The 54,984-nt window shown below is 68.3% G+C and carries 54 protein-coding genes, 2 tRNA genes and 4 pseudogenes (1 of these 60 cut by a window edge); 22 read left to right on the top strand and 38 right to left on the bottom strand.

All coding sequences use genetic code 11. The annotated features are described in order from the left end of the window. A protein-coding gene (locus ACSGC5_RS03060) for a hypothetical protein (RefSeq protein ID WP_434969130.1) crosses the window boundary here: on the bottom strand, positions 1–212 show its 5' portion. 169 nt of this gene lie to the left of the window's left edge; the window shows 212 of its 381 coding nt (coding positions 1–212); the start codon lies at positions 210–212; its stop codon lies off the left edge, out of view. Between the two features lie 413 nt (positions 213–625). Here ACSGC5_RS03060 and ACSGC5_RS03055 point away from each other — a divergent pair, with 413 nt between their 5' ends. Further along, positions 626–1,978, top strand: coding sequence for an ISL3 family transposase (locus tag ACSGC5_RS03055; RefSeq protein WP_336633669.1), 1,353 nt, complete (start codon positions 626–628; stop codon positions 1,976–1,978). Between the two features lie 309 nt (positions 1,979–2,287). On the opposite strand, the pseudogene ACSGC5_RS03050 reads toward ACSGC5_RS03055, so the two are convergent. The 5 genes and pseudogenes from ACSGC5_RS03050 to ACSGC5_RS03030 form a co-directional block, all read right to left on the bottom strand. Continuing rightward, positions 2,288–2,860: pseudogene (locus tag ACSGC5_RS03050) on the bottom strand (AAA family ATPase); the annotation flags it as partial. 236 nt (positions 2,861–3,096) lie between these two features. Then, positions 3,097–3,519, bottom strand: a complete 423-nt coding sequence (locus ACSGC5_RS03045; protein WP_434969129.1) for a hypothetical protein — start codon at positions 3,517–3,519, stop codon at positions 3,097–3,099. Beyond that, the gene (locus ACSGC5_RS03040) at positions 3,516–3,716 is read right to left on the bottom strand and encodes a hypothetical protein (protein WP_434969128.1); all 201 of its coding nucleotides are present in this window, start codon (positions 3,714–3,716) and stop codon (positions 3,516–3,518) included. The genes ACSGC5_RS03045 and ACSGC5_RS03040 overlap by 4 nt, the downstream gene beginning before the upstream one ends. Next, positions 3,713–3,910: a helix-turn-helix domain-containing protein gene (locus tag ACSGC5_RS03035; protein WP_434969127.1), complete on the bottom strand. Its 198-nt coding sequence runs from the start codon at positions 3,908–3,910 to the stop codon at positions 3,713–3,715. The genes ACSGC5_RS03040 and ACSGC5_RS03035 overlap by 4 nt, the downstream gene beginning before the upstream one ends. A gap of 101 nt (positions 3,911–4,011) precedes the next feature. Further along, on the bottom strand, positions 4,012–4,635 hold the full coding sequence (locus ACSGC5_RS03030; protein ID WP_292800682.1) for a site-specific integrase: 624 nt from the start codon (positions 4,633–4,635) through the stop codon (positions 4,012–4,014). A gap of 221 nt (positions 4,636–4,856) precedes the next feature. Between ACSGC5_RS03030 and ACSGC5_RS03025 the strand changes: the two are divergent. Continuing rightward, positions 4,857–5,712 (top strand): annotated as a pseudogene (locus ACSGC5_RS03025) (IS5 family transposase). On the opposite strand, the gene ACSGC5_RS03020 reads toward ACSGC5_RS03025, so the two are convergent. From ACSGC5_RS03020 to galU, 6 genes are all read right to left on the bottom strand, one after another. Beyond that, the gene (locus ACSGC5_RS03020; protein WP_434969126.1) at positions 5,699–6,262 is read right to left on the bottom strand and encodes an Lsr2 family DNA-binding protein; all 564 of its coding nucleotides are present in this window, start codon (positions 6,260–6,262) and stop codon (positions 5,699–5,701) included. The pseudogene ACSGC5_RS03025 and the gene ACSGC5_RS03020 sit on opposite strands and share 14 nt — an antisense overlap. Next, positions 6,259–6,537, bottom strand: a complete 279-nt coding sequence (locus tag ACSGC5_RS03015) for a hypothetical protein (protein ID WP_434969125.1) — start codon at positions 6,535–6,537, stop codon at positions 6,259–6,261. The genes ACSGC5_RS03020 and ACSGC5_RS03015 overlap by 4 nt, the downstream gene beginning before the upstream one ends. A 114-nt stretch (positions 6,538–6,651) precedes the next feature. Beyond that, positions 6,652–6,724, bottom strand: a tRNA-Ala gene (locus ACSGC5_RS03010). Positions 6,725–6,777: 53 nt separating this feature from the next. Continuing rightward, a complete protein-coding gene (locus ACSGC5_RS03005; RefSeq protein ID WP_434969124.1) occupies positions 6,778–7,737 on the bottom strand; it encodes a large exoprotein in 960 nt (319 codons plus the stop codon). Between the two features lie 85 nt (positions 7,738–7,822). After that, positions 7,823–8,452 carry a GNAT family N-acetyltransferase gene (locus ACSGC5_RS03000; protein WP_434969123.1) on the bottom strand — a complete coding sequence of 210 codons (630 nt, stop codon included), beginning with the start codon at positions 8,450–8,452 and terminating at the stop codon, positions 7,823–7,825. 25 nt (positions 8,453–8,477) lie between these two features. Further along, positions 8,478–9,365: a UTP--glucose-1-phosphate uridylyltransferase GalU gene (gene galU / locus ACSGC5_RS02995; protein ID WP_434969122.1), complete on the bottom strand. Its 888-nt coding sequence runs from the start codon at positions 9,363–9,365 to the stop codon at positions 8,478–8,480. Positions 9,366–9,481: 116 nt separating this feature from the next. On the opposite strand from galU, the gene ACSGC5_RS02990 reads away from it, so the two are divergent. Both ACSGC5_RS02990 and ACSGC5_RS02985 read left to right on the top strand, forming a co-directional pair. Next, positions 9,482–10,078, top strand: a complete 597-nt coding sequence (locus ACSGC5_RS02990) for a 5-formyltetrahydrofolate cyclo-ligase (protein WP_434969121.1) — start codon at positions 9,482–9,484, stop codon at positions 10,076–10,078. 28 nt (positions 10,079–10,106) lie between these two features. Further along, positions 10,107–10,247: pseudogene (locus tag ACSGC5_RS02985) on the top strand (FmdB family zinc ribbon protein); the annotation flags it as partial. A gap of 14 nt (positions 10,248–10,261) precedes the next feature. On the opposite strand, the gene ACSGC5_RS02980 reads toward ACSGC5_RS02985, so the two are convergent. Further along, positions 10,262–10,438: a hypothetical protein gene (locus ACSGC5_RS02980; protein WP_434969152.1), complete on the bottom strand. Its 177-nt coding sequence runs from the start codon at positions 10,436–10,438 to the stop codon at positions 10,262–10,264. Positions 10,439–10,453: 15 nt separating this feature from the next. Here ACSGC5_RS02980 and mscL point away from each other — a divergent pair, with 15 nt between their 5' ends. After that, the gene (gene mscL, locus ACSGC5_RS02975) at positions 10,454–10,879 is read left to right on the top strand and encodes a large conductance mechanosensitive channel protein MscL (RefSeq protein ID WP_434969120.1); all 426 of its coding nucleotides are present in this window, start codon (positions 10,454–10,456) and stop codon (positions 10,877–10,879) included. Positions 10,880–11,033: 154 nt separating this feature from the next. Here the strand turns inward: mscL and ACSGC5_RS02970 are convergent, their stop codons facing one another. Together ACSGC5_RS02970 and ACSGC5_RS02965 are read right to left on the bottom strand one after the other, a co-directional pair. Further along, positions 11,034–11,228: a hypothetical protein gene (locus tag ACSGC5_RS02970; protein WP_434969119.1), complete on the bottom strand. Its 195-nt coding sequence runs from the start codon at positions 11,226–11,228 to the stop codon at positions 11,034–11,036. Beyond that, a complete protein-coding gene (locus tag ACSGC5_RS02965) occupies positions 11,215–14,895 on the bottom strand; it encodes an AAA family ATPase (protein WP_434969151.1) in 3,681 nt (1,226 codons plus the stop codon). The genes ACSGC5_RS02970 and ACSGC5_RS02965 overlap by 14 nt, the downstream gene beginning before the upstream one ends. 399 nt (positions 14,896–15,294) lie before the next feature. On the opposite strand from ACSGC5_RS02965, the gene ACSGC5_RS02960 reads away from it, so the two are divergent. The 3 genes from ACSGC5_RS02960 (at position 15,295) to ACSGC5_RS02950 (ending at position 17,132) form a co-directional block, all read left to right on the top strand. Then, positions 15,295–15,636 (top strand): methylated-DNA--[protein]-cysteine S-methyltransferase, encoded by a 342-nt coding sequence (locus ACSGC5_RS02960; protein ID WP_434969118.1) that lies wholly within the window; start codon positions 15,295–15,297, stop codon positions 15,634–15,636. Positions 15,637–15,850: 214 nt separating this feature from the next. After that, a complete protein-coding gene (locus ACSGC5_RS02955) occupies positions 15,851–16,699 on the top strand; it encodes a response regulator transcription factor (RefSeq protein ID WP_434969117.1) in 849 nt (282 codons plus the stop codon). Positions 16,700–16,787: 88 nt separating this feature from the next. Further along, the gene (locus ACSGC5_RS02950) at positions 16,788–17,132 is read left to right on the top strand and encodes a histone-like nucleoid-structuring protein Lsr2 (protein ID WP_434969116.1); all 345 of its coding nucleotides are present in this window, start codon (positions 16,788–16,790) and stop codon (positions 17,130–17,132) included. Positions 17,133–17,180: 48 nt separating this feature from the next. Here ACSGC5_RS02950 and ACSGC5_RS02945 read toward each other — a convergent pair whose 3' ends face one another. Further along, a complete protein-coding gene (locus ACSGC5_RS02945) occupies positions 17,181–19,574 on the bottom strand; it encodes an acyltransferase family protein (RefSeq protein WP_434969115.1) in 2,394 nt (797 codons plus the stop codon). A 58-nt stretch (positions 19,575–19,632) separates the two neighbouring features. Next, positions 19,633–19,986 (bottom strand): MerR family transcriptional regulator, encoded by a 354-nt coding sequence (locus ACSGC5_RS02940; RefSeq protein WP_434969114.1) that lies wholly within the window; start codon positions 19,984–19,986, stop codon positions 19,633–19,635. A gap of 153 nt (positions 19,987–20,139) precedes the next feature. Between ACSGC5_RS02940 and ACSGC5_RS02935 the strand changes: the two genes are divergently transcribed. Then, the gene (locus tag ACSGC5_RS02935; protein WP_434969113.1) at positions 20,140–21,678 is read left to right on the top strand and encodes a SulP family inorganic anion transporter; all 1,539 of its coding nucleotides are present in this window, start codon (positions 20,140–20,142) and stop codon (positions 21,676–21,678) included. 11 nt (positions 21,679–21,689) lie between these two features. On the opposite strand, the gene ACSGC5_RS02930 is transcribed toward ACSGC5_RS02935, so the two are convergent. The 4 genes from ACSGC5_RS02930 to ACSGC5_RS02915 all read right to left on the bottom strand — a co-directional run bounded on the left by ACSGC5_RS02930 (position 21,690) and on the right by ACSGC5_RS02915 (position 24,740). Then, positions 21,690–22,424, bottom strand: a complete 735-nt coding sequence (locus ACSGC5_RS02930) for an amino acid ABC transporter ATP-binding protein (protein WP_434969112.1) — start codon at positions 22,422–22,424, stop codon at positions 21,690–21,692. Then, entirely contained in the window at positions 22,421–23,296 is an 876-nt protein-coding gene (locus ACSGC5_RS02925; RefSeq protein ID WP_434969111.1) for an amino acid ABC transporter permease, read from the bottom strand. Before ACSGC5_RS02925 ends, ACSGC5_RS02930 begins: the two co-directional genes overlap by 4 nt. Beyond that, entirely contained in the window at positions 23,293–24,138 is an 846-nt protein-coding gene (locus ACSGC5_RS02920) for a transporter substrate-binding domain-containing protein (RefSeq protein WP_434969110.1), read from the bottom strand. Before ACSGC5_RS02920 ends, ACSGC5_RS02925 begins: the two co-directional genes overlap by 4 nt. A gap of 131 nt (positions 24,139–24,269) precedes the next feature. Beyond that, positions 24,270–24,740, bottom strand: a complete 471-nt coding sequence (locus tag ACSGC5_RS02915) for an Lrp/AsnC family transcriptional regulator (protein WP_434969109.1) — start codon at positions 24,738–24,740, stop codon at positions 24,270–24,272. 177 nt (positions 24,741–24,917) lie between these two features. On the opposite strand from ACSGC5_RS02915, the gene ald reads away from it, so the two are divergent. Further along, on the top strand, positions 24,918–26,003 hold the full coding sequence (gene ald / locus ACSGC5_RS02910; RefSeq protein WP_434969108.1) for an alanine dehydrogenase: 1,086 nt from the start codon (positions 24,918–24,920) through the stop codon (positions 26,001–26,003). A gap of 77 nt (positions 26,004–26,080) precedes the next feature. Here the strand turns inward: ald and ACSGC5_RS02905 are convergent, their stop codons facing one another. Next, positions 26,081–26,782, bottom strand: coding sequence for a TetR/AcrR family transcriptional regulator (locus ACSGC5_RS02905; protein WP_434969107.1), 702 nt, complete (start codon positions 26,780–26,782; stop codon positions 26,081–26,083). Between the two features lie 304 nt (positions 26,783–27,086). Here ACSGC5_RS02905 and ACSGC5_RS02900 point away from each other — a divergent pair, with 304 nt between their 5' ends. Next, the gene (locus ACSGC5_RS02900; protein ID WP_434969106.1) at positions 27,087–29,249 is read left to right on the top strand and encodes a heavy metal translocating P-type ATPase; all 2,163 of its coding nucleotides are present in this window, start codon (positions 27,087–27,089) and stop codon (positions 29,247–29,249) included. Between the two features lie 14 nt (positions 29,250–29,263). Here the strand turns inward: ACSGC5_RS02900 and ACSGC5_RS02895 are convergent, their stop codons facing one another. From ACSGC5_RS02895 to ACSGC5_RS02885, 3 genes and pseudogenes are all read right to left on the bottom strand, one after another. Then, on the bottom strand, positions 29,264–29,749 hold the full coding sequence (locus ACSGC5_RS02895) for a DUF1990 family protein (RefSeq protein WP_434969105.1): 486 nt from the start codon (positions 29,747–29,749) through the stop codon (positions 29,264–29,266). Positions 29,750–29,819: 70 nt separating this feature from the next. After that, positions 29,820–30,035, bottom strand: a pseudogene (locus tag ACSGC5_RS02890) (RtcB family protein); the annotation flags it as partial. 88 nt (positions 30,036–30,123) lie between these two features. After that, positions 30,124–30,198: transfer RNA gene (locus tag ACSGC5_RS02885), tRNA-Arg, on the bottom strand. 175 nt (positions 30,199–30,373) lie between these two features. Between ACSGC5_RS02885 and ACSGC5_RS02880 the strand changes: the two genes are divergently transcribed. Next, positions 30,374–30,655, top strand: coding sequence for a Fe-S cluster assembly protein HesB (locus tag ACSGC5_RS02880; RefSeq protein WP_195692006.1), 282 nt, complete (start codon positions 30,374–30,376; stop codon positions 30,653–30,655). A gap of 223 nt (positions 30,656–30,878) precedes the next feature. Then, positions 30,879–31,016 (top strand): hypothetical protein, encoded by a 138-nt coding sequence (locus ACSGC5_RS02875; RefSeq protein WP_434969104.1) that lies wholly within the window; start codon positions 30,879–30,881, stop codon positions 31,014–31,016. A 36-nt stretch (positions 31,017–31,052) separates the two neighbouring features. Here the strand turns inward: ACSGC5_RS02875 and ACSGC5_RS02870 are convergent, their stop codons facing one another. From ACSGC5_RS02870 to ACSGC5_RS02845, 6 genes are all read right to left on the bottom strand, one after another. After that, a complete protein-coding gene (locus ACSGC5_RS02870; protein ID WP_434969103.1) occupies positions 31,053–32,054 on the bottom strand; it encodes an NAD(P)-dependent alcohol dehydrogenase in 1,002 nt (333 codons plus the stop codon). 18 nt (positions 32,055–32,072) lie between these two features. After that, positions 32,073–35,924 carry an error-prone DNA polymerase gene (locus ACSGC5_RS02865; RefSeq protein WP_434969150.1) on the bottom strand — a complete coding sequence of 1,284 codons (3,852 nt, stop codon included), beginning with the start codon at positions 35,922–35,924 and terminating at the stop codon, positions 32,073–32,075. Then, positions 35,924–37,501, bottom strand: a complete 1,578-nt coding sequence (locus ACSGC5_RS02860) for a DNA polymerase Y family protein (RefSeq protein WP_434969102.1) — start codon at positions 37,499–37,501, stop codon at positions 35,924–35,926. The genes ACSGC5_RS02865 and ACSGC5_RS02860 overlap by 1 nt, the downstream gene beginning before the upstream one ends. Before the next feature lies 1 nt (position 37,502). Next, entirely contained in the window at positions 37,503–38,327 is an 825-nt protein-coding gene (locus ACSGC5_RS02855; RefSeq protein ID WP_434969101.1) for a hypothetical protein, read from the bottom strand. Positions 38,328–38,575: 248 nt separating this feature from the next. Further along, positions 38,576–39,136 carry a cysteine hydrolase family protein gene (locus tag ACSGC5_RS02850; RefSeq protein WP_434969100.1) on the bottom strand — a complete coding sequence of 187 codons (561 nt, stop codon included), beginning with the start codon at positions 39,134–39,136 and terminating at the stop codon, positions 38,576–38,578. Between the two features lie 12 nt (positions 39,137–39,148). Then, complete coding sequence (locus ACSGC5_RS02845; protein WP_434969099.1) at positions 39,149–40,078, bottom strand: EamA family transporter; 930 nt, start codon at positions 40,076–40,078, stop codon at positions 39,149–39,151. Positions 40,079–40,128: 50 nt separating this feature from the next. On the opposite strand from ACSGC5_RS02845, the gene ACSGC5_RS02840 reads away from it, so the two are divergent. Next, entirely contained in the window at positions 40,129–40,632 is a 504-nt protein-coding gene (locus ACSGC5_RS02840; protein WP_434969098.1) for a MarR family winged helix-turn-helix transcriptional regulator, read from the top strand. A 10-nt stretch (positions 40,633–40,642) separates the two neighbouring features. Here ACSGC5_RS02840 and ACSGC5_RS02835 read toward each other — a convergent pair whose 3' ends face one another. From ACSGC5_RS02835 to ACSGC5_RS02825, 3 genes are all read right to left on the bottom strand, one after another. Beyond that, positions 40,643–41,140, bottom strand: coding sequence for an HNH endonuclease (locus tag ACSGC5_RS02835; protein ID WP_434969097.1), 498 nt, complete (start codon positions 41,138–41,140; stop codon positions 40,643–40,645). Between the two features lie 311 nt (positions 41,141–41,451). Further along, a complete protein-coding gene (locus tag ACSGC5_RS02830) occupies positions 41,452–42,345 on the bottom strand; it encodes a M23 family metallopeptidase (RefSeq protein WP_434969096.1) in 894 nt (297 codons plus the stop codon). A gap of 243 nt (positions 42,346–42,588) precedes the next feature. After that, positions 42,589–43,290, bottom strand: a complete 702-nt coding sequence (locus ACSGC5_RS02825; RefSeq protein ID WP_434969095.1) for a metal-dependent transcriptional regulator — start codon at positions 43,288–43,290, stop codon at positions 42,589–42,591. A 105-nt stretch (positions 43,291–43,395) separates the two neighbouring features. Between ACSGC5_RS02825 and serC the strand changes: the two genes are divergently transcribed. Continuing rightward, a complete protein-coding gene (serC, locus tag ACSGC5_RS02820; protein WP_434969094.1) occupies positions 43,396–44,502 on the top strand; it encodes a phosphoserine transaminase in 1,107 nt (368 codons plus the stop codon). Here the strand turns inward: serC and ACSGC5_RS02815 are convergent. Both ACSGC5_RS02815 and ACSGC5_RS02810 read right to left on the bottom strand, forming a co-directional pair. Then, entirely contained in the window at positions 44,499–45,065 is a 567-nt protein-coding gene (locus ACSGC5_RS02815) for a DUF3027 domain-containing protein (RefSeq protein ID WP_434969093.1), read from the bottom strand. The genes serC and ACSGC5_RS02815 overlap by 4 nt on opposite strands. Further along, positions 45,049–45,429: a cold-shock protein gene (locus tag ACSGC5_RS02810; protein ID WP_434969092.1), complete on the bottom strand. Its 381-nt coding sequence runs from the start codon at positions 45,427–45,429 to the stop codon at positions 45,049–45,051. Before ACSGC5_RS02810 ends, ACSGC5_RS02815 begins: the two co-directional genes overlap by 17 nt. 107 nt (positions 45,430–45,536) lie before the next feature. Between ACSGC5_RS02810 and ACSGC5_RS02805 the strand changes: the two genes are divergently transcribed. Genes ACSGC5_RS02805 through ACSGC5_RS02795 form a run of 3 tightly spaced genes read left to right on the top strand, consistent with a single transcriptional unit; the run spans position 45,537 to position 49,231 of the window. Beyond that, positions 45,537–45,803 carry a multidrug ABC transporter ATPase gene (locus ACSGC5_RS02805; protein ID WP_434969091.1) on the top strand — a complete coding sequence of 89 codons (267 nt, stop codon included), beginning with the start codon at positions 45,537–45,539 and terminating at the stop codon, positions 45,801–45,803. Beyond that, positions 45,804–47,534, top strand: a complete 1,731-nt coding sequence (locus ACSGC5_RS02800) for a helicase-associated domain-containing protein (protein WP_434969090.1) — start codon at positions 45,804–45,806, stop codon at positions 47,532–47,534. 41 nt (positions 47,535–47,575) lie between these two features. Continuing rightward, on the top strand, positions 47,576–49,231 hold the full coding sequence (locus tag ACSGC5_RS02795; protein WP_434969089.1) for a DNA repair helicase XPB: 1,656 nt from the start codon (positions 47,576–47,578) through the stop codon (positions 49,229–49,231). Positions 49,232–49,487: 256 nt separating this feature from the next. On the opposite strand, the gene ACSGC5_RS02790 is transcribed toward ACSGC5_RS02795, so the two are convergent. Then, on the bottom strand, positions 49,488–49,820 hold the full coding sequence (locus ACSGC5_RS02790) for a hypothetical protein (protein ID WP_434969088.1): 333 nt from the start codon (positions 49,818–49,820) through the stop codon (positions 49,488–49,490). A gap of 105 nt (positions 49,821–49,925) precedes the next feature. Here ACSGC5_RS02790 and ACSGC5_RS02785 point away from each other — a divergent pair, with 105 nt between their 5' ends. The 4 genes from ACSGC5_RS02785 to ACSGC5_RS02770 all read left to right on the top strand — a co-directional run bounded on the left by ACSGC5_RS02785 (position 49,926) and on the right by ACSGC5_RS02770 (position 53,267). Then, positions 49,926–50,195: a hypothetical protein gene (locus ACSGC5_RS02785; protein WP_434969087.1), complete on the top strand. Its 270-nt coding sequence runs from the start codon at positions 49,926–49,928 to the stop codon at positions 50,193–50,195. Between the two features lie 178 nt (positions 50,196–50,373). Beyond that, complete coding sequence (locus ACSGC5_RS02780; RefSeq protein ID WP_434969086.1) at positions 50,374–51,066, top strand: response regulator transcription factor; 693 nt, start codon at positions 50,374–50,376, stop codon at positions 51,064–51,066. A gap of 19 nt (positions 51,067–51,085) precedes the next feature. Then, on the top strand, positions 51,086–52,846 hold the full coding sequence (locus ACSGC5_RS02775) for a sensor histidine kinase (RefSeq protein ID WP_434969084.1): 1,761 nt from the start codon (positions 51,086–51,088) through the stop codon (positions 52,844–52,846). Between the two features lie 133 nt (positions 52,847–52,979). Next, positions 52,980–53,267: a WXG100 family type VII secretion target gene (locus ACSGC5_RS02770; RefSeq protein WP_434969083.1), complete on the top strand. Its 288-nt coding sequence runs from the start codon at positions 52,980–52,982 to the stop codon at positions 53,265–53,267. 96 nt (positions 53,268–53,363) lie between these two features. Here ACSGC5_RS02770 and groL read toward each other — a convergent pair whose 3' ends face one another. After that, on the bottom strand, positions 53,364–54,983 hold the full coding sequence (gene groL, locus ACSGC5_RS02765; RefSeq protein ID WP_434969082.1) for a chaperonin GroEL: 1,620 nt from the start codon (positions 54,981–54,983) through the stop codon (positions 53,364–53,366). Between the last annotated feature and the right edge of the window lies 1 nt (position 54,984).

Genomic DNA, 54,984 nt, shown 5'->3' with positions numbered 1-54,984 from the left:
GACAGCCGCTCAGCATGCACCGCCATCCCCGCCAGGGATCCCGCCCACGAAGCCAGCTCGAGCGCTTCATCGATCTCAACCAGCACGCCACAGCGCTCAGCGACACCATCGTCAGCCTCGCGACTTTGTGAACAGGCGCCGAGCGTGGTCAGCAGAGCAACGAGGGCAAGCGCGGTCGCGATCTTGCTCGTTTCTTTGATCCCATGGTTCATGATTCCGATCCTCCTTCTTTCTGTTTTTCCCCCAAGCGGAACCATCCCCAAATCCCCCCCTTAAGGGGGTGGGGGATGGTTGGGGATGATGTCGTTCCAAGGCGGGGATTCACCGTCCGAACGGACAGATGAGCGCTTATGTGGGAGCCCCCGCCGCCCGATCGACGGGGGACTCTCTCGTGGGGGACACTATCGCGTATAGCTTGCGCCTCCCCTCTCTTTGCTCGGCCACCCTTCCTCCTTCGATCGCGCGGGCGAGAATGCCTCTCACGGTGTTCTTCGAGATGCCTTTGATGGCTCTGCGCATTCTGGGTGGGGTGAGGCGCTCGGGCGTGGCGTGACGGGGTGAGGTGGGTCGAGGCTCGGAGGATCGGTAGCGACCAAGCAACCTGTTCGTCCGGAGACCTCGACCCGTGCCTGATGCTACGCGCTGCGCCGCCGCGCGCCCATGTTCTGCTGTCTACTGTGATCGCTGCGACCTGCTCGTCGGACTCGACGGGCTCCGGGTGGCCGGGGTCGAGCGTCGCGGCGATGGCGTGCTCGTGATCGATGCCGAGTCGCCGCCGGGTCCGGTCGGCTGCCCTGAGTGCGGAGTGGTCGCGGAGTCGGCGGGACGGAAGGTGCTCGTTCTGACGGACGCCCCGATGGGCGGGACTCCGGTTCGGGTCCGGTGGCGCAAGCGCCGCTGGCGGTGTCGCCAGGACGGGTGCGGGGTGCGCTCATTCACGGAGCAGAACCCGGCCGTCGCGGCGGCCAACAAAGCGCTGACGGCTCGCGCGGTGGCGTGGGCGGTGGCGCAGATGCGCCGCGAGAACGCGTCAGTGCGCGGTGTCGCTCGGCAGCTGCGCGTCGCGTGGCGCACGGTCTGGACGCACGTGGAGGCCGAGTTGCAGCGCCGCGAGCAGGACCCTGGCCGGTTCGATGGCGTCGAAGTGCTCGGCGTGGACGAGCACCTGTGGCATCACGTGTCCACGAAGCCCGTCGCCGACGGCGGGCGCGGTCCGAAGGAGCTGACCGGGATGGTCGACCTGACCCGAGACGCCACGGGACGCGTGCGGGCGCGACTGCTGGACCTGGTGCCAGGTCGATCCTCGAAGGCGTACGCAGACTGGATCAAGGAGCGGGACGAGCAGTTCCGTGCCGGGGTGAAGATCGCAGCTCTTGACCCGTTCGCCGGCTACAAGAAGGCCCTCGACGACGAACTCGACGACGCGACCGCGGTGCTGGACGCGTTCCACGTCGTCAAGCTCGGCACCGCCGCGGTTGATGACGTCCGTCGCCGCGTCCAGCAAGACACCCTCGGCCATCGCGGCCGCAAGGGAGATCCGCTCTACGGGATCCGCAACATCCTCCGCGCCGGACGGGAGCGCCTCACCGACAGGCAGCGGTCCCGGCTCGACGCGGCGTTCGCGACGAGGGAGGAGCACGTTGAAGTTGAAGTCGCCTGGCACGCCGCCCAGCAGCTCCGCGACGCCTACCGGCACCCCAACCTGGTCGAAGGGCACAAGATCGCCGAGAAGGTTCTCGAATCGTTCCCGTCCTGCCCGATCCCCGAAATCGCCCGCCTCGGCCGCACCCTCACCCAGTGGCGAGCCGCGTTCCTGGCCTACTGGGCGACAGGACGCTCATCCAACGGCGGCACCGAGGCCGTGAACGGGCTCATCGAACTCGCCCGCCGGATCGCCCGCGGCTTCACCAACTACGACAACTACCGGCTCCGCATGCTCCTGATCGCCGGCGGACTTGACCCCCTCACCCCCACCTAGAATGCGCAGAGCCCCTTTGATCCCGAGCAACCCCAGTTCGTCCGCTCCCATGGCACCGCGGGCCGTCAGGGCATCCACAGCGGCGTCGACGAGACGGTCTCCTACAGCGGCTGCCGCATCGGGCGCAAAGGCGAGGCGGCGCCCGTCGTAGATGCTCAGAAGCCCCCGCTGCACGTCCACGTCACGCCCTTGAGCCTCCAAAAAGCGAAGGGAGCGGGCATCGCGTGGGTCTTCGCGAGTGAGGGTCCAGATCGCATCGGGCCAGTCCTCGAATCGGCTGTCGCCTCGGGCATGTGTCCCGGCGTGGCCGGCGTGATGGACGACGATTCCTTCCGAGATTCCGGCCTCCTCCTTGAGTGCGTCAAAGGCAGCGAGGACCTTCCCGGCCTCACGATGCTCGTCCAGCCCGAGAGCATCCATCAGCGGCCGCACGGGGTCGAGCACGAGCACGTCGACACCACGTAGCCGCTCCGCCCAGCGCGCTCGCACAGCAGCGTCGGTGATCCGAAAAGAGGACGCCTTGCCGCGGAGCGAGAAGAGGGCGACCCGATCCGTGTTGCGGATGCCCGCTCCTTCGAGCCATGACCGCGCCGTCGAAGGACTCATCTCAAAATCGAGAATCGCAACGGATCGAGTCCCGCTGACCGGGAAGTGATCCAAGAATGGCGAACCGTCGACGAGGGAGCGCGTGAGATTGTGGACAAGCGACGTTTTGCCCGCCTTCCGCTGCGCCGCGAGGAGAGCGTTGCCGCCCACGTGAAGGAGGCCGTCCACGGCCCACAGGTCCGCCTCCATCTCGGTGGCGAGCAGGTCCGTGAGGGAGGTCGCCTCCGGGATATCGATTGCCTCCGCGTGCTCGGCCGCCAGGAGCGCCCGCGCCATGTCCCGCGCCCGCTGCCGCTTCACCTCCTCCCGCAACCCACCTCGCGGTAGTTTGGCGTCCTCTTGCGCGAAGTGCTGCACGCGACGGGCAAGCGTCATACGTTCAGCCCGACGGACGCCCTCCCGCCAGGCCTGTTCTTGGCGCAGCGACTCAATCGCCGCCTGCTCAGCTTGGCTCTCCTGCCACGCCTTCTCAGCCTCGGCCATCCAGCGCTCCGACAGAGCCTCCCGAACCGTCATGCAGCCCAGGCCTCGCCTGACTCGCCGCTGGCATACGCACGCTCTGTCAGTCTCACCATGAGCGTGCTGACGACAAACTCCCGGATTGCGTCGCGGAAGGCGTCCGCGTCCCTGTCGGACTGTGATGCGCTCAGCCACCCATCGCCATCGTCTGGCAGGAGACGGGGCCACCGCGCCAACGCGCCGTCCTCGATGGTCCGTTCAACGACCTTGCGAGCATCCGCGGAACTGACGAACTCCCGCGTCAGCCCGATGTGCTTCGACTCCGCGCTCCAGATGAAGGAAACGACCTCAACGGGAATGCGCACCTCCTCCTCACGGTCGCGCCTCGCGTCGATCCAGTCCCCGACTGCACCGCGAAGGAGCGCGCCTCTGAGGTCGTCAGCATCCGCCATCATCTCGTCCGAGAGCACGTTCATGCTGCTGCCCCCAGACCCGCCGTGGCCGCCGCGAAGGAGTCGGCGGTGAGCACACCGTCATCAACCAACCGCCGCACATGACGCCGAGACGCCCGCATACCGGCACTCGCAAGCGCCGCCTTCACACGCCGCGAGCCGAAGTTCCCGGCCTCCGCATCCGCCCGCGCTGCCGCAAAGTCGATGGTCGCGGCGCTCACGCTGCGACCTCCGTTTCGGCTGATAGGAAGGCAGAGAGATCGGATTGCCGAATGCGAACGGAGCGGCCCAGGCGGATCGTGCGAAGGTCGCCGCGCTGGATCGCGCGGTAGACCGCTTGGGCGCTGATTCCGAGAAGCTCGGCGCAGTCCCGGACAGTGAGGATGCGGAATAGGTCCGCGGAATTCTGGGGCATCTTGCCCTCCTTCGTACTAATGTGCCGCGGAGTCTAGGGGCACGCGACGGCATATCACGGAGGTTGGCGACACATCTTCAGAGGTCGCGATAGGGCGACGATCAGGCCGCCTCCTCCTGGCGGCCGAAAGCGGCGTGCAGGCGGGCCGCGACCGCAGCGTCCGACGATGCGTAAGCGTGCGCGTATCGGTTCGCGGCGGTCATTGTCGTATGCCCCAGTCGCCGCTGAACATCAACCACCGACGACCCCACCGCGTACGCGAGGGACGCCCCTGTGTGCCGCAAGTCGTGCCATGCCAGCCCGAGCGACTCGAGTCCTGCCCGCTTCTGCGCTCGCCGGAACATCTGGCCCAGCCACGTGCGCGTAAGGATGCCGCCGTCTTCCGTGCAGAACAACAGCGAGCCCTCGGATGACCCGACGTACGCCTCCATGTGACGTCTCAACTGCTCCATGACGAACTCGGGCAGCGCGACCACACGTCGTGATCCCTCCGTCTTGGTCCGCCCGAAAGTGGGCTTCTGCCCCGACAGCTCCAGGATGGCTCGCTCCACTCGGATCGTGCCCGCGTCCAGGTCTACATGGCGACGAGCCAGCGCCCTGAGCTCACCCGAACGCAAGCCAGACCAGGCGGCAACGATCACCGCTGCGGCGTAGCGTTCCGGCATCGCATCCGCGAGACTACGCACCTGCTCAGGGGTCGCGGGTTTGCGCTCCGCGGACTTCACTGTGGCAGCCCCACGAATCCGACACGGATTGCGAGGAATCAACTCCTCCCGCTCCGCCGTCGCGAGAACCGTCCGCAGCACCGCGTACGCCGCAGCGACGGCGGCAGCGCCCGTACCGCGCCGCGTTCGCTTAGGCCGTGTTGATCAAGAGGTTTCGCTCCCGGCTGGGTGAGTCTTAAGCGGTGACGCGACAGGAGATCTCTGACGAGGTGTGGGCCGTGATGGAGCCGTTGATGCCGACGGCGTCCGGGAGGTCGAGGCCGTGGGCGGATCATCGGTTGGCTGTCGAGGGGATGGCGTGGAAGTACCGCACCGGGGCTCCGTGGCGGGATGTGCCGGACCGGTTCGGGAAGTGGAACTCGATCTACAAGCGGTTCAACCGTTGGGCCGTGGACGGCACCTGGGAGAAGCTGCTGGCCGAGGTGCAGAAGCGGGCCGACGCCGCGGGGAAGATCGACTGGGTCGTCTCGATCGACTCCACGATCGCTCGTGTGCATCAGCACGGCGCGACCCTGAAGCGGGACACAGGGGGCTCTGCCGAATCACAAGAATCCGTGGTTCGAGCCGCCTGATCACGGGATCGGACGCTCCCGTGGCGGGCTGACGACCAAGCTGCACCTGGTCTGCGACGGTCGCGGCCGGCCGCTGGGGATGATGATCACCGGCGGGAACATCAACGACACCACGATGATGGCCGCAGTACTCGAGGACATCCGCGTCCCCCGCGACGGGAAGGGCAGGCCACGGACCCGCCCGGACCGGGTGCTCGCCGACAAGGGGTACCCGTCGAAGGCGAACCGTGCTTGGCTCCGCGACCGCGGTATCGCGGCGACCATCCCGGAGCGTGATGACCAGGTCGCGCACCGCCGCAAGAAGCCGGGCCGGCCGATCGACTTCGGCGAACAGCAGAAGGAACGCTACAAGGGCCGCAACGTCGTCGAGCGCTGCTTCAACCGGCTCAAGCAGTGGCGCGGCATCGCGATGCGCTCCGACAAGCTCCTCCGCAGCTACCGAGCCGCCGTCAGCCTCGCCGCGACGCTCATCTGGATCAAATCAGACTTGATCAACACGGCCTAGTAAGGGTGGGACAGCCAGCGGCATTCCACGCGAGCACGATGTGCTGGGGCAAGCGTCCAGTAGGTGCCACATCCAGCCCAGTCGCCACAGCCCAGGCGCGAATGCTGACCGCCGAGGGCTGCTCCTGTCCGGCCCCGGCTGCTGCGGCGGCGTCCTTCAGACAGCCAGCCCGCCACGAACGCACCTTCGTGGGCGTGATCTCGCCCAGTCTCTCCTTCCCGAGCCTTGGGAGCACCCACTTGGTGAGGTGCCTGCTGTAGTTCTCAACTGTGCGCGGCGAGAGGTCGGCGCTGTGGTCCGAGAGCCAGGCCGCAACGTAGGCCGCGAGCGAGTCCTCGCTCAGACGCGGGTCAATCCATGTGCCTCCGCGCAACGCGCGTTCCTGCTCACTCAACCAGTGGCGGGCGTCATCGCGCGTCGTGAAAGTGCGTGGAGCCCGAATCGTGCGGCCGTCCCTACGAAACAGTGCACGGTAGCGCTCGCCGCGCTTTTCGACGGAGCCGAAGTCGTTCGGATTGCGACGGGCCAGCCCCGTCTTGCGGCGCGTCACCTGCCCGACTCCATCGAGAAGGCAAGCGCGGCCTCCAGAGGGTCAGCGAGGGCCCCCGGCCTGGCGGCCAGCGCCACGTGGTGGTCGACATACTCGCGCAAGTCGTCGGGGTCGAACCCTTCATGCTCGATCGCGTTGCCCCACGTGCTGCAGAGCGCGGCCACGTCATCGAAGGAGGGCGCCGCTTCCGCGGCGTGGTCCGCGTTCCGCGCGCACGAGCAGAAGGAGAAGAAGGGCGAATCAGTCGATTGGTATTCACGGTGGACAGAGGACATGAGTTGCTCCTTTGCGGTCCGCGAGACCCAAGAAGGGCCCCACAGGTGGTTTCCGCTGGAGGGCTGAACTCATCCAGTGCCCAAGAATGCCGCGTAATCACGCGGTTCCGGGTGTGGACCTGAGGGGATTCGAACCCCTGACCTCTTCATTGCGAACGAAGCGCGCTACCAACTGCGCCACAGGCCCGTGAACCCAGTAACACTATCACGCACGCCGCAGCGGATTGAAGTTCAGACGCCTCACGCGCTGGCGGCGCGACGGCTCAGAAGGTCGCGAACGTGCGCTTCAATCTCAGCGTCGTCGACGTACCCCATGCGTGCGAAGTCGACGCCCGGCTTCGACGGCGCAGCAGCTGCGTCGCGCGGGACCGCACCTCCGGATGCCGCAGCCCGAGCGCGCTCCCGATCGGCGCGAACACGCTCGATCGTGGGCGGAGCGGCAGCGTCCGCACGCTGGCGCATGGCCTCGTCCAGTGCGGCCTGGCGAAGCGCCTCCCGCGCCGCGACCGCGTCCAGGGTGGCAGCGGCCCGGGACCCGGATGCCGCGGTCAGCGGCTTGGGCAACTCGCGCGGCGCCCACTGGCGCGAGACGGGAAGCGCGACATCCTGCACAGCCGGTGCTGTTCTGGCCGGGGCGGACGCTGATGTCTGAGAGCGCACAGCAGCGCGCGACGAGACCCGCGCCATCTGCACGAGCATCGCGGCACACACAGCGACGATGCCCGCGGACCACCACAGCATGACCTGCGATCCGGTCGTCGCCAACAGCCAGGCCCCCCACCCGAGGAAGGCGATCGCGATCACCCCGACGATCGTCGTCAGCAGCCGTGCCCGACGGCGAGCGCGTGCCCGGCGTGCCGCGGGAATCGACCTCGCGACGGCGAGATCCGCGCGGGCTTCCTCCACGGCGGCCTGTTCACGTTCCGCAGCCGCGAGCTTTGCCAGACGCTCACGCTCGGCGAGCGCGCGCTTGGCTTCCCGCTGCTGCGCGAGCGCCGTGCGGGCGTTGAGTTCGAGCCGCACCTCATCCGGTGTCTCGCTCGTCTCAGCGAGCACGCGCAGCGCCTGGTTCAGACGCACGGCGTTGCGTTCAGCCGCGTCGTACTGACGACGTTCGTACCATGACGGCACGAGGTAGACGAGCCACAGCAGCACCGAAACGGCAACGATGACCCCGCCGCCCAGTACTTGCCCGTCCATGATCCATACGGTATGCGACGGGCCCCCTCGAACCCGGGAGCCCGAGACGTGTGTCGGTCCCGATTGCCGGGATCGCGCACGAGCCTCAGACCGGCATCCGGTCTTCGGGGGGCACGGTCGCAGCATCCGCGGGCACCCGCCCCGACACCCACCGCCGTAGCACGCCCTCGGGAACGTCTTCGCGCACCAGTGCGAATGCGTAGTGGTCACGCCAGTCACCGTCGATGTGGATGTAGCGCCGGCGATACCCCTCGTACCGGAATCCCAGCTTCTCGACGATCCGCAGGCTCGCGTGGTTCTCGGGACGGATGCAGATCTCGACGCGGTGAAGATTGAGCTCGCGGAAGCAGATGTCCGTTGCGAGCGCGACCGAGATCGGGGTGATGTTGCGACCGGCGAATTCCTCGGCGATCCAGTACCCGATCGTGGCCGACGCGAGCGAGCCGCGCGCGATCCCCCACACGTTGAGCTGACCGGTGCACTGCCCCTCGTACTCCATGACGTAGGGCACGCCGGAACCGTCCCGGTACTGCTGGAGCAGGCGACGGATGCTCAGTCTCATGTCGAACGAGACCGGCCCGTCGGGACTGGTCGCCTCCCACCGGCGCAACCATGACCGGTTCTCCAGCAGCAGCTGCTGGAGCACGCGGGCGTCGCGGGGTCGCACGAGGCGGATCGATACCGGGCCGTGCTGGAGGGGAGACGTCAGATCCACGTGACCCCTCCGACCCGGGCGGCGCTTACAGGGTCGCCGCGAAATCCTTCAACCAGGGCTTCAGTTCGGCGCCGAGATCCTCACGATCGGACGCGAGCTGAACGATGGCCTTGATGTAGTCCACCTTATCCCCGGTGTCGTAGCGACGACCCCGGAAAACCACGCCGCGCACGCCGGGACCGTTCGGGTCCTTCGCGAGTTCCTCGAGAGCGTCGGTGAGCTGGATCTCGCCACCCTTGCCCGGCTCGGTGTGCTCGAGCACCTCGAACACCGACGGCGCGAGCACGTAGCGCCCGATGATCGCGAGGTTCGACGGCGCGTCCTCCTTGGCCGGCTTCTCGACCAGACCCCCCACCGTGACGACATCCGGATCGTCGGTGGGCTCGGCGACGGCGCAGCCGTACAGGTGGATCTGCTCGGGGTCGACCTCCATGAGCGCGACGATCGCAGCGCCCGTGCGACGGTGCTCGTCGAGCATCTTGGTCAGCAGCGGGTCGCGCTCGTCGATGAGGTCGTCGCCGAGCAGGACGGCGAACGGGTGGTTACCGACGTGCGACTTCGCACGAAGCACCGCGTGGCCCAGACCCTTCGGCTCACCCTGGCGCACCATGTGGACCTCGGCCAGATCAGAGGAGTGCTCGACGGCCGCGAGCTTCTTGCCGTCGCCCTTCTCACGCAGCTTCTCTTCGAGTTCGGGAACCGAGTCGAAGTGGTTGGCGATGTTGTTCTTGTTGCGCCCGATGATGATCAGAACGTCCTGGATGCCTGCGGCGGCGGCTTCCTCGACGACGTACTGGATCGCCGGCTTGTCGACGACCGGCAGCATCTCTTTGGGCATGGCTTTGGTAGCAGGAAGGAAGCGGGTGCCCAGACCTGCCGCCGGAATAACTGCCTTGAAGGGGAGATCAGACATGACCTCACTCTACCGAGCCGCTATGAACAGCATGTGACGGATGCCGCGCCCGGCGTCATCCGTCGACATCACCGGCCGAAACCTGCCGCACCGACCACGCACCCTAGAATCTACGCATGTCCGATGCGATCGCCGACGCGAAGCGCGCCATGCGCGCCGACCTGCGAGAGCGTCGTCAGATGACGTCCGAGGCAGCGCGCGACACGGCAGCGGCCGGCATCCGGACCCAGCTCGACGCCCTCGTGAACAGACTCGGTGCGACATCCGTCTCGTGCTTCCTGTCGACGACGAGCGAGCCCGGTACCCGCCAGTTCGTGAACGCCGCCATCGATCGAGGACTCCGCGTCTTGCTGCCGATCACCCGCGCCGACGGACTGCTCGACTGGACCGTCGCCGAGCGGGACGGCAGCGAGGTCGAAGGCCTGTTCGGGATGCCTGAGCCGACAGGCGAGTTGCTCGGCCCGATCGCGGTGAACGACGTCGACCTCATGATCATCCCGGCTGCCGCCGTCGACACGACGGGGATGCGACTCGGCTGGGGTCGCGGCTACTTCGACAAGACCATCGGCTCCATGGAGCGCTGCCCGCCCGTCTACGCCGTCATCTTCGACGACGAACTCGTGACCGAGGTTCCGCGGGACCTGCACGACCAGCCGGTGACGGGCGTGGTGACCCCCACGCGGATCGTCGAGCTTCCCCTTTCCCACAGCTAGCACTCTCGTACCGACCGAAAGACAACCGATGCCCACGTACGCCTACGTCTGCCGCCAGTGCGGCCACCGATTCGAAGCCGTGCAGTCGTTCACGGATGCCTCACTGACCGAATGCCCCGAATGCCGCGGCGCCCTCCGCAAGGAATACGGCTCGATCGGGGTCACGTTCAACGGATCGGGCTTCTACCGCACCGACTCGCGCGCGACCGGTGGCGCGGGTAAGGACTCGGGCGGCTCGGGATCGAAGGACTCGGGTTCGAAGTCCGACAGCTCGAGCTCGTCGTCCAGTTCGAGCTCGTCGTCAGCGTCGAGCGCCTCGACGAGCACCGCGACCGCCTCGAGCTCGAGCTGACGCTCCATCACCAAGGGATAGCCATGATCAAGGGATTCCGGGAGTTCATCCTCCGCGGCAATGTCATCGACCTCGCCGTCGCCGTCGTGATCGGCGCCGCGTTCACCGGCATCGTCAACGCCATCGTCGCGGGCCTGATCAACCCGCTGATCGCCCTCATCTTTCAGGCAGACAACCTCAACTCCCTCACCTGGGAGGTGCCCACGCTCATGGGCGGCACCACGACATTCGCGTGGGGCTCGATCGTCGGTGCGGTCATCAACTTCCTCGCCGTGGCGGTTGTGGTGTACTTCGCGTTCGTCATGCCGATGAACCGACTCAAGGAGCGCGCCGCCGCCCGAGAGCAGATGCCGCCCGAGCCCGTACCCATGCCCAGCGAGGCCGAGATCCTCATCCAGATCCGCGATCTGCTGCAGAAGCAGAACGACGCCGCCCCGCCGAAGCCCTGACACAGCCACCCCCGCGAACCCGCACAGCCACCCCCGCGAACCCACACGGAGGTCGCCGAGCCCACACCGTTCTGCGTCCGAGGGCTGTGGGTTCGACGCGGGAGGTGTGGGGTCGGCGCTGATCGTCGCAGCGCCGAGGCGGGGCGTGGAGACGTCAGTAGTGCGGGGGGACGTCGGCGCGCAGGCGGTCGTCGTTGGGGCCGGTGTCGGATGACGGTGCCGTCGAGGGCGGACCGGCATCGGCATCCGGGTCGTCGGGGGCGACATCCGTGCCCGGAGCGGGAGTCAGTCGCGCACGGCGTGAGCCGGGGACGCGCTCGACCCGCTGACGGTCTTCAGGCGACGACATCGATCGGCTGGGTGTCACCCTCGGCGACCGGCGCTTCGACCGCGACGCCGAGGATGCCGGCGATACGCTGCGCGACGCCGACCGGGTCGCTGTACAGATCGAAGGAGTGCACGCGCACATAGTGCCAGCCCAGGCGCCGCAGGATCTGGGGCCGAAGTCGCAACGACTCGCGCAGCGATCCGCCGATCGTCTCGGGGTCGCTCTCGGCCACGACGGCCTTGCCCTGGTGATGTGCAACCAACGGCAGCAGGCCGCGGTAGTTCACGTCGACGGCGACACCCAGGCGTCGGAGCTCTTTCGCGAGCGAGAGCATCAGCGGGTCCCCGTCGTCCTCACGCCGGGTCACCCGCGCGCGACGCTCGACGTCGCCGAGAATCGACATGAGCGAGGCCGCGCCGTGCGCCAGTCGACGATCGTCCACGGACCCGGGACGGATGCAGGACACGATGACCATCGAGCGGCGCGCCCGCGTCATGCCCACGGTCAGGAGCCGTTCGCCGTCCGCTGTCGAGAGATCTCCGAAGTCGCTGAGCACGCGGCCGTGCCGCGTGAGCCCGAACCCGAGCGAGAAGATGACGCGGTCGCGGCTCTCGGCCACGGACTCCTCGAGCGTCAGGACCGAGAACGGTTCAGCGGAGTCACGCGCGACGAAATCGGCGACATCCGAGCGACCCGCAAAGGCACGGTCCACGGCGGCACGGATGCGGGCCGCGTGCTTCGCGCTCGCGGTGATCACCATGAGCGACTCGGATCCGCGGTTGACGGCGTGCTCGACGACGAGCGTGACAACGCGCGCGACTTCGGCATCCGGGCTCTCGACCGCGCCGGATTCGGGGTCGGGGACACCGATCCCGCCCTCGACGTAGTCGACCGAGAGACTGCCTCGCCCGAGGTACGACCCCGCCCACGGCAGCGACACGATCTCGCCGCCGTAGAACGCGCCGTTGACCAGCTCAGCGAGGTCTTCTCCCCCGGCGCGGTAGCTGCGGGTCAATGTCTCGACGGGAAGGATCTCGGCGAGGCGCTCGAACACGCTCGCGTCGTCGAACGGATGCTCGGGCTCATCGTCGACGGTCGGCGTTCCGGCCGCAACGCGGAACGCGGTCGGCTTCTGCGTCACGGGGTCGCCCAGCGCCACGATCTGCCGGCCGCGACGGATCGCGGGCGCCGCCTCCGTCAGGCTCAGCGACGCGGCATCCGAGATCACGACGACGTCGAACACGAGATCGTCGGGGATCGCCGGAACCTCGTACGGCGACGCGAGCCATACCGGAGCGAGGGAACGCATGAGCGTCGGCGCCGTCGAGATGAGGTGGCGCGGCGACGTGCGGCCTTCGCGCAGTGCCTGCTTGAGCGCGGTAGCCTCCTGGGGCTCATCGACGATCCCCACGCGCCACTGCGTCGCCAGCTGAGCTGCCAAGAGCTGCCCGGATGCCGCCGCGTGTGCTTCGTCCACGAGGCGGAAGTCACGCTCCAGGCGGTCGACCACGGCCGTGTTGGCGCCCAGCAAGGCCCGGTCGCTTCGCAGCAGGTGCTCCAGCGCGGATTGCCACCAGGCGTACTCGAGCTCGTCGGCGACCTGCTGTTCGGGCACGTGCCGTACCGAGAGGTCGAGCAGCAACGGCTCGAGTCCGAGCGCCGCCAGCTCACTTCGCAGGCTTGCGCGCTCCATCAGGTTCTCGAAGACTTCCGACTCTGCCGCGAGCCCCGCGAGGGTGCGAACGAGAGTCTTCACCGGCAGTGCAGACAGGGCCTGCGCACCCGAACGCCCCAGCACGGTGTCGAGTTCGGCAAGCTCGGCATCCACCCGCTGCCATGCCACCGCGACGTCGGCAAGACCGAGCGGGATGTCGGGAACGACGTTCGCCTCGACATACCGCTGCCACTGCTGACGCTGCTTCTGGATGCGAAGGAGCGCTTCGTACATGTCTCCGACGTGCACCCCGGGGCGGACGTACTCGCGCGACAGACGACGGAGCCGGCGGCGGTCGGCGCCGCTGAGGGTCGAGGTGTCGCGGCGCGGCGCGTGCGCCTGAATGAGGTCGCCCAGCGGCCGCTCGAACACCGTCGGGCTGAAGCGATCGAGCGAGTCCCGGATGCCCTGAAGCAGGCGCAGATACTCGCCGAGCTCTTCGACGCTCTCGAACGGACGCATGTGCGTCTGCCCGAGCAGAACATAGCCCCGCTCCAGCAGGTGCGGAACATCCATGCGGTGGAGCTTGCCCGCCAGGGCATGCGCGGCGCGCGCCTGCTCGGTGGTGGCGAAACTCACCCCGTACCACGGGGAATCCGAGGGGCCGATCCGAAACTCGCCGAGGCGCGCTGCCGACGCCAGCTTCGCCGCCGCATCCTCACGACCGCGCGCGAGCCGCACGAGCGTTTCGATGTCCAGGCGCGCCGTCGTGGTCGGGGGATTCTCGCGCTGCGCGAGCGCCGAGAGCTGTCGAAGGATGTCGAGAACGGACGTGCCGAGCGCGTCGTGCCGGTCCGCCAGCGACGAGCGGTAGTCGCGCAGCACCGTGCGCAGCCGCACGAGCGCATCATCGATCTCGGCGACCTTGGGCGCTGCCGCTTTCTCGTTGCGCCCGATGGCGCGGACGAGATCGCGTTGCAGTTCGCTCGGGGAGACCGCGAGCCCGGGAAGCCCGACTCCAGCCAGACGATGCCGGACGCCATCGAGGGTCGAGCGCCGGGCGCTGACGACGAGCACGCGGCGCCCCTCGCGCACCAGGGCCCCGACCGCGTTGATGACCGTCTGGGTGCCTCCGGTTCCCGGGAGTGTATGCACGACGACAGACTGACCGGCGATGATGCGCGCCAGGACTGCCTCTTGTTCGGCATCCGCATCCAGCAGCAGCGTGTCGGCAGACGGGACACGATCATCGGGTCCCGGCATCACGGGAATGGGGCGGCGTAGGGTGACCGTCTCGCGATCGGCGGGGTGACCGGCGAGCGCATTGAGCACGGGGTGATCGAGGTGTGCCGCATCGCGAACCATGGCCGAACCGACGTCCACGAAGGTTGACACGACGAGTCGGGGCTTGACGACGAACGACGGGATCTGTGCCATGAGGGCCCGCAGGTGGTCGATTACCGGCTGCGGCTTGAAGACGCCCTGGTCGTACGCCAGTCCTGACAGCGCGTCGCCGTCGAGCTCGATGCCGAAGTGCAGCCGCATCGCCCGCAGCAGTTCGGGATTCACCTGGAAGCTGCCATGGAGCTTCAGTTCGAAGTCGGTGTGGTGCCGCCGGATGGCGAGCGGGCGCAGAAGGACGGGCGCGACGCAGTCCAGTCCGCCGATCCGCCAGGACGCGATACCCACGGCCAGACGCACGGCGTCGATACCCCGCGCGGTGCGCAGCTCGACGTTCTTGGTCGTGATGCGCTCGGCGGCGCGACGGGCCGTCCCGAGCGCCACCTCGTCTCGGAAAAGTCCGGACAGGAGCGTGGAGCGCCCAGTGATGAACTGCGGAAGGCTTCCGGGGTGCGCCTTGGTGATCTCGATTCCGGCGTCGGGAGCGTCCGAGAAGTGCAGCAGCGGCGAACGACCGCCCAACTCTGCGGCCTGCGCGCGCAACCTCTCGCGTTCCTCTTCGGCGATGTGGACGATCGTCGCGTCGGTGTCGGCGAGGGTCAGGTCGGCGGGGTCCACCGACACCGCACGCATCGCGCCATCGGCACCGAGGATGACGCCACCTTCTGCTCGCACCACACGGTCAGACTAGGTCTCCGTCTCGGCGCGTCCCGGTAACGCCCCACGAGTGTTGCGGTATTGCGCGACACGCCGCGTCCGTCAGGGGTTCCTCCCCCGAGCGTGTTCCGACGAGACTGTCCACCGGGAGAGCCCCCCATGTCGTCCGGTCCCCGATCGGCGAACAGGATGGAGACATGCCCCCCGCTCAGACCCCGTCGACCTACTTCCTTCACCCCACGCCGCTCGGGGATGTCCTCATCGTCAGCTCCCCCGAGGGCGTCCTTTCCTGTCATCCGTCATACGACGATCCCGGAGACGACCTGGCAGCTCTCGCGTTCGCGCTCGGGCGCGCACCAACCGTGGGAGTCGCGGATGCCCGGGGAGCAGCTGGCCGCCCAGCTCGACGAGTACTTCGCGGGTCGCCGCACGCAGTTCGACCTCCCTCTCGACTGGCGACTGGTCAGAGGGTTCACCCGTGAGGCTCTCGAAGCGGTGACCCGAATCCCGTTCGGCGAGACCGCCAGCTATGGCGAAGTGGCCGTCATGGCCGGGAGAGCCCGCGCCGCACGCGCCGTCGGAACGGCGTGCGCGACGACACCGTTCTCGATCGTTGTTCCGGTTCACCGGGTCATCCGGGCGGATGGCTCGATCGGAGAGTACGGCGGTCACCCCGAAACCAAGCGTTTCCTCCTCGATTTCGAGTCCGGCGTGTGAGGGCGCGGATCGCGACAGGAGGAGCGCGCAGGCCGGTGGCGCCGTGTAGGCCGGCGCCACCGAAGGGACCTCCGGCAGGGCGCCGGGGGTCCCCGTGCGAGGTGCGAGTGGGAGCGTCCCCGCGCCAGGCGCGAATGGTAGCCTCATCGCTACGGAACTTCGGCGACAGTGGTGTCCTGAACGGCATCAGTCGTCCCGACACGAGGCGGTCGACGTGGTCATCGCACACCCCATCGATGCGGAGCATGATCTTCTTGCTCGTGCGGTGGCGCGCCTGCCTCTTGCCACGAAGTTTCCGATTGCGTTCGGCGGGCTGACCGCCGATGGCCTGCTGCCGGTGACGGCGACCGCGGGCACCCGCACTCGTTCCCTCGCCGGTCTGGTCGTGCGACCGGAGCGGGGCTTGGGAGGTCGGGCGCTGGTCGAGAAGCGGGCGCGGCTCACGATCGACTACCGCACGGCACGCGGAATCACCCACGATTACGATCGCGCCGTTCTCGGCGAAGGAATCTCAACACTGTTCGCTGTTCCTGTCATGGTCGACGGCCACGCCCGAGGCGTGCTCTATTGCGGCTCGTGGAGCGAATCCCCGGTGGGTGATGTCGTCGCGCGATCGGCGTTCACCGTTGCCGAGTCGCTCGCCATGGAGTTGCGCGTAAATGCAGAGATCGCGCGCCGACTGTCATTGGTGGCAACGCCCGAGCCGGCAGCAATCGGCAGCGCTGCTCGCGAGGAATTGCGCGAGAGTTATGCGGAAATCCGAAGCATCGCGGCATCCATTTCCGATGAATCGGTGAAGCAACGACTGGCAGCACTCGAAAGGAAGCTCGCCGCGCTCACGGCGGACGCGACGGCTGCACCGTCCGACGTGCGTCTGTCCCCCAGAGAAATCGATGTTCTCGCGAGCGTCGCTGTCGGCGCGACCAATGCCGAGATCGCCTCGACGCTGGGCCTCAAGGAAGCCACCGTGAAGTCCTATTTGCAGGCGGCGATGTCGAAGCTGGATGTGTCGACCCGACACGCGGCTGTCACGAAAGCCCGTCGCGCGGGAATTCTTCCCTGAATTCTCTCCGCCGTTACCGACGACGAATTCCCGGCGGCCCACCGGCGCAACCTGCGAATTTCCGATACCGACCCAATAGAGTTGTTCCATGGCACGAAAAATCGTTCATCAACTCGTCGATGACCTTGATGGAACCGTTCTGGAGGTCGGTGAGGGAGACACAGTGACGTTCTCCCTCGACGGCATCGCGTACGAAATCGATCTCACCGATGCGAACGCCTCCGCCCTGCGCGAATCCTTGGCACCGTATATTTCGGCTGGTCGCCGTGTGTCGGCGTCGCACAGCGCGTCGACATCGGGGCGCAAGCGCCGCCGTTCCGGGCAACAGGACTACGCCGCCGTTCGCGCCTGGGCAAAGGAGAACGGCTACGCCATCTCTGAGCGGGGCCGCGTTCCGGCATCCGTGCTCGAGGCTTATAACGCAGCCACCTGACCACACGATGAACGCCCCGTCGCCGCGGCCGCGGTGTGGCGCTGCGGCTCAGCCGTGCGGGATGACCCCCTGCTCCTGAAGCACCCACGTGAGGTAAGGGGAAATGTGCTCCGCGTAGGGGACCGTCAGGTGTGTCTGGTCATACCTGATCGGAAGGGTCCCCGCGAACGCCGGGCAGATCTCCTCCCAACAGGTGAAGGGGAGCGCGTCGATCCAATGGTCCCCCGACGCTGCGGCAGCGGCTACCGTCGCTGACCACAGCGCCTTCCAGGTGTCATCGACCGCGGACGCGCAGGCAAACGGTGACGACAGCGGTGAGTAGCATGCGCCGAGATTCACCCCCTGGGGAGGCGGGGCGAGGTAGACGATCCGTCCCGGCATTCCGTAGGACGCCGCCTCGGCCTGTGTGGACGCGACAAGTTCCTCCGCCGAGAGGTCCTCGCCTGCCGTCGAGCGCCCGAGCGTGAACGCGTTCGACACGATGACCGCCGCGGGCTGATCCGCCACGATCGCCCGCTGCACGAGCGCCTTGCGTTCCTCGCACGCCGCCATGATGCCTTCACCGTCGTTCTGGACGAGCACGTCGGTGAACCGGCATCCGTAGAGCCCGATGGTGGTGGAACGGATCTGGCCGCCGCTGCTCTCGGCGATGGCGCGCAGAGCCGGCGCATATGCCATCGCGGCGGAGTCACCGACGAGATACAGGTGGACGGGCGCCTCACGACTTCCCCAGGTGCACGCCGCGGGATCTGGCGTCACCTCCGGCGAGAAGCAGTCATGCGCGGGGTTCGCGCCGGACGACTGCGCCATCACCTCGTCCAGCGACGGATGAAGCTCGGGCCATGTCGAGGCCGCTACCGCCGCGGCCAGATCAGCCTGAAGCTGCGCCGTCGGGTCCTCGGCCAACAGCGGAGCTGCGGGGGCAGCGAACGCGGGAGGCTGAATGACAGGCCCGGCCCCGGACGCCGAGTACACCCACGTCGCCGCGGCGAGGCTGACGGCGACCAGACCAGCCGTGGCGAGGAAGATCTGAGCGCCGAACCGTTCGCGCCAGGCTCGCCCTGCAGCCGCCGTCGGTTCGAGAGCGGATGCGGGATCCCTCGCCGGTGCCCCCGCGCGCGGCGGCACCGGCTCGGGCGGCACCACCGGCGCAGTGACAGGGGCGGCCTGCGGTGACGCTGACCGCGGACTGCCCGGGAAATACCGACTTCCGGGGGTCCAGCCCGCGGGCCTCGTCGCCGCGGCCGGTCGCGCGGTCGCCGCGGCCGGGCGCGCGACCGGCGCGGCCGGAACCCGGGGCGGCTCGCTCGCCAACGCACCGGCACCCGTGGCGGGGGCAGCTCCCGGCATCCGTCCCCCGAGCCACGGGGCGTACCGAAGCGGCTGCTCGACGATGAAGTACGACGCCAGACTCAGCACGGCGATGGCGGCGAGCACGATCCAGATCTGCTCCTCGGATGCCGGCAGCACCGTCGCCGCGAACACGATGACCGGGAAGTGCCACAGGTAGAGCGAGTACGACATGTCTCCGATGAAGACCATCACCGGATTCGAGAGAGGGAACAGGTGGCGCTGGCGCGGATCGCCCCCGACGCCTCCCGCCAGCACAAGGCAGGTCGCCGCTACCGGGAGCGCCGCCCAGGGCGCCGGGAATGCGTCCGACGTGGGCTCGATCACTCCCACGGACACGACGATTCCGACAACTCCCAGCCACCCGAGGAGCACGCCGACAGGCCGGGGAATGCGCGCCAACAGCGGAACAACGGCAGCCAGGAACGCACCCGCGGCCAGTTCCCACGCCCGCGTCAGTGTCGAGAAGTAGGCGAGGGTCGGCTGCATGTCCGTCTGCATGAGCGCCCACGCGAAGGATGCGGTCGCCACCGCTGCCGCGGCGAGCGCAACGACCACGCGCGCCGGCCACCGTCGCCGCGCGGAGAGCGGCACCACGAACAGCAGAAGCACGAGAAAGCCGGGCCAGACGAGGTAGAACTGCTCCTCGACCGACAGCGACCAGAAGTTCTGAATCGGCGAGATCGCGTCCGCCGCATGGAAATAGTCGGTGCCCTCGGCCGCGAAGCGCCAGTTCGAGACGAACAGCGCCGCGGCCACGGCATCCCACAGCGTCTGGTCGGCACGCACGCTGTTGAAGACGACGAACGCTGCTCCGGTGACGACCCCGAGGGTCACGAGCGCTGCCGGAAGGATGCGGCGTGCCCGCCGCGCGTAGAACCCCGCCAATGACACCCGCCCGTGGGTACTCCACTCGGCAAGCAGCATCCCGGTGATGAGGAAGCCCGAGATGACGAAGAAGACATCCACGCCGACGAATCCGCCGGCTGGCCATCCGACCGCGTGCGCGCCGACGACCGCGAGGACGGCCAGGGCACGCAAGCCTTGGATGTCGCGGCGCGGTGGGGAGGCGAGAGGAGGTTCAGGAGTCATGGCGAGAGCTGTCGCTCAGTCTATGGGAGCGCTCTCACGTCGGCACGAGGCGAGAGTCTCACAGCGCGTCGAGCTGAGCGAGAAACTCATCGGCCATGTGCACCTGCTCCTGGAGGCGCTGCTTCCGCTCCAGCGCGGCGTCACGAATCGCACGCAGCCGACCCGTGTCGGCGGCGCCCGACCCCGAGGCGGCGCCATCGAACGCGTGAAGAACGTCCCGCATCTCCTCCAGGCTGTAGCCCAGCGGCTTCATCCGGCGAATCAGCATCAGCCGGGCGATGTCCGATTCGGTGTAGAGCCGGAACCCGCCCTCTGTACGCCCACTCGGGACGACCAGCCCGATCTCGTCGTAATGCCGCAGCGTCCGCAACGAGAGTGACGTGCGTTCGGCGACCTCGCCGATGTGCATCATTCGTTCGGAGCCCACGGGTCCTCCGGCTGCCATCTCGTCCTTAACTCTCACGTTACGGTAGAGTCGATCACGGTTCGCGTTCTGCGAGACCACTTCACCCATTCTCCCTGCCGCCCGACGGCGGTGACGACGCGATGCGCCGCGTCCTCCATCATGCCGAGGAGTGCTGTGACCGACGCTCTGCCCGCCCCCGACCCCGCCGCTCGCTACCGGATCGAGCCCACGGTGCTGCAAGCGTTGCGCAGCCCGAGACTGCTGACCCGCGAGGTGCTCGCGGGTCTGGTCGTGGCGATCGCGCTCATTCCCGAGGCGATCGCTTTCTCGATCATCGCGGGCGTGGATCCGCGACTGGGTCTGTTCTCGTCGTTCGTGATGGCTGTCGCGATCGCCTTCCTCGGCGGCCGGCCCGCGATGATCACCGCGGCGACGGGAGCGATCGCCCTCGTCATTGCGCCGGTCGCACGCGAGCACGGCGTGGACTACCTGATCGCGACCGTGCTCCTTGGCGGACTCATCCAGATCGCGTTCGCGGCCCTGGGCGTCGCCAAGCTCATGCGCTTCATCCCTCGCAGCGTCATGGTCGGCTTCGTCAACGCGCTGGCAATCCTCATCTTCACCTCACAGTTCCCGCAGCTGATCGATGTCCCGTGGCTGGTCTACCCGATGGTCGGTGTCGGCCTGCTGATCATGTACCTCATGCCGCTGTGGACGAAGGTCGTACCGGCGCCGCTGGTGGCGATCGTGCTGTTGACGGCCGCCGCGGTGGTCTTCGCGATGAACATCCCGACCGTCGGCGACCAGGGTGACCTGCCCGACAGCCTCCCGAGCCTGTTCATCCCGAACGTGCCGCTCACGCTCGAGACCCTGCAGATCATCGCGCCCTATGCTCTCGCGATGGCCGTCGTCGGTCTCCTCGAGTCCCTCATGACCGCCAAGCTCGTCGACGACATCACCGACACCCACTCCCGCAAGACACGTGAGGCCTTCGGGCAGGGCGGCGCGAACATCCTGTCGGGCCTGTTCGGCGGCATGGGAGGGTGCGCGATGATCGGGCAGACGATGATCAACGTCAAGGCGTCCGGCGCACGCACGCGGATTTCGACGTTCCTGGCCGGGGTGTTCCTGCTCATTCTCGTGCTCGTTCTTGCCGACATCGTCGCGGTCATTCCGATGGCGGCCCTGGTCGCTGTGATGATCGTCGTTTCGGTCGCGACCTTCGACTGGCACAGCATCCGCCCCTCGACCCTGCGACGGATGCCGAAGAGCGAGACCGCGGTCATGCTGATCACCGTCGTCATCACCGTGTGGACCCACAACCTGGCGATCGGCGTGATCGCCGGAGTCATCGCGGCGATGGTGCTGTTCGCGCGTCGCGTCGCGCACTTCGTCGAGGTCCGACGTGAGACCGATGCCGAGGCATCCGTCCCCACGGTGCGCTACACCGTCGACGGCGAACTCTTCTTCGCCTCGAGCAACGACCTCACGACGCAGTTCGAGTACTCGCACGACCCCGACCGCGTCATCATCGACATGTCCCGTTCGCATATCTGGGATGCGTCGACGGTGGCGGCCCTGGATGCCGTCGTCACGAAGTATGAACAGCGGGGCAAGCGCGTCATCCTCGAGGGGATGAACGAGGCGACCACGAACTTCCACGGTCGACTGTCGGGCGGTCTCGGCAGCGGGCACTGAGGGTGGACGGCTCAGGCGCGGAACCGAGTAAGGAACTCCCTCGTGCGGGCTTCGCGCGGCTCGCGGAAGACCTGATCCGGCGGACCCTGCTCGATCACTCTCCCCTCGTCGAGGAACAGCACACGGTGGGCGACGTCCCGCGCGAACGCCATCTCGTGGGTCGCCATGAGGATCGTCGCGCCGTCTTCGGCGAGCTGACGGACGAGACTGAGCACCTCGCCGACGAGCTCCGGATCCAAGGCCGAGGTGATCTCGTCGAGCAGGAGGACCTCAGGGTCGGTCGCGATCGCCCGCGCGAGGGCGGCGCGCTGCTGCTGGCCGCCCGAAAGCCGGTCGGGATGCTCGTCGGCGAACGCACCGAGCCCGACACGTTCGAGCAGCGCGCGCCCCCGGTCATTGGCCTCCCGCCGCGGCATCCGTCGCACGACCCGCGACGCGAGGGTGACGTTCTGGAGCACCGTCAGGTGCGGGAAGAGGTTGTAGCTCTGAAAGACGGTGCCCAGCCGCGAGCGCACTCGATCGGCATCCACCCGCGGATCCGAGATGTCTTCCTCACCGAGCAGGATGCGTCCGTCGTCGATGCCCTCGAGCAGGTTCAGGCACCGCAGGAGCGTCGACTTCCCCGAGCCGCTCGCACCGATGACGGCGACCACCTCGTGTGGCGACAGCTCGAGCGAGACACCGCGAAGCACCGGGGCGCCGTCAAAGCTCTTCCACAGGCCCTCGGCCTGGAGCACCGCCGTCATAGCACCGACCCTGCCTGCTCGCGCCGCTGCAGTTTCGCGGTGTACCAGTCGGTCACCCGGATCGTCGGGATCGCCAGCAGCACGAACAGGATGCCGGCCACGATGTAGGGCGTGAAGTTGTAGGTCAGCGAGACCTCCGACCGGGCGGCGGCGACGGCATCCACCGCCCCCAGGATCGAGATCAATCCGACATCCTTCTGCATGGAGATGAAGTCGTTCATGAGGGGCGGCGTCATCTTGCGCAGCGCCTGGGGCAGCACGACATGCCGCAGCGTCTGGGTGTGGCCCAGCCCGAGGGCGCGGGCAGCCAGACGCTGCGACGGATGCACGGCTTCGATGCCGGCGCGGATGACCTCGGCGACGTAGGCCGAGTACGTCAGCGTGACCGCCACGACGCCGAGCACCACCGGGGGGATGCGCTGGTCGAGGATCGTGGGGATCCCGTAGCCAACGAGGTAGAGCACGATGATGAAGGGGAACCCACGGAACAGGTCGGTGTAGCCGGCGGCAAGCACCCGCAGTGGAAAGAACACCGGCCCGCGCAGCGTCCGCAGCACAGCGACGGCCAGGGCGACCACGCTGACCGTGATGACCGAGAGGCCCAACACCTGCAGGTTCAGGAGGAACCCGTCCCACACCTTCGGGAGCGACTCGATCGCGATCCGCGGGTCGAAGAACGACTGCTGCACCGCCGCCCACCCGGGGGTCTGGATGACCGTCACCCACACGATCGCGGCGAACACCACGGTCGAGACGATCGCCAGAAGGACCGATCGCTGGGACTGCCGACGCCGGTAGGCGCGGCGGTCGAGCTCGAGGGCGCTGGGCGGGGGCGGCGCGGCCGCTGCCGAGGCGGAGGTGGGAGAGGTCACTGCAGGATCGGAACGCCCTGCTCGGCATCCAGCCACCGGTCGGTGATCTCCTGCAGCGTGCCATCGGCGCGCAGCTCGTCGATCGCCTCCGAGACCGCAGCCGTCAGCGGCGAGTCCTTCGCGAGCACGACGCCCCATTCATCCGCGATCCCGCCCAGGGGCAGCTGGCCGACGATGAACGAGTCCTCGATGTACTGGGACGTCGCCAGGAACGCGGTCGGTAGGTCGATCACGAAGGCGTCGATCTGTCCCGCGCTGAGGGCGGCGACGGCATCCTCGTTCGAGGAGTACAGCTGGGGCGCGGTATCGGGGTCAACGACCGCATCGATCGTCTGCGCGCTCGTTGAGCCTGACATCGCCCCGAACACGAGCGGTTTCAGGCCCGCAATGTCGGTGATCCCTTCCGCGGGTCCTCCCTCGAGCGCAACGACGGCCTGCGCGGCGGAATAGTACGGCGACGAGAAGTCGACGGCCTGCTTGCGCTCGTCCGTGATCGTGTACTGCTGGATGTTGAAGTCGAAGTCCTTCGGTCCCGGTGCGATCGCCGATTCGAAGCTCGTCCGCACCCACTCCACGTCATCTGCGGTGAACCCGAGCTTGTCGGCGATCGCGTACGCAAGCGCGGCCTCGAAGCCCTCGCCCGATGCGGGGTCGTCGCCGATCACGTACGGTTCGTACGCTGTCTGACCGGTGGCGATGGTCAGCTTGCCGGGTGTGACATATCCGGCGTCCGTCGAGTCGGCGGGCGCGTCAGCGCTCGCGCAACCGGCGAGTGCCAGCGCCGAGACCGCGACGGCGGCGATAAGGGGAATGGCTCGAGATACACGAACAGGACGGGACACGGGGCCTCCAAGGGTGCAGGTCGGCGCACGGGTGCTGTGGCGCGCCGTGCATCCATCATCCGTCGCGCGGACCCCGGTACCCAACTCCGCGGCGCATTCTTACGGAAGGGTTCATCGGCTCGGGCGTGCCGCTAATCGAAGTCGGCGGCGATGCCGTTGCGGTGATACTCGAAGATGAGGCTCGTACGGGTCGACGCGACGCTGTGCCGGGCCGAGAGGTGATCGACGACGAAACGTCGCACTGCTGAGGAGTCCTCGACCGCGATGTGCACGAGGAAGTCGTCGGCACCGCCAAGGAAGAAGACCTGCATCACCTCGGGCACACGCCGCACCTCCTCGGTGAACGCACGGATGCTCTCCTGGCGCGCACCGGGCCGCAGCGTCACCCCGATCACCGCTTGCAGCCCTCGACCGAGAGCTCGCTGATCGAGAGCGGCATGGAACCCCGCGATGACCCCGCGCTCTATGAGTGCACGCACGCGCGCGTGCACCGTGGACGGAGCCAGCCCGATCGCATCCGCCAGGGCAGCGTTCGTCATCCGACCGTCAGCGGACAGGAGCGCAACGATGCGCTCATCAATCGGATCAAGCTCGGTTTCCATGACGAATATTGTTCGTCGTGAACGCCGATTCTCAAAACATCCGTCGGATCACAGCAGGAAAATACCCGCATGCAGCATGAACTTCTTCGGCGCGAAACACAGGCAACAGAAGATCATGCGATTCTCTCTTTCGACGGCGAGCTGTGTGGCCGCGCTCAATGACGAACGGAGAGATTCATGCGCATCGGCGTTCCCACCGAGATCAAGAACAACGAGAACCGCGTCGCGATGACCCCCGCGGCTGTGGACACCCTCGTCCGCCGCGGACACACCGTGACGGTTCAATCGGGCGCTGGCCTGGGAAGCGCATTCACGGATGAGGCGTACGTTGCGGCGGGCGCACGAATCGCCGACACCGCCGAGGAGACCTGGGGCGGCGCCGAACTCGTCGTCAAGGTCAAGGAGCCCATCGCACCCGAGTACGCACTGCTCCGCGACAACCTGACACTCTTCACCTATCTGCACCTGGCGGCCGATCGACCGTTGACCGACGCGCTCATGAACGCCGGAACGACGGCGGTGGCCTACGAGACGGTGCAGACGGTCGACCGCGCACTTCCGCTGCTGGCACCCATGAGCGAAGTCGCGGGTCGACTCTCCATCACCGTTGGCGCACACGCACTCATGAGTCCGTCCGGCGGGCGCGGGATGCTCTTGGGCGGCGTGCCCGGCACGCCCAAGGCGAAGGTCGTCGTGATCGGGGGCGGCGTCGCCGGCGAGCACGCCACCGCGAACGCGTTGGGCCTGGGCGCGAACGTCACGGTGATCGACATCTCGTTGCACAAGCTCCGCGCCCTCGAGGCACGCTTCGGCGGGGCGATCCAGACGCGCGCGTCTACGCGCTACGAGATCGCCGAGCAGCTCGCCGACGCCGACCTCGTCATCGGCTCGGTCCTGATCCCGGGTGCCGCAGCACCCAAGCTCGTCACCGATGAGATGGTGGCCGCGATGAAGCCCGGTTCTGTGCTCGTGGACATCGCCATCGACCAGGGCGGATGCTTCGAAGGGTCACACCCGACCACCCACGACAACCCCACCTTCCCCGTCCACCAGTCGCTCTACTACTGCGTCGCCAACATGCCGGGCGCCGCTCCGCACACGTCGACTCGCGCCCTGGGCAATGCGACCCTGCCCTACATCACAGCCATCGCCGACAAGGGCTGGGATGCAGCATCCGAAAGCGATCCCGCGCTCGCGCGCGGACTCAACGTGCGCGATGGCGTCGTGGTCAACGAGGGAGTGCGCGCCGCCTTCGGAATGTGAGTGGCCGGAATGTGAGTGGCGTCGCGCGTTCGAACACGATCGCCCAAGAGCGGGGCGCCCGATCGTACGGAGCTGCCTCACCCGCCCCGAGACTCTGCGCGATCGGCGGCAGAACCGGCCGCCCCGGCCGCTGCCAATGCGTCGAGGTACATCTCCATTTGGATCCCGAAGACCTCCTCGTAGGTGACCGATGCCAGCTCTGCCTTGACCGCTTCTGCGTAGGGGTACCGGGAGGGGTCCTTCGGCGCGTACACCTGGATCCACCCCTCCCCCGTTTCCCGCGAGTCGGCTGCACTCAGTCTGGCGCCCTGGGCTCCCGCCGAACCCAGCACAAGGTTCGTGTACACGTGGTACTGCACCACAGCATCCCGCCCCGTGACGCCAGCCTGGTGAATTGCTCTCAGAACCCATTCGACCGCGCGTAACTCGTTGCTGCCGTTCGAGACGAGCGTCAGCGAGATGGCTGCAGCGGCGGGATGAGCGATCGCGGTGTGCCAGGCACGCCACCCGAGATCCTCCAGATCTCGGCGCCAGTCATCGGTCGGCACGTAGCCGTCGATCGAGATCCCGTCGAGGTGGTTCGCCAGCGCGCGCAGGATGTCGTTCCGGCTTGCGAAATGCCGATAGACGGCGGTCGGTGAAGCCTTGAGCTCCTGGCCCAGACGCGCGAAAGTCAGCGCCGACTCGCCCTCCCGGTCGGTGAGTCTGAGCGCAGCCGCAACGATCTCCTCCTGGGAGATCGATCCTCGTTTGCGCCGCACGCGCGCCGCTTCACTCACTATCCGCCTCTTCCACTCGCCCTCGAACATACCCGAGGGCATCCGTCGTCAACGTGTGCGACACCGTTTTAGTGAACATGATTGACTATCGCACTAACTATCGCCAGAACCCAAGGAATCGCAAGTCCACGGTTTCTCACGGCGGACGGCGCTGCGACGCGCGCATCCCGACGTCGGCAGGACCAGCCACTCCATCCACGCGCGAAGGCGGCGCATCTCAAAGGTGTCGGACGGGTGGAATACCCTCTAGGGGTATATCCGTTGCTGTCAGTACCGCATTCAGCGACGCAGGGAGTGACGACACATGAGCGATCCGCACCGCCCTCACGAGCAGGCACCGACGACGGCCGAGCCGCACCGCGGCACCGAGACTCACCCGACACACGCCGCCGCTCCCGGACACGGCGACCCTTCGGGGCACGGTGCTCACGCGGGACACGGCGATCCCGCAGGACACGGAGGCCATCCAGGGCACAGCGGTCACGCGGGACACAGCGACCACGTCGGCCAGTTCCGCCGCCTGTTCTGGGTAAACCTTGTCATCGCGGTCCCGGTGGTGGTGTTCTCGCCGATGTTCGCGATGATCCTGGGGTACACCGTGCCGGACTGGGCGCTGTGGGTCGCCCCCGCCGTCGGCACCGTCATGTACGTGTGGGGCGGTTGGCCGTTCCTCACCGGAGCCGTCTCGGAACTGCGCTCGCGCGCTCCCGGGATGATGCTGCTGATCGGCCTCGCGATCACCGTCGCCTTCCTCGCGTCGTGGGGTGCGACCCTCGGCATCCTGGACCACCGGCTCGAATTCTGGTGGGAGCTGGCGCTCCTGATCGTCATCATGCTGCTCGGCCACTGGATCGAGATGCGTTCGCTTGCGCACACGACATCAGCGCTCGATTCCCTCGCGGCCCTCCTCCCCGATGAAGCCGAACGCGTCGACGGTGACCGGATCGCGACCGTCTCCCCCGCAGACCTGCGCGTCGGCGACGTCGTCATCGTGCGCCCCGGGGCCAGCGTGCCCGCTGACGGAACGGTGATCGACGGACGAGCCGAGGTGGATGAGTCGATGGTGACGGGCGAATCCCGCCCCGTCTCGCGCGGCATCGGTGACACCGTGACGGCAGGCACGGTCGCCGTCGACTCGGGCCTGCGCATTGAGGTCACTGCGACTGGCGACGACACGGCACTCGCCGGCATCCAGCGCCTGGTCACCGACGCGCAGAACTCGTCGTCGCGCGCGCAGCGACTCGCCGACCGCGCCGCCGCATTGTTGTTCTGGTTCGCGCTCGGCTCCGCCGTGATCACCGCAGTGGTCTGGACCCTGCTCGGCGACCCCGACTCGGCCGTCATCCGTGCCATCACCGTGCTCGTGATCGCGTGCCCCCACGCCCTGGGTCTCGCGATCCCCCTCGTCGTCTCGATCGCAACCGAGCGGGCGGCGCGGGCAGGGGTGCTCGTCAAGGACCGCCTGGCCCTCGAGAGCATGCGGACGGTCGACGCCGTACTGTTCGACAAGACCGGGACCCTCACCGAGGGCACGCCCGCCGTGACGGGAGTCGCAGCGGTCGGCGCACTGGGTGAGGACGAGGTGCTCGCTCTGGCGGCAGCCGCGGAGTATGCGAGCGAGCATCCACTGGCGAAAGCCATCGTGCGCGCCGCGAGCGAACGAAGCCTGCGCATCCCGTCCGCGAGCGGTTTCTCGTCCTCCCCCGCGGTCGGGGTCAGCGCAACGGTCGACGGTCACGACGTACGCGTCGGTGGGCCACGGATGCTCGACGAGCTCGGAGCGACCGAGATCGATGCCGCCGGATCGTGGCGGGAAGAGGGCGCGATCATCCTCCACGTCGCTCGCGACGGGCACGTCATCGGCGGCCTGAAGCTCGCCGACCGAGTGCGCCCCGAGTCCCGTGACGCGGTAGACGCGTTGCACAAGCTGGGCATCACGGTCGTCATGATCACGGGGGATGCCGAGAGCGTCGCCGCATCCGTTGCCGAAGATCTCGATATCGACCGCTGGTTCGCCGGCGTGCGCCCCGAAGACAAGGCCGCGAAGGTCCGCGAACTGCAGGCCGAGGGAATGCGGGTCGCAATGGTCGGCGACGGCGTCAACGACGCCCCCGCTCTCGCGCAGGCCGACGTCGGGATCGCGATCGGCGCGGGAACGGATGTCGCGATCGCCTCGGCCGGGGTGATCCTCGCGACCTCCGACCCACGCTCCGTGCTCTCGGTCATCGAGCTCTCGCGCCGCACCTACCGCAAGATGACGCAGAACCTGTGGTGGGCGGGCGGCTACAACCTCATCTCGGTTCCGCTGGCCGCCGGCATCCTCGCCCCCATCGGATTCATCCTGCCGATGTCGGTCGGCGCGATCCTGATGTCGCTGTCGACCGTTGTCGTCGCCCTCAACGCCCAGCTCCTGCGACGCATCGACCTCGACCCCGCCGCAGTGGTTCGAGCGGTTCTGGGCCGGTAGCTACCGGGGGCGATTCAGCGCAACGCGCGCCGGTACCGATTCCGCGCGATCAGCTGAGCTACCCGCAGCAGGGGGTACGCGAGCCGCCAGAATCCTCGGCTGGCGGGCGCGGTGAGGGAGCGGATGGTGAGGAAGACATCCTCACCATCGCGATAGACGATGAACGCCTCCTCGCCACGAACGGGATGTCCAGGAAGGGTTCGGTAAGAGAATCCGACGAGGTCGCGCTGTCGCACCACTGCCACGACTTCGACCGGCTCGTCGACCGTGAAGAACGCAACCCGCGCCCGAATTGTGAGGCGCTGCCCCGGCTCGACCTCTCGGTCGGCGCCGACAGTGAACCCGCTGCGGGTCTTCACCCGCCAGCGCAAGACGTCTGCACTCGCACGGTCCCACGTCGAGGCGCCGGACCCGATCCACGTGGCGGTCTCGAACGCTCGGTACGGGCGCGTATCTCCCGGATTCCAGTCGCGCTCTTCGAGCTTCGTCGACGGCTGCACAGTCCGATCCTCCCCCACTTCGTCCGCCTCGTCGGTGGGAACCGGGGAGGTCCCCACCGACGAGTGCGGCTCAGTCGCCCTTCACGTTCACGAGCTGACGCAGCGTGTGCCGGACGGTGACGAGGTCTTCGGCATCGGTCATGACGCGATCGATCGGCTTGTAGGCCTGAGGGATCTCGTCGATGACGGCGTCAGTGTCGCGGTACTCGATGCCCGCCATCGCTTCACGCAGCTGCTCATGCGTGAAGGTCTTGCGCGCCGCCGATCTCGAGTACTCCCGCCCCGCCCGGCATGCCCTCGACCAGGTACGCGAGATCCGGATGCGGCAACTCGATCCGCCCCTGCGTCGCGAGCCGAAGGGCGTGATGAGCATGTGGTGCCCCTGGAGAGACTCGAACTCCCAACCGTTTCCTTAGGACGGAACTGCTCTTCCATTGAGCTACAGAGGCTGGCCGGTCCAGTTTAGGCGGACGCGCCTGGATCCAGGACATCGCTCTGTCCTGGATGCCATATGCCAGATCCTCAACATGGGAATCCCCTGGGTATGACGCTTGTGCGGTTGCGGCCCTCGCCAACTCTCGGAATCGTGGCTGGTCCAAAGACCGCAACGGAAGGAGAGCACGAATGCTCACCATGACCGACACCGCGGCTGAGGCCGTCAAGACGATCGTCGCCCGCGTGCCGCAGGCTGCTGACGGCGGTCTTCGCATCCGGGATGCTGGCGCCGAGACCGGCTTCGAGCTCAGCGTGGCACCCGCGCCCGAGCCCGACGACACGGTCGTCGTGACCGAGGGCGCACGCGTGTTCCTCGACACGGCCGCGTCGCTGGCGCTCAACGATCGCGTCCTGGACGCGCAGCTGGAGCAGGACGGCACCGTCCGCTTCGCGCTGGCAGCGCAGGGCTGATCCCCAGTCGAGAACGGTCCCCCGATGGCTCCGGCCGTCGGGGGACCTTTTCGTGTCGCCGGGCATCCAGCCGGACGATCCAATCGACGGATGCTGGACTGCACGGCTCCTCTGTTGGCCCGAGTTTTCGCGGTTCGCCGGGCGGTGCGGACCAGTGCCGACGAAGTGGCTCTGGGCTGCGGCATCCGTGACGGGATGACATGGGCGGTGGAAAGGAGCCACCGTGACCTTCGTCATCCTCGCCCTGCTCATCGCGACCATCGCCGTCAGCGCGATCGCCGCCGCACGTGCCGTCGCGCGCGACGGGTACGGGCGGCAGCGGGATGTCGCGTCCTACGACTCGCGTCGCCCGGTCCCCTGATCACGTGCCGATCCCCGGCGCGGACGATCGGGAACGTCACACCTCGTCGCGGATCCGCACCACGACCTTGCCGAGTGCCCGGCCGCTGCCGTGGTACTCCAGCGCCTCCCGCGTCCGCGCAAGCTCGTACTCGGCATCGATCGGCACCTGGATCTCGCCGGCGGCGCACCGGGCCGCGAGCGGCTCGAACCGCGCGGGCCCGGTCGGCACGGCGAGCATGCCCAGTCGGGCGCCGCTGACCAGACCGACGAGCGCGCCGACGGTCAGCATCCGTATCAGGACGCGGGTCGTGCCGCCGACGACAAAGCACCGTCCGCCTGGGGCGAGCGCCCGCCGGTAGGCGAACACCGATCGGTAGGCGACGAGGTCGATCACGAGGTCGTAGGGTCCGGTGCGGGTGAAGTCCTGCTCGCGGTAGTCGATGGTCTCGTCGGCGCCCATCCGCCTCATGATCTCGAGCTTCCCGGCGTTGTCGACCCCGGTGACCTGCACCCCGGCGGCTTTCGCGAGCTGAAGCAGGAACGCCCCCGACCCGCCACCCGCTCCGTTGACGAGCAGGCGGGAACCCGGGCGGGCCTTGGTCATCGCCTCGACGGCGATCTCCCCGGACTGTGGGATCGCCGCAGCCTGGGCGAAGCTCAGCTGCGCCGGCTTCCGAGCGAGCGCTATCTCCGGAGCGACGGCATACTCGGCGAAGCCTCCCTTTCTCTCGAGGATGTCGCCGTACACCTCATCGCCGATGGCGAAGCGCGATACGCCGGACCCGAGCGCGACGACGGTGCCCGCGATGTCGGACCCGAGGATGCGCCGTGCGGGTCTAGTCAGCCCGCCGACGCGCGCGTAGAAGGGGTCGCCGCGCAGCGTCTCCCAGTCGCTCAGGTTGACGGAGGTTGCCACGAGCCGCACCAGCACCTCGCCCGCGGCGGGCCGTGGCATGGGGACCTGCTCGATCCGGAGGTTCGAGGGCGGCCCGTACGCGTTATACACGACGGCGCGCATCGTGGCCGGCAGCGCCGCGATGTGTTCGGGATCGCTCACGGCGCCAGCTTAGGGATGTCAGCGGAAGTCGCGCGAGCGGTGCTGTACCCCGACCCGCAGATCCTCGAACCGGTCGGCGAGCACGTTCGTCACCCCCTCGGGCGAGCGTTCCAGCATCCCGCGCACGATCAGCGCCGGGCAGTCGCGCACGATACGCCGGTACCGGTTCCACACCCCGACCGAGCAGATGACGTTGACGACGCCGTGCTCGTCTTCGAGATTGAGGAAGGTGATACCGGATGCCGTCGCCGGCCGCTGCCGGTGCGTCACGAGTCCCGCGACCTCGATGCGCCGCCCCGTGTCGTGGCTGCGCAGCTCACGGGAGGTGAGCACGCCCCGCGCATCGAGCGGGGCTCGGTAGTGCGTGAGCGGGTGGTCGTCGGTCGAGATGCCCGTCGCCCACAGGTCGGCGGCGAGGATGTCGTAGCTCGTCGGATCGGTGAACAGCGGCGGCTGCACCGAGACGAGGGAGTCCGGTAGGTACTCGGCGCGGTCCTGGGCGGCGGACCCCGCGAGCCACACCCCCTCCCGGCGGCTGATGCCGAGGGACTCGAACGCTCCCGCGGTCGACAGCGCCTCGAGCTGCGCCTCGGTCACGCCGGTGCGGCGGACCAGGTCGCGCAGATCGCGGAAGGGTCCGTGGGCCTCGCGCTCGGCGACGATCCGCTCCGCGGTCTGCTGGCCGATGCCCTTGACGCCCGCAAGGCCCAGCCGCACGACGAATCCGCCGTCGCGCCGGTGCGCTGCCGACTCGTCGGGCGCGTCGGGATCGAACGGCCCCACGGGCGGCTGGATGCGCTGCGCACACGCATCCATACCCGTCGGCATCCCCCTCCCCCGAGCCGGGCCCCCCGCTGGCTCCCCCAACTCCCGACCCGGCGCGCACTGCCCGCACTGCCCGCACTGCCCGCACTGCCCGCACTGCCCGCACTGCCCGCACTGCGGCCAGGATTCGCACAACGACGGACCACTCACCCCGCATCCGTCCGTGGTTGTGCAGATACCTGCGGTTGTGCGAGGCATGGCCGGGGCGGATGGCATGGATGCAGCGCGCGGCCTGCACTGCCCGCACTGCCTGCACTGCGGCCAGGATCCACACAACGACGGACCAGTCACCCCGCATCCGTCCGTGGTTGTGCAGATATCTGTGGTTACGCGAGGCGTCGAGGGGGCGGGTGGGGCGGATGCCGCGGGTGGGGCGACTGGTTCGAGGCGGGGCCACACGCCCGAGGCGTGGAGGTCGGGGCGGCGGACCTGGACGCCGTGGCGGCGGGCATCCGAGACGAGGGTCGCTGGCGAGTAGAACCCCATGGGCTGAGCCCGCAGCAATCCCGCCAGGAACGCGGCGGGATAGTGCAGTTTGATCCACGAGCTCGCGTAGACGAGCAGCCCGAACGAGAGCGAGTGCGACTCGGCGAACCCGAAGTTCGCGAAGGCCTGGATCTTCGCGTAGATCGCATCGGCATCCTCCCCCACGAGGCCGTTGCGAGCCATGCCCTCGTAGAGCTTCTCGCGCAGCGACTCGATCCGCTCGAGCCCGCGTTTGGAGCCCATCGCGCGGCGCAGCAGGTCGGCATCCTCGGGGGTGCAGTCGCCGATCGCGACCGCCATCTGCATGAGCTGCTCCTGGAACACCGGCACCCCGAGGGTGCGCTCCAAGACGGGCTCGAGCTTGGGATGCGGGTAGGTCACGGGCTCGTACCCGAGTTTGCGGCGCACGAACGGATGCACCGCACCACCCTGGATCGGCCCGGGACGGATGAGGGCGATCTCGATCACGAGGTCGTAGAACCGCCGCGGCTGCAGACGCGGCAGCAGCCCCATCTGCGCGCGGGACTCGACCTGGAATACCCCGATCGAGTCGGCGCGGCACAGCATGTCGTACACCGCCGCCTCCTCCTTCGGCAGCGTGGCAAGCTCCCACTGCTCCCCCGTCGCCTCGCGGATCATGTCGAAGCAGTACTGCAGCGCCGCGAGCATCCCCAGGCCCAGCAGGTCGAACTTCACGAGGCCCATCCAGGCCGCGTCGTCCTTGTCCCACTGGATGACGGTGCGGTTCTCCATGCGCGCGTGCTCGATCGGCACGACCTCGCCGACGGGCCGTTCGGTGAGGACCATGCCGCCCGAATGGATGCCGAGATGCCGCGGCGCCTTCAGCAGCTCGCCGGCGTAGGCGATGACCTGGTCCGGGATGTCATGCTCCGGGCCGCTCTCAAGGCTCGCGCCCTCCCCACGCCCACTCCCCGCATCGCTTGCGCGCTGCGGCGAGCCTCCGGGCGCGTGGGCCCACCTCTCGACCTGCTTGGACCAGGCATCCTGCTGCCCGGGCGAGAAGCCCAGCGCCTTGGCCATGTCGCGCACCGCGTTCTTGGGGCGGTACTGGATGACGTTCGCGACCTGCGCGGCCCGGTCCCGGCCGTAGGTCGCGTAGACCCACTGGATGATCTCTTCGCGCCGGTCGGAGTCGAAGTCGACGTCGATGTCGGGCTCTTCGTCGCGCAGGCTCGAGAGGAACCGCTCGAACGGCAGGTCGAAGGCGATCGCATCGACCGCGGTGATGTCGAGCAGGTAGCAGATGGCGCTGTTGGCCGCCGACCCTCGCCCCTGACACAGGATGCCGCGCCGCCGCGCCTCCTGCACGATGCCGTGCACGATGAGGAAGTATCCGGGGAAGTCCTTCATCTCGATGACGCCGAGCTCCCGCTCGATGCGGTCCCGATCCTTCGGCGCCAAGTTGGGGTATTTGCGCGGCACGGCCTGCCACACGAGGTGCCGCAGCCACGACATCGGCGTGTGCCCCTCGGGCACGGGGAGCTTCGGCAGGGCAGGTTTCGCGCGGCGCAGCGGGAAGGCGAGCTCGTCGGCGAGGGCGACGGTGTTGGCGACGGCGCCGGGGTAGCGGGCGAAGCGCTCGGCCATCTCTGCCCCCGAACGCAGGTGCGCCCCGGCGTGCGCGGGCAGCCACCCGTCGAGCTCGTCGAGTCCCCGGTTCGCGCGTACCGCCGCGACCGCCGCCGCCAGTTGCGCGCGCTCGGGAGCGGCGTAGTGGACGTTGTTGGTCGCCAGCATCGGCAGCCCCCGATCAGCGGCGAGCGCGGCGAGGATGTCGTTGTCGCGACTGTCGAGCGGGCCCCCGTGGTCGATGAGCTCGACGTGCACGGCATCCTGCCCGAACAGGGCGACCAGCCCATCCAGGGCATCGGCGGCGGCATCCGGACCCCCCTCGGCGAGCGCACGGCGCACGGCGCCCTTGCGGCATCCGGTGAGCACCGCCCATTCCGAACGGCCACGGATGCCGGTGAGCCCGTCGAGCCGCTCGTCGCCGCGTGCGAAGGCCGCGAGCTGCTCGAGGTCGTAATGCGGGCGTCCTTTCTCTGCCCCCTGGAGCTGGGCGCGGGTCAGCGCCGAGGCGAGCCGGTGATACCCCTCCTCCCCGCGGGCGAGCACGAGCAGGTGCGTGCCGACCGGGTCGGGCTCGCCGTTCTGGGGCGTGGGCAGCTCGAGCGAGAGCTCGGCGCCGAACACCGTCTGCAGCTGCAGCTGCTCGGCGGCCTCGGCGAACCGCACGATGCCGTAGAAACCGTCGTGGTCGGTGATCGCGAGTGCGTGCAGGCCGAGCCGCTCGGCCTCTTCGGCAAGGTCCTCGGGCGAGGAGGCCCCGTCGAGGAACGAGAACGACGAGTGCGCATGCAGCTCGGCATACGGCACGGTCTCGGCGGGGCGCTCGATCGGCGGGGCGACGTACGGCCCGCGCTTGTGCGACCACGCGGGACTGTCACCGCCGTCCCCGGCGGCGGGCTTCGGACGACGGCGATCGCTGAGCAGCCGTTCCATCTCGGACCACGGCACTGACGGGTTGTTGAACCCCATCAGTCGTACCGCCCCTCGGCGTGCCATGAGCCCTGTTCGCACACCAGGAGCCACGCGGTCTGGTCGGCATCCACGACCTGGAACCGGTGCGCACGCCGCGCCCGCCGGGCATCCCACCCGCGTTCGATCACGGGCCAGGGCCCGGCCCATGCCGTCACGGCGCGGCGGCGGCCGGTCTCGATCATGAGCATCGGCGTTCCGGTGAGGGCCCCCCGCTCGTCGACCGAGACGGTGACCCCGGATGCCGACACGACCTCAACGGCGACCGGATCGGCGAACACCGTGGCCGGCAGCGGATCGGGCAGGCTCCCCGGCCAGGGACGGGCCCGCTCGGCGGCGAGCGCCCGCTGATCCCGCGGCAGACGGTCGCCCCACGGCACCCACACCTGCCGCTCGGCGAGCCAGCGCCCTCCCCCGAGCGCGGGCGTCACGACGCCGCGGTGCCCGAGCATCGCCTGCACGCGCGAGAGGGCGTGGTGTACCCGTTCCTCGGGTCCGGTGCCGAAGATCGCGGGGGCGTGATGGGATGCCGCATCCACGGCCTCGGGCGAGATCCGTACGAGCCCGACCCCGGTGACGAGGTTCTCGGCATCCTCTGCCAGCTGCCAGCGCACCCGGTCGACGATCGCGGCGGCATCGAACGATCCCGGATGCAGCCACACCCGCTCGCTGCGCTCACCCCGATCCCCGACCAGCTCGATGCGCACCTCGGTGCAGACCAGATCGATCGCCCCGAGCCCGGCGAGGAAGGCATCCGCGGTCTGGCGCACCCCGAACGCGACCTGCTCGGCAAGTTCCAGCGGCGGTTCGAACGCGATCTCGCGCGCCAGCTCGGGAGGGGGCACTCGGGGTTCGATGGCGCGGGAGTCGAGACCTCCCGCGAGCGCGTGCAGTCGCGTGCCCCGTTCCCCCAGCCGCTCACGCACGCGCTCTTCGGGCATCGCCGCGAACGCGCCGAGGGTCTGGATCCCCAGCCGCGCGAGCAGATCGACGATACCCGCGGCGGGGTCGGCGTCATCGAGGGCTGCGATCGACAGCGGCGCGAGGAACGCTGCAGCAGCCCCCTCGGGAACGACCCGCACGGGGTCGGCGGCAGAGGTCGCGACCCGGGCAGCCTGTTCGGCGGTGAAGGGTCCGTCGGCGACGCCGATCCGCACGTCGGGCAGGCCGAGGTGCCGCATCCGTTCGAGCAGCACGTGCGCCGCCGCCGACTCTCCGCCGTAGTACCGGGCTGGTCCCCGCGCGCGCAGGGCACACAGCCCCGGCCGCACGACCTGAACCCCGGGAGCGCGCTCCTCGAGGTGGGCCACGACCGGGGAGAACGCCCGATGATCGCGTACCGGGTCGGCCGGAACGATCGTCAGCGACGGACATCGCGCCTGCGCATCACGGCGCCGCAGTCCCCGCCTCACCCCTTCGGCACGCGCCGTGGCCGAGCACGCGACGACGAGGTTCTTCTCGATCACCGCGACCGGGGCTGCGGGATCGAGCGGATGCGGGCCGTCGCGGGTGAGGGCGATGACCGGCCAGTCCGGCATCCACACCACGAGGCTTCTCGTTGCAGACTCGGCAGGCATCTCACCCTGCTTCCCGCACGGACAGGGCCTCCCGCACGGGCAGGGCCTCCCGCGCCGACAGTGCCTCACGCGCCGAAAAGTCATCTCGCCGGACGGCCGGAACCCCGGGCGCGGATCCGGCCCCGACCGCGGGCGCCGCCGCCGGGACATCGACCACTCCGCCGGGGGCCGGCAGCAGCATCCGTCCCCGCCGCGGCGTCGACAGCCGCCGGCTGGTCACGGTCACGGTCACCTCCCGTGCGTCGAGGTATCCGTGCCCGCGGCCGAGTCCGCCCCACCCCGGAGCGCTCACCGACAGGGTCGCCTCGGCCTGCGGCCAGGATCCCTGCACGAGCAGCACTCCGTCGCGGTCGCGCAGGCGGGCGGCGAACCGGGCCGCCTCGGCATCCGCGACCCTCCCCGGCGGACGCACCGCCACGACCGGCAGCACCTCGGCGACGGTCGCCGTGACCGCGAGCCACCGCGACCCCGGATCGGGGATCATCACGAGCCGCGACAACTCGACACCCAGCCGTTCGGCAGCCTCGGCCCCCAGGTGGGGCATCCCCACGACCCCGCACCACGACCCGGCCCGGGAGGGCGGGGCCAGCAGCGCGAGCAGCAGCGAGACGGATGCCGACCCCGGCGCGAGGGTGTACACCGAACCCGGCCGCAACCCGCCGCCCGGAAGCAGCCGCGCCAACGCCGGGAAGGCGGGGAGCGCGGGAGCGTCGAGCGATCGCCCCTGCACCTGCTCGACTTTCGCGCGGAGGCGATGCACCTCGGCCAGCCGGTCGCGGACCGCGGCGGTGGTCTCCGCGCGCTGTGCTCCCATGATCGCCCTCACTCCCACAGGCTAGAACGCATGTTCGAATGCGTCAATCCGTGAGAGCACCCTACGGCCCGCTTCCGACATCCGCTCAACCCTGATCAATGGGCCTTCGGAGAGGCCTCGCGGGGTCTTTCGTCACAGAAACGCGCCAACCCCGCAGGAATCCCCGGGAATCATCCGAAGTTGGGGCATTTCTGCGGAGATGACGCGAGAATCGTCTTTATCTTCGAGAGAGACCCGAGCGCACCCCGGTGACCGACGAGTCAGGTCACGAGGTCAGCGGTCGTGGCGATCCGCGCGAAGCCGCCACCCTGCAGCACGAGCGCGGTGCCGGCCATGAGCTCGTCAGCCGTGCGCCGCACGACCCCCAGCCCCGGGATCTGCTCCTCGAGATCGAACGTGCGCGTCGCATCCAGCACGACGGTCACGTCGTACCCGAGGTTGCCTCCCATGCGCGCTGTCGTCTCGACGCACATGTTGGTCTGGATGCCGCACAGCATGAGCTCGCCGATGCCCCGCTCCTGCAACCAGGCGTGCAGATCGGGGTCGCCGTAGAACGCGGAGTTCACGTTCTTGGTCACGAGCACCGCGGCATCCGCGCCCGCCACGGCATCCACGAGCGCGTTGCCCGGGTGCGACGGATGCAGCGGCGAATCCGGATGCCGCGAGTCGTGCCGCACGACCACGACAGGCTCCCCCGCCTGGGCGAACGCGTCGATCAGCCGTGCGACATTCGCCTCACACGCCGGATTGGTCGTCGGACCCCAGAACGCGAGGTCGTCGAACCCCCGCTGCATGTCGATCACCACGAGTGCGCGCGTCATGCCCCCATCCCATCACGCCGCATCGACATCCACGCCATGCACAGAGGTTCTGGCGGGGATCGGCGGGTGCTCGACCGCCACAGCACCCCGCCGCCGCGGCACCACCGCGCCCAGCACGATCCCGGTGAGCACGAGCACGAGCCCCGTGATCTGCGCGAGACCGAACGCCTCCCCTGCGATGAGCACGCCGAGCGCGACCCCCGTGACGGGGTTGAGCAGCCCGACAAGCCCCACGGTCGCGGCGGGCAGGCGCCGCAGGCCGGCGAACCACACGGTGAAGGCAAGCGCTGTGGACACGAGCGAGAGGTAGGCGAACCCGACGAGCGAGGTCGGGGTCAGCGCGGGAGGCGGACCGTCCACGATGAGCGCGACGGGCAGCAGCATGAGGCCACCCATCGTCAACTGCCACGACGCCATCGTGAGTCCCGGAATCTCGTTGCCCCACCGCCCCGTCAGCACGAACCCGAGCGAGGAGGAGATCATCCCCGCGAACGCGGCGACGAGCCCCCAGCCGTCGACCGGCTCCCCGCCGATACCGACCAGGAGCGCGACCCCGACGAGCCCGACACCCGCCCCGACGGCGGCGAGCACGCGGGGGCGCTGGCGGCGCAGCATCCACGCCAGCAGCATCATGGCGGCAGCCGACGCCGACATCACGGTCGCCGCAACGCTCGAGGGCAGGCGCTGGCCGGCGATGTAGACGAGCACGAAGAAGCCGCCGACGTTGAGGATGCCGAGCACGGCGGCGCGCCACCACCACGCCCCGTGCGGGAGGCGGCGTGAGATCAGCAGCAGGATCAGGCCCGCGGGCAGCGCGCGAAACAGCGCACCCCACAGCGGCGCGTCGACGGGCAGGAACTGCCGTGTCACGAAGTACGTGCTCCCCCAGGCGATCGGAGCGATCGCGGTCAGCAGGATCCACCTCAGAGATTTACCTTCCACGGAAGCTATCAATGCCTTCCGTGGAAGATTTATTCCGATACCGTGAATCCATGGATGCCGCCCCCGACCGCGTCGCGCAGATCCAGGCCGCCTGGCGGCGCGAACGACCCGACATCGATCCGTTCCCGCAAGGCGTGATCGGGCGCCTGCACCGCATCGGCCTGCTGCTGGACGCACGCCTCGACCAGGTGTATGCGAGCTTCGGTCTGAGCTCCGCGGAGTTCGACATCCTCGCGACCCTGCGCCGCGCCGGCGCCCCCTACCAGCGCCGCGCGGGAGAGCTCGCCGACCACACCATGGTCACCAGCGGCGGCCTCACCAAACGCGTCGACCGTCTGATCGCGCGCGGACTGGTCGAGCGCCGACCCGAGGCATCCGATGCCCGCGGCAGACTCATCGGGCTCACGGATGCCGGACTCGCCCTCATCGACGACGCGTTCACCGCGCACATGGCTGGCGAGCACCGGATCATCGCCGAGCTCGGACCGGATGCCGACATCCTCGAGCCGATCCTTCGCCGCTGGCTCGGCATCCTCGAGCCTGCCTCAGACTGAGGAGGAGATCTCAGGCAGCCAGCGCGAGATACGGCTCCCACGCGGGATCGGTTCGGTCGGTTCCGCGCACGGTCCACTGTGCCCCGCGTGGCGCACCCGGGGTGATCCGCAGCTCCCAGCCCATCTCCTGCGGCGTACGGTCGCTCTTGAGGTTGTTGCACTTCAGGCAGCACGCCACAAGGTTTTCCCACGAGTCGGCACCGCCACGCGAGCGAGGCAGGATGTGATCGATCGTGGATGCCGATCTGCCGCAGTATCCACACCGGTGAGCGTCGCGGCGCAAGACGCCGCGACGGGTGACGGGAATCGTGCGGCCCCCGGGGACGCGCACGTAGCGACTGAGCAGGATGACCGCGGGGCGATCGTGAGCGCCATCGGTGCCCCAGACCGGATCCCCGGAGATGTGTTCGATGACGGTGGCCTTGTCGTTCATGACGAGCACGAGTGCTCGCTTGAACGACACGACGGCCAGCGGTTCATATCCTGCGTTCAACACCAGAGTGCGCATGTTCATCCTCACGAACGGCCCGAGACGGCTTCACGGTTATTCGACGTTCGACGTGGTCAGATCGCGCAAGGCATGAAAAAAGGCGCTGTCTCTACAGACAGCGCCCTGGAACCACAGCACAGCTGCGGTGTCCGAGAACATGATGCCGAAGGACGAGGCGCCCCAGTGCAACCGTGGTTCGGCTGCGCGGTGTGCTGCCCATCGGACTCTCTCCCGTTCTCTTACACGTCGGGACCAGGCTAATGCACCTCATGGTGCCCTCAGCCCAAGAACGGTGAACGGACAGTGGCGTGTCGAGGAACGGGCCGAACTCAGCCGGCGTTGGCCTGCAACCAGGCCATCGGGTCAACGAGCGCGCCGCCGACGCGTACCTCGAAGTGCAGGTGGGTCGTCGTCGCCGAGCCGGTCCGTCCCATCTGACCGATCATCTGACCGGCCGAGACAGTCTGTCCGGCGCTGACGGTACGGCTTCCCCAGATCATGTGCGCGTAGAGCGTCGTGACGACCTGACCGCCGATGACCGAGTCGATCACCACGGCATTGCCATATCCGCCGAGACCGTCCTGCGCAACGCGGACGACGCCATCGGCGGCCGCGAAGATCGGCGTACCGCCGGCGTTGAGCATGTCGAGCCCGTTGTGGTTCGGGCGGGTCGGGGTGCGGAACCCGTTGATCGACCAGTCACTGTGGAAGCTCGAGACCGGCCAGCGAACGGCGCCGGAGCCGGGAGCGACCATGTTGATATCCACGGAGGAGGACCCTCCGCCGCTGGAGGCGAGGGATGCCGCGGCGCGCGCAGCCGCCGCCGCGGCCTCTTCGGCCTTCTTCTTCGCGATCTCTTCGGGCGTCGTCGCCGAGTAGCTTTCTCGATCCAGTTCGCTGGTCGCCGCGTCGGACGCAACGACCAGGGACTGGGCGTCGCCCTCGGCGACCTGCTGCAAAGTGACCGATGCTTCGGGCGTCTGGAACGCGCCGTATGCCGGCAAAGCGACAGTGGCCACGAGCCCGCCGACGATCGCGAGCGTCGCCACGTTGCGTACGGGACCCCGGGGACTCGTCTTGGGCTTGCGGACGGCCGGGCGGGCGACGGATGCGGCAGGCGCAGGCTTCGTCACGTCCCCACGACGGATGCGGGCAAGACGCGAGGTCTTTCTGGTGGCCGCGGTCGGGTCGTCCGCCGCGGTCGCATCGTTCTTCTCAGCCAAGTAAGTCCTCCGGCGCCTCTGCGCCGGAGCGCCGGCTCGTCACGTTTCGGTGCGAAGCTGCGCTCCGCTCGATCACGGGTGTCACCGTTCGAATGACGAGCCGCGAGGCAATTCGATCGGGGTCCGAGGTTGTGCTGGACTCACCCGGACTGTACGAGGCTACCGGAAGGTAACGAACATGTCACGCCGAGGACGTGTCGGATGGCCTCCGCGCAGGCCTGGGGAGGAGCCGACGAGCCACCGTCACGCGCGGTCGTCAACGAGGAAAATGTGCCCGGCGACTTCGACCGGCAGCTCAAGCCCCTCGTCTACGCCGTCCATCTGGACGAGCACATACCCCTCGTTGTAGCGGTAGCTGCCGTGAGCTCCCGGAAGGACCCCGGCGCCCTTCAGCTGCTGCAGCAGCTCGGGGTCGACCTGGGCGGGTTCGGCGAGTCGGCGGATCGTCCCCGTGATCGGCTCTCCGGCGGCGTCGAGCTTGCGAACGAGTCCCACCACCCCGGACTCGAAGGTCAGCGCCGGTATGTCGCCCAACTGATCCAGTCCCGGGATGGGATTTCCGTACGGCGACTCGGTCGGGTGATCGAGCAGTTCGACGAGTCGGCGCTCAACCTGCTCGCTCATGACGTGCTCCCAGCGGCAGGCCTCGTCGTGGACGTATGCCCAATCGAGTCCGATGACATCGGAGAGCAGCCGCTCGGCAAGGCGGTGCTTGCGCATGACGTCGATGGCCTTCTGGCGGCCCAGATCCGTCAGTTGGAGGCTTCGGTCCTCCGTGACGATCACGAGGCCGTCACGTTCCATCCGCCCCACCGTCTGAGACACCGTGGGACCGGAGTGCCCGAGTCGTTCGGAGATCCGCGCGCGCAGTGGCGTGATGTTCTCTTCTTCGAGTTCGAGGATGGTGCGGAGGTACATCTCCGTCGTGTCGATGAGATCGGTCATGCGGAATCCTCGTGTCTGCATCCTCGTGGGGCTAAGACGAGCCTAGCCTTTTCCCCGGCGCCCAGCCGGTCAGAGCCCCCCGCAGGGCGACTCTAGAATCGGGACATGGTCGAGTTGCCCCGAGAACTGCTTCCCGTCGACGGCCGGTTCGGTTGCGGACCCTCGAAAGTGCGGGGTGCGCAACTCGAAGCCCTCGTCACGCGCGGAGCGTCGCTGTTGGGAACCTCCCACCGCCAGGCACCGATCAAGAACCTCGTCGGGAGCACACGCGAGGGCCTCGCCGAACTGCTGCGCGCACCCGAGGGATACGAGGTGATCCTCGGCAACGGCGGCTCGACGGCGTTCTGGGACGCCGCAGCCTTCGGGCTGATCGAGCAGCGCAGCCAGCACCTCGCGTTCGGCGAGTTCGGCTCGAAGTTCGCTGCCGCAGCGAAAGCTCCCTGGCTGGACACGCCCGATATCCGCAAGACCGAACCCGGCACGAGGGGTGTCCCGGAGCCGGTCGACGGCGTCGATGTCTACGCGTGGCCGCACAACGAGACCTCGACGGGCGTGTCGGCGCCGATCTCTCGCGTCGCTGGGGGTCCCGGCGCGTTGACCGTCATCGATGCCACGAGCGCCGCTGGCGGCATCGATTTCGACGCTGCCGAGGCCGACGTCTACTACTTCGCCCCGCAGAAGAACCTGGGGTCCGACGGTGGGCTCTGGTACGCGCTCGTCTCCCCCGCGGCGATCGAGCGGATCGAGCGGATCGCCGCATCCGGCCGGTACATCCCGGAGTTCTTGAGCCTGAAGAACGCGATCGACAACTCGCGGCTGAATCAGACCCTCAACACACCGGCTGTCGCGACGCTCCTGATGCTGGACGAGCAGGTGCAGTGGATCCTCGACAACGGCGGGCTGTCCTGGGCGGGCGCCAAGACTGCGGCAACCTCGGCGGCCCTCTACGCGTGGGCCGAGGCGACGTCGTACACGACACCCTTCGTGACCGACCCCGCTGATCGGTCTCCCGTGGTCGTGACGATCGATTTCGACGACAGTGTGGATGCCGCTGCCATCGCGAAGAGCCTGCGCGAGAACGGCATCGTCGACACGGAGCCCTACCGCAAACTCGGTCGCAACCAGCTCCGCATCGCGACCTTCGTGTCGATCGATGAGTCAGATGTCCTCCGACTCATCTCGGCGATCGAGTACACGGCCGAACGGATCTAGTCTTCGCTGTCTTCGCCCTCGACGCCGTCTTCGCCCTCGGCGTCGTGGTCGTCGTCGCTGTCGTCGTCGTGCCCGGCGTCGTCCAGTTCGTCGATGTCGACCCCGTCGACGTCGCCGCTGTGCAGCAGGCGCGAGCCGTCCTCGTCGAAGTCCTCGACGTCGAGGTCGTCGAGATCGTCATCGTCCTCGACATCCGACTCGTCATCGGAGTCGGCCGCGTCGCCGGATTCTGCATCGGCAACGAGCGCAGCCTGCGCGGCCTGGTAGTCGGCCAGCCGCACCGCCCATGGCACCCACTCGGGCGCGAGCAGCGCGCCGTCGCCGGGCAACAGTTCGGCCTCGAGCACGGTCGGCTGCTCGTCGTCGACCCGAGCCACGCTCACCGTCCAGAACCATCCGGGATACCCGCGAAGGGTCGTCTCGAACCGCAGCGAGACCACGCCATCGGCTTCGACCGTGTAACCGGCTGCCGGGCCGACCGTGGCCGCGGGAGTGATCTCGTGCAGGGCCGCCAGGGCGAGGTCGTGCGCGGCCAGCAGCGCCGGATCAGGCGTCGAGCTCATCAGCCACCTTGCGCAGCACGGCGGCAACCTTCGCCCCGTGAGCACTGCTCGGGTAGCGACCACGACGCAGGTCCCCGCCGACGCCGTCGAGCAGCTTCACGAGATCCTCGATGATGATCGCCATGTCGTCGGCGGGCTTGCGCGAGCGCTTGGCGAGGCTGGCCGGCGCTTCGATCACCCGCACCGACAGTGCCTGCGGCCCACGCTTTCCATCAGCGATGCCGAACTCGAGGCGCGTGCCGGCCTTCACCGAGACCCCCGCGGGCAGCGCGGTGGCGTGAAGGAAGACATCCTGTCCTTCGTCAGAGGAGATGAAGCCGAAGCCCTTGTCCTCGTCGTAGAACCTGACCTTGCCGGTGGGCATGGAGAACCTCGTTCTTAACGGCGCCGCCGAGGGGCGGCAGAGCGACACAGGGACCGATCGATCCCCCGGTTAAGCCTAGAGCACCGCGACGGAGTAGTCTGAGGCGGATGAGCACGCGAAGCCCTGGCAGCGACCTCCCGGTCCGCACGATCGACCGCGTTCTCGCGTCGATGTCGCTCGGGCTGCTCGCACTGTCGGTCCTCTCCTTCTTCGCGATCCTCATCGGCTCTGCGTCGCAGGCCGATTTCAGCACCGGACTGTGGCCCGCGATAGGCATCATCGTCTACGTCGCTCCGATCCTCGCCTTCGCGATGCTGCTCACGGTGTTGATCATGACGTTCGTGCGAAGGGCGCGGGCGAACCGGGGCGAGTGAATGGCGGGTGATGAGCGTTCCCTCGCCACCTGGCTGGCATCGCTCGACGAGGACGCCCTCGCTGACCTCTTCCAGCGGCGCGGAGTCTCTCCCGCCGCACCGTGGCGCGACTTCTTCGACGCCGCAGAGGCCCTGCTCGAACCGGCATCCATCGATAAGGCCCTCGCGCGGCTCGACCGTGACGAACTAGCAGCGATCGCCGCTGCCCACCCGAGCCGAGCCGCGCCGGACGCCGCGGTGAGCTGGGGCCTCGTGCGGGCCGATGGTGCTCTCTACGGGCCCGTCGCCGAACGGGTTTCCGCGCTCCACGTCCACTCGCTCGGACCTACCGAGCCGGTCGGTGGGATCGCGGGCGCCGACACCGCGCCACGTGCCCCCGCTTCGGCTGCCGAGACCGCGAGCGCTGCCGAGCGGATCTTCACGGCATCCGCCTCGCTTGCGGACGTGCTTCTGGCCGCGTTGCACGTGCCGCTGACGCGGACGGGGGCTGGCGCCGTGAGCGCGGCGGATCGCAAGAGGCTCACCGAATCGGGCGCGATCGGGGCGCCGGAAGATCTCGACGATTTGATCGCCGGTGGCGAGGCGGCGCAGCTGCTCACCCCGATCGGCCGAGAGATCGTCGTCACCGCGGCGGGCGAGCAATGGCTCGATGGCGGTACTGTCGCGCGGTGGGTCACGATCGCCGAGGGTTTTCGCCGTCATCTCCCGGCCGGACTTCGCACACCACAGGGCGGAATGAGCGACACATCGCGCTGGCTCGGCGCCTATCCGCTCAGCCCGGAATGGCCCGCACGCGCCGCAGCACTACGTCGCACGGCACAACGGTGGGGAATTCTCGCGACCGACGGGACGCTTCCCCCGTGGTCACGCGGGCTCGCCGAAGGAACGCCCTTCGATACGGATGCGCTCCGCGACGCGCTCCCCGCCGAGATCGACCGCATCTACCTGCAGGCGGATCTCACGGCGGTCGCGCCCGGCCCCCTCGCCCCCCGGCTGGACCTGCGCCTTCGGAGGATCGCTCGGCGCGAGTCACGCGCTCAAGCCTCGACCTATCGCTTCACGGCGGAGTCGATCGGCGCCGGACTGACCGACGGTGAGACAGCGGAGACGATTCGGGAGTTCCTCCGCGAACTGTCGCTGACCGGCATCCCGCAGCCCCTCGACTACGTCATCGACACGACCGCGGCGCGCCACGGCTCCGTGACGGTCAGATCCGATCCGGGCAGCCCCAACACCGTCGTGGAGAGCACAGATCCGCACCTGCTCGACCTCGTCCTCGTCGATCAAGCCCTACGGCCGGTCGGGTTGGTGCGCCATGGCACCGTGCTGGTCAGCCGCGTCGGCCGGGATCATCTGTTCTGGGCTCTGGCCGATGCCCGGTACCCCGTCGTGGCTCTCGACGAGCACGGCGCACCCGAGTCGCTGCGGCGCCGCACCGCCGCTCCCTGTGCGGCCGACGCACGCGCGAGCGACACGTACGCGCGCCTCATCGGCGCACTCCGCTCAGCGAGCGGCGACGACGACACCGCGTGGCTCGAACGCGAACTCGAGCAAGCGGTGCGCACGAAGTCCGTCATCGTCGTGACGGCCCAGATCAGTCCCTCGGAGACGCGCACGTTCACCCTGGAGGCGACCGGCCTCGGGGGCGGTCGCCTGCGCGGCAAGGATCGGGGGGCGGACGTCGAGCGCACCCTCCCGATCTCCACCATCGTGAGCGTCTCGACGACCTGACCACCGTCCGCCCCGATGCCTCGCGGGTAGACTGGACCGCTATGGCTGACGGCCCCCTCATCGTTCAAAGCGACCGGACAGTGCTACTGGAAGTGGCGCATCCGGATGCCGAGTCCGCACGCCACGAGCTCGCGATCTTCGCCGAGCTCGAGCGCGCCCCCGAGCACATCCACACCTACCGGATCACCCGCCTGGGCCTGTGGAACGCGCGTGCCGCGGGGCACAGCGCCGACGACATGCTCAGCACCCTGGACCGCTGGACGCGCTTCCCCGTTCCGCCGTCGGTCGCGATCGACATCCGCGAGACGGTCGGGCGCTACGGCCGCCTGGTGATCGAGCGCGACACCGTACCCGGTATCGAGGAGCCGGCGCTCGTGCTGCGGTCCACAGATGCCGCCGTCCTGGCCGAGGTCACCAAGAACAAGCGCATCCAGCCGCTGCTGGTGGGGCATCCTTCCACCGACACGTACGTCATCGACGCGTGGGCACGGGGTCAGATCAAACAGGAACTGCTCAAGATCGGATGGCCCGCGGAAGACTTCGCCGGCTACACCCCGGGCACGCCGCATCCGATCGATCTTGCCGAACACGACTGGCACCTGCGGCCGTATCAGCGCCAGGCGGTGGATGCGTTCACCGATGGCGGCTCGGGGGTCGTGGTGCTTCCCTGTGGCGCCGGGAAGACCCTTGTCGGGGCCGGCGCGATGGCCGACACCAAGACCACGACGCTCATCCTCGTCACCAACACCGTGAGCGCGCGCCAGTGGCGCGACGAGCTGCTCAAGCGGACGAGCCTCACGCCGGAGGAGATCGGCGAGTACTCGGGTCAGGCCAAGGAGGTCAAGCCCATCACGATCGCGACGTACCAGATCCTCACCGCGAAGCGCAAAGGACAATACGCTCACCTCGCGCTGCTCGATGCGCTCGACTGGGGACTGATCGTCTACGACGAGGTGCACCTGCTCCCGGCGCCGGTGTTCAAGCTCACCGCTGACCTGCAAGCCCGCCGCAGACTGGGCCTGACCGCCACCCTCGTGCGCGAGGACGGCCGGGAGGGCGACGTGTTCAGCCTCATCGGCCCCAAGCGCTTCGACGCACCCTGGAAAGAGATCGAGTCGCAGGGCTTCATCTCACCCGCCGCCTGTTTCGAGGTGCGCGTGGACCTTCCGGCCGGAGAGCGACTCGAGTACGCGGCCGCGGCGGATGACGAACGTTACCGACTCGCCGCGACCGCGCCGGCCAAGATCGAGGTCGTGAAGGACCTCGTCGCCCGGCACGCCGGGGAGCAGATCCTCGTGATCGGACAGTACCTGGACCAGATCGACGAGATCGCACGGGCTCTGGGTGCCCCGCAGATCACAGGGGCGACGCCGGTGGATGAGCGCGAGGATCTCTATCGAGGCTTTCGGGAGGGCGAGATTTCGGTGCTCGTGGTCTCGAAGGTCGCGAACTTCTCGGTGGACCTGCCCGAGGCATCCGTCGCGATCCAGGTGTCGGGGTCGTTCGGTTCCCGGCAGGAGGAGGCCCAGCGACTCGGGCGCCTGCTACGCCCCAAGCAGTCGGGCAACACGGCGAGCTTCTATACGCTCATCGCCCGCGACACCGTCGATCAGGACTTCGCCCAGAACCGGCAGCGGTTCCTGGCCGAACAGGGCTACAGCTACACCATCCTGGATGCCGATCGACTCGCCGCCTGAGCAGCGAGAGCCGCCGATCCGCGCGTGAGAGGACCGCGAGCACTCCGGGAAGAATTCCCGACGTTTCAGGACGTGGACGCCGATGGCGGCGTCCCGTCTTTCACCCGAACCCGTGGGCGATCCGGAGCCGACGGCGAGGGTGTCCACCGAGCCTCCCACGCTGCGGGGCGCAGGTCGGGCGCAACCCAGGTCGCTCTCGCCTCCCGAGAGAAGAGCAGTGACCGACTCCAGAAACGCAAGAGATAGTCGCGCTCCCTCAGGTCAGAGGCGAGCACGCGACCACAGGATCCTGCACCTGTGTGCTCCAGACGATCGAACTCACCGCCCGGAGGAAGGCGAGGGTGATGGTGTGGTGGTAACCGCGGGTGTGGTCATTGACGCCGCCGTGGGCGACGTTGAATCGCTTGATGTGTTCGGGAAGGTCACGTTCCCAATTCCGCTCGGGGTAGTGCGTCAGCAGATACGTCGTCATGATCAGGTGCGCGCGGTGATCGAAGCGCTCTCCGGGTAGCGAGCAGTCGAGGAACCCTTCGCCGATCTCGACGATCTCGGCGAGCTCGGCCTCGGCGGGCATCCTCTCGGCGTCCATCACTCTCTCCCCTCCTGACTGTCGTTGGGCACCCAACGACGAGAGTAGCTGTACATTTGTACCCGTGTACATAGATAACATCGACGGGTCGCAGGTGAGGACGCCGTGAGCGAGGTCGTGACCCGGGTCCAAACCGGAGTCCGCATCGAAAAGCGCATCTTGAAGGTGGCGAAGGGAACCGCGGAGTACCTTGACATGAGTCTTGGCGACCTCTTGGAGGGGGTCCTGCTCCATGCGTTCGAGGGCACAGCTCCGTTCGGCGAGGAAACACTCGAGAAGATCCAGTCTCTGCGCGAAGTGTATGGCCTGACGCTGAGGGCAGCCGACGCGCACCGCCTGGTCGACACTGACAGGCCGCGACCTGCATCCTCATGACCGGAGGGGCGGGTTGCCGACGGCTCGCAGAATGCGCGTCGGCGATCGCAGCAAGGCGGGCGGATATCGACCTGGAACCTCGCGGGCAGCGGAGAGCGCCGACCCGAAAAGCACGGCGAGAACCGCCGATCCGCGCGATATCCAGCATCCGCACCAGCGACATCACGATAATGGGGGCATGAGCGCACCCCGCATCCTCGTCGTCGACGACGAGCCGAACATCCGCGACCTGCTGATGACGAGCCTCAAATTCGCCGGATACCAGGTGAAGGCCGTCGCCAACGGCGCGCAGACCATCTCGGCCGTCCTCGAAGAGGAACCCGACCTCATCCTGCTCGATGTCATGCTTCCCGACATGAACGGCTTCAGCGTCACCAAGCGCCTGCGCGGTGCGGGCTACACGGCGCCGATCCTGTTCCTGACGGCCAAGGACGAGACCGAGGACAAGATCACCGGCCTCAACGCCGGCGGCGACGACTACGTGACCAAACCGTTCAGCCTCGACGAGATCGTCGCTCGCATCCAGGCGATCCTGCGGCGCACGATGCAGACCGACGAGGAGTCGGTCATCCGTGCCGGCGAGCTGACGATGGACCAGGACACGCATGACGTGTCGGTAGGAGATGTCTCGATCGACCTGAGCCCCACGGAGTTCAAGCTGCTGCGCTACCTCATGCTCAACCCCAACCGCGTGCTGAGCAAGTCGCAGATCCTCGACCACGTGTGGGAGTACGACTTCAACGGCGACGCCGGCATCGTCGAGAGCTACATCTCGTACCTGCGCCGCAAGATCGACCCGCACTCGTCCGAGCCGCTGATCCAGACCAAGCGCGGGTTCGGCTACATGCTCAAGGCAGGCAAGTCGGCGTGAGGCATCCGTCGGGGACACCGTGACCGGGCGGGCCGAGAAGACCGACGCGGTCACCGGATGGTGGCGCAGCATCAGTCTGCGCGCGAAGGTGACCGGGGTCGCCGTGTCGATCCTGGCGCTGGGTCTGTTGGCGACGGGGATCGGAACCACCGTCTTCTTGCGCAGCCAGCTCCTCGCCAACGTCGACACGCAGGTCTCCCAGCTGGCCGGCGCGGGCGTCAGCGCGTTGTTCGACATCGACCTTCTCGCGGATCCGGCGTTCGTGCCCAAGAGCGAATCGGTTCCGACGGATTACTTCGTCGCGATCTACGACCAGGAAGGCGACTTCGTCGCGAGCGCCGGCGGGGGGCGGCAGCGCAACGAGCCCGACTTCCCGGCCGAGTATCTTCCGACGCAGAGCGCGCTGGCGCAGCAGCAAGAACCCTTCACCATCCCGGGCACGGCACCGGGGACCGAGTTCCGCGCCGCCTCCGCCCTCATCGAAGTGGAGGGAACGACGGTCTTCTACACGCAAATGATCGCCGTTCCTCTCGCCACGGTGACACAGACCCTCGCGACCTACCTCGGCATCTACAGCATCCTCTCGGTGATCACGATCGTGCTGGGAGCCGTGGCCATCCGACTGCTGGTCACTCTCGCGTTCCGCAGCCTCACCCAGGTCGAGAACACGGCGATGGAGATCGCCGCGGGAGACTTCGGTCAGCGCATGACCGACATCGCACCCGCGACCGAAGTGGGGCGCCTGAAGACCGCGATCAATGCGATGCTCGGACGCATCGACGCGGCGCTGGCTCAGCGGGACGCAACAGTGCGGCAGATGCGCCGTTTCGTCGGTGATGCCTCACACGAACTGCGCACGCCCCTGGTCACGGTGCGCGGGTACGCCGAGCTGTACCGGATGGGGGCGATCCGCACCGAAGAAGACGTGGCGCAGGCGATGGAGCGGATCGAGAAGGAAGCCGTCCGCATGGGGCTTCTCGTCGAAGACCTCCTCGCGCTGGCCCGGCTCGACGAACGTCGAGAGATCGAGTTCAGCCCCGTGGATCTGCGCCCGCTTGCTCGGGATGCCGCACTCGACGTTCGCGCGGCCTCACCGCAACGACCGGTCGCGGTGATCGACACCACGATCGTCGAACCCTCCGAAGTTGTCACGCCGCCGATCTCCACCGACACTCCCGAGACACCCAAGCGCCCCCGCTCCGCCTTCAGCCGTGCCGGCTCGATCCTGCTGCGTCGGCGGCCCCGGGACGGACGCGGTGCCGCACCCACGACCGAGCAGATCGTGATCGCGCCACTTGATCTCGGCCCCTCGTCCTCAGCGCCCGTGGCCCTGCCGCCGATCGTGCTCGGGGAGGAGAATCGCATCCGACAGGTGATCACGAACCTGATCGGGAACGCCCGTCGCTTCACGGCGGAAGACTCCCCGATCGAACTCCGCGTCGGCGTCGACGCCGCCGCACAGTCGGGCTGGATCGAGGTCGTCGACCACGGCGAGGGGGTGCCCGACCAGATCAAGGACAAGATCTTCCAGCGTTTCTGGCGTGCCGACACCTCTCGCACGCGCGAGACCGGCGGGTCGGGGCTGGGGCTGTCGATCGTCGCCTCGATCGTGGAGTCGCTCCACGGCTCGGTCCGCGTCCTGGACACGCCGGGCGGAGGGGCGACGTTCCGGGTGGGTTTCCCGCTGGCGCACCACCTGGACCCCGCCGAACACGCGTTCCTCGAGACGCAACCGCTGGAACGGCTCCCTGCAGACCTCCGGGACGACCCGACGAGCTGAGCCGGCACCGGGTCGGGGCTTCCTCCCCAGCATCCAAGAGCTGTCGCGGTGCCGCGGGAATCGACGCGTCGCCGCGGCAGACCCCCACCGGGCCGTAGCGTGTGGGCCACAGTCACGACATCGGGAGGTTCCTGTGGCCGTCTATTCCGTCGACAGCGACGCTGTTCTCGCCGCGACAGCCGGTGTGCGCGCAACCGCCGACCGCGTGCGAACCGAGACGCACGCAATGCTCGCCCAACTCACCGGCCTGCAGTCGCAGTGGACCGGCGCGGCATCCCTCGCCTTCGCGGGGGTCATCGATCAATGGCGCGCGGCCAATGCACAGGTCGAAGAAGCGCTCAGCGCCATCGGTGCGGCCCTCGAGACCGCGGGGCACCAGTACGCGGATGCCGAGCAGCTCACCCTCGGGTTGTTCCGCTGAGGCCGCTGGCAGCGGGCAGGATGCCGCGGGCCGCGCCACGAACGACCGAGGGCCCCTCCACGCGGGAGGGGCCCTCGGTGCGAAATGCAGCCGGACTCAGAAGTCCATGCCACCCGACGGGTCGGCGGGCATAGCCGGAGCCTTCTCGGGCTTGTCCGCGACAACCGCTTCGGTCGTCAGGAACAGACCCGCGATCGACGCCGCGTTCTGCAGCGCAGACCGCGTGACCTTGGCCGGGTCGATGATGCCCTGCGCGAAGAGGTCGCCGTACTCGCCGGTCGCGGCGTTGAGACCGTGACCTGCGGGCAGCTCCGAGACCTTGTTGGCCACGACGCCCGGCTCGAGACCGGCGTTCAGCGCGATCTGCTTGAGCGGCGCTTCGATCGCAACCTTCACGATGTTCGCACCGGTCGCCTCGTCACCGGTGAGCTCGAGACCCGCGAAGGCCTTCGTGCCCGCCTGGATGAGCGCGACGCCACCACCGGGGACGATGCCCTCCTCGACGGCAGCCTTCGCGTTGCGGACGGCGTCCTCGATGCGGTGCTTGCGCTCCTTGAGCTCGACCTCGGTCGCCGCGCCCGCCTTGATGACGGCCACGCCGCCGGCGAGCTTCGCCAGGCGCTCCTGCAGCTTCTCGCGGTCGTAGTCGCTGTCGGTGTTCTCGATCTCACGACGGATCTGGGTCACGCGACCCTCGATGAGCGCGGCGTCACCGGCACCCTCGATGATCGTGGTCTCGTCCTTCGTGATGATGACCTTGCGGGCACGGCCCAGCAGGTCGAGCGTCGCGTTCTCGAGCTTGAGGCCCACCTCCTCGGTGATGACCTGGCCGCCCGTGAGGATCGCGATGTCCTGCAGCTGCGCCTTGCGACGGTCGCCGAAGCCGGGAGCCTTGACGGCTGCCGACTTGAAGATACCGCGGATCTTGTTGAGCACGAGAGTCGCGAGAGCCTCACCCTCGACGTCCTCAGCGATGATCAGGAGCTCCTTGCCGTCCTGGATCACCTTGTCGACGATCGGCAGCAGGTCCTTGATGTTCGAGATCTTCTGGTTCGCGATCAGGATGTAGGGGTCCTCGAAGACCGCCTCCTGCCGCTCGGGGTCGGTCACGAAGTAGGGGTTGAGGTAACCCTTGTCGAAACGCATACCCTCGGTGAGCTCGAGCTCGGTGCCGAACGTGTTCGACTCCTCGACCGTCACGACACCTTCCTTGCCCACCTTGTCGATGGCCTCGGCGATGAGAGCGCCGATCTCGGTGTCAGCGGCGGAGATCGACGCGGTCGCGGCGATCTGCTCCTTCGACTCGACTTCCTTCGCACCGGCGAGCAGCTCGTCGGTGACTGCCTTGACGGCCTTCTCGATGCCCTTCTTGAGCGAGATGGGGTCAGCGCCGGCCGCGACGTTACGCAGACCTTCGCGCACGAGCGCCTGAGCCAGAACGGTAGCGGTCGTGGTGCCGTCGCCGGCGACATCGTCGGTCTTCTTGGCGACTTCCTTGACGAGTTCCGCACCGATCTTCTCGTACGGGTCTTCGAGCTCGATCTCCTTGGCGATCGAAACGCCGTCGTTCGTGATCGTGGGGGCGCCCCACTTCTTCTCGAGCACGACGTTGCGGCCGCGGGGGCCGAGCGTCACCTTCACGGCGTCAGCCAGAATGTTCAGGCCACGCTCGAGGCCGCGACGGGCCTCCTCGTCGAAAGCGATCATCTTTGCCATG

It is taken from the genome of Microbacterium sp. bgisy207, assembly GCF_965345035.1.
Taxonomy (GTDB): Bacteria; Actinomycetota; Actinomycetes; order Actinomycetales; family Microbacteriaceae; genus Microbacterium.
Note: the sequence above shows the minus strand (reverse complement) of the source record. Positions and strands in the feature narration are given on the sequence as shown.

What these genes read in the sequence shown, in the direction of transcription:
- ACSGC5_RS03045 (WP_434969129.1), bottom strand. Translation starts at nt 3,519, where the DNA reads ATGAACGTGCTCTCGGACGAGATGATGGCGGATGCTGACGACCTCAGA.
- ACSGC5_RS03035 (WP_434969127.1), bottom strand. Translation starts at nt 3,910, where the DNA reads ATGCCCCAGAATTCCGCGGACCTATTCCGCATCCTCACTGTCCGGGAC.
- ACSGC5_RS03015 (WP_434969125.1), bottom strand. Translation starts at nt 6,537, where the DNA reads ATGTCCTCTGTCCACCGTGAATACCAATCGACTGATTCGCCCTTCTTC.
- ACSGC5_RS03005 (WP_434969124.1), bottom strand. Translation starts at nt 7,737, where the DNA reads ATGGACGGGCAAGTACTGGGCGGCGGGGTCATCGTTGCCGTTTCGGTG.
- galU (WP_434969122.1), bottom strand. Translation starts at nt 9,365, where the DNA reads ATGTCTGATCTCCCCTTCAAGGCAGTTATTCCGGCGGCAGGTCTGGGC.
- ACSGC5_RS02990 (WP_434969121.1), top strand. Translation starts at nt 9,482, where the DNA reads ATGTCCGATGCGATCGCCGACGCGAAGCGCGCCATGCGCGCCGACCTG.
- ACSGC5_RS02980 (WP_434969152.1), bottom strand. Translation starts at nt 10,438, where the DNA reads ATGGAGCGTCAGCTCGAGCTCGAGGCGGTCGCGGTGCTCGTCGAGGCG.
- mscL (WP_434969120.1), top strand. Translation starts at nt 10,454, where the DNA reads ATGATCAAGGGATTCCGGGAGTTCATCCTCCGCGGCAATGTCATCGAC.
- ACSGC5_RS02970 (WP_434969119.1), bottom strand. Translation starts at nt 11,228, where the DNA reads ATGTCGTCGCCTGAAGACCGTCAGCGGGTCGAGCGCGTCCCCGGCTCA.
- ACSGC5_RS02965 (WP_434969151.1), bottom strand. Translation starts at nt 14,895, where the DNA reads ATGCGTGCGGTGTCGGTGGACCCCGCCGACCTGACCCTCGCCGACACC.
- ACSGC5_RS02960 (WP_434969118.1), top strand. Translation starts at nt 15,295, where the DNA reads ATGCCCGGGGAGCAGCTGGCCGCCCAGCTCGACGAGTACTTCGCGGGT.
- ACSGC5_RS02950 (WP_434969116.1), top strand. Translation starts at nt 16,788, where the DNA reads ATGGCACGAAAAATCGTTCATCAACTCGTCGATGACCTTGATGGAACC.
- ACSGC5_RS02945 (WP_434969115.1), bottom strand. Translation starts at nt 19,574, where the DNA reads ATGACTCCTGAACCTCCTCTCGCCTCCCCACCGCGCCGCGACATCCAA.
- ACSGC5_RS02940 (WP_434969114.1), bottom strand. Translation starts at nt 19,986, where the DNA reads ATGATGCACATCGGCGAGGTCGCCGAACGCACGTCACTCTCGTTGCGG.
- ACSGC5_RS02935 (WP_434969113.1), top strand. Translation starts at nt 20,140, where the DNA reads ATGCCGAGGAGTGCTGTGACCGACGCTCTGCCCGCCCCCGACCCCGCC.
- ACSGC5_RS02930 (WP_434969112.1), bottom strand. Translation starts at nt 22,424, where the DNA reads ATGACGGCGGTGCTCCAGGCCGAGGGCCTGTGGAAGAGCTTTGACGGC.
- ACSGC5_RS02915 (WP_434969109.1), bottom strand. Translation starts at nt 24,740, where the DNA reads ATGGAAACCGAGCTTGATCCGATTGATGAGCGCATCGTTGCGCTCCTG.
- ald (WP_434969108.1), top strand. Translation starts at nt 24,918, where the DNA reads ATGCGCATCGGCGTTCCCACCGAGATCAAGAACAACGAGAACCGCGTC.
- ACSGC5_RS02900 (WP_434969106.1), top strand. Translation starts at nt 27,087, where the DNA reads ATGAGCGATCCGCACCGCCCTCACGAGCAGGCACCGACGACGGCCGAG.
- ACSGC5_RS02880 (WP_195692006.1), top strand. Translation starts at nt 30,374, where the DNA reads ATGCTCACCATGACCGACACCGCGGCTGAGGCCGTCAAGACGATCGTC.
- ACSGC5_RS02865 (WP_434969150.1), bottom strand. Translation starts at nt 35,924, where the DNA reads ATGGGGTTCAACAACCCGTCAGTGCCGTGGTCCGAGATGGAACGGCTG.
- ACSGC5_RS02860 (WP_434969102.1), bottom strand. Translation starts at nt 37,501, where the DNA reads ATGCCTGCCGAGTCTGCAACGAGAAGCCTCGTGGTGTGGATGCCGGAC.
- ACSGC5_RS02850 (WP_434969100.1), bottom strand. Translation starts at nt 39,136, where the DNA reads ATGACGCGCGCACTCGTGGTGATCGACATGCAGCGGGGGTTCGACGAC.
- ACSGC5_RS02840 (WP_434969098.1), top strand. Translation starts at nt 40,129, where the DNA reads ATGGATGCCGCCCCCGACCGCGTCGCGCAGATCCAGGCCGCCTGGCGG.
- ACSGC5_RS02835 (WP_434969097.1), bottom strand. Translation starts at nt 41,140, where the DNA reads ATGCGCACTCTGGTGTTGAACGCAGGATATGAACCGCTGGCCGTCGTG.
- ACSGC5_RS02825 (WP_434969095.1), bottom strand. Translation starts at nt 43,290, where the DNA reads ATGACCGATCTCATCGACACGACGGAGATGTACCTCCGCACCATCCTC.
- serC (WP_434969094.1), top strand. Translation starts at nt 43,396, where the DNA reads ATGGTCGAGTTGCCCCGAGAACTGCTTCCCGTCGACGGCCGGTTCGGT.
- ACSGC5_RS02815 (WP_434969093.1), bottom strand. Translation starts at nt 45,065, where the DNA reads ATGAGCTCGACGCCTGATCCGGCGCTGCTGGCCGCGCACGACCTCGCC.
- ACSGC5_RS02810 (WP_434969092.1), bottom strand. Translation starts at nt 45,429, where the DNA reads ATGCCCACCGGCAAGGTCAGGTTCTACGACGAGGACAAGGGCTTCGGC.
- ACSGC5_RS02805 (WP_434969091.1), top strand. Translation starts at nt 45,537, where the DNA reads ATGAGCACGCGAAGCCCTGGCAGCGACCTCCCGGTCCGCACGATCGAC.
- ACSGC5_RS02800 (WP_434969090.1), top strand. Translation starts at nt 45,804, where the DNA reads ATGGCGGGTGATGAGCGTTCCCTCGCCACCTGGCTGGCATCGCTCGAC.
- ACSGC5_RS02795 (WP_434969089.1), top strand. Translation starts at nt 47,576, where the DNA reads ATGGCTGACGGCCCCCTCATCGTTCAAAGCGACCGGACAGTGCTACTG.
- ACSGC5_RS02790 (WP_434969088.1), bottom strand. Translation starts at nt 49,820, where the DNA reads ATGGACGCCGAGAGGATGCCCGCCGAGGCCGAGCTCGCCGAGATCGTC.
- ACSGC5_RS02780 (WP_434969086.1), top strand. Translation starts at nt 50,374, where the DNA reads ATGAGCGCACCCCGCATCCTCGTCGTCGACGACGAGCCGAACATCCGC.
- groL (WP_434969082.1), bottom strand. Translation starts at nt 54,983, where the DNA reads ATGGCAAAGATGATCGCTTTCGACGAGGAGGCCCGTCGCGGCCTCGAG.